52 protein-coding genes and 1 pseudogene (1 of these 53 only partly in view) are annotated in these 57414 nt (G+C 64.3%); 16 read left to right on the top strand and 37 right to left on the bottom strand.

Annotated elements, in window-relative coordinates; translation table 11 throughout:
* The 19 genes from VSR72_RS39925 to VSR72_RS39835 all read right to left on the bottom strand — a co-directional run.
* On the bottom strand, window positions 1–750 hold the 5' portion of the coding sequence (locus tag VSR72_RS39925; protein WP_342957705.1) for an ABC transporter ATP-binding protein. Its footprint begins 348 nt before the window's first position; 750 of the gene's 1098 nt are visible here — the first part of the coding sequence; it begins with the start codon at window positions 748–750; its stop codon lies off the left edge, out of view.
* A gap of 9 nt (window positions 751–759) precedes the next feature.
* A complete protein-coding gene (locus VSR72_RS39920; protein WP_342957704.1) occupies window positions 760–1689 on the bottom strand; it encodes a carbohydrate ABC transporter permease in 930 nt (309 codons plus the stop codon).
* Window positions 1686–2630, bottom strand: a complete 945-nt coding sequence (locus VSR72_RS39915) for a sugar ABC transporter permease (protein WP_342957703.1) — start codon at window positions 2628–2630, stop codon at window positions 1686–1688. Before VSR72_RS39915 ends, VSR72_RS39920 begins: the two co-directional genes overlap by 4 nt.
* A 6-nt stretch (window positions 2631–2636) precedes the next feature.
* Window positions 2637–3875 (bottom strand): ABC transporter substrate-binding protein, encoded by a 1239-nt coding sequence (locus tag VSR72_RS39910; protein WP_342957702.1) that lies wholly within the window; start codon window positions 3873–3875, stop codon window positions 2637–2639.
* A gap of 178 nt (window positions 3876–4053) precedes the next feature.
* Complete coding sequence (locus tag VSR72_RS39905; protein WP_342957701.1) at window positions 4054–5457, bottom strand: GH1 family beta-glucosidase; 1404 nt, start codon at window positions 5455–5457, stop codon at window positions 4054–4056.
* A gap of 208 nt (window positions 5458–5665) precedes the next feature.
* Window positions 5666–7342 carry a SulP family inorganic anion transporter gene (locus VSR72_RS39900; RefSeq protein WP_342957700.1) on the bottom strand — a complete coding sequence of 559 codons (1677 nt, stop codon included), beginning with the start codon at window positions 7340–7342 and terminating at the stop codon, window positions 5666–5668.
* 196 nt (window positions 7343–7538) lie between these two features.
* Window positions 7539–9263, bottom strand: a complete 1725-nt coding sequence (locus VSR72_RS39895) for a SpoVR family protein (RefSeq protein ID WP_342957699.1) — start codon at window positions 9261–9263, stop codon at window positions 7539–7541.
* Window positions 9260–10528, bottom strand: a complete 1269-nt coding sequence (locus VSR72_RS39890; RefSeq protein ID WP_321925583.1) for a YeaH/YhbH family protein — start codon at window positions 10526–10528, stop codon at window positions 9260–9262. Before VSR72_RS39890 ends, VSR72_RS39895 begins: the two co-directional genes overlap by 4 nt.
* A gap of 175 nt (window positions 10529–10703) precedes the next feature.
* Window positions 10704–12626 carry a PrkA family serine protein kinase gene (locus VSR72_RS39885; protein ID WP_342957698.1) on the bottom strand — a complete coding sequence of 641 codons (1923 nt, stop codon included), beginning with the start codon at window positions 12624–12626 and terminating at the stop codon, window positions 10704–10706.
* A 721-nt stretch (window positions 12627–13347) separates the two neighbouring features.
* The gene (locus VSR72_RS39880; protein ID WP_342957697.1) at window positions 13348–14109 is read right to left on the bottom strand and encodes a hydratase; all 762 of its coding nucleotides are present in this window, start codon (window positions 14107–14109) and stop codon (window positions 13348–13350) included.
* 384 nt (window positions 14110–14493) lie between these two features.
* Window positions 14494–16272 (bottom strand): methyl-accepting chemotaxis protein, encoded by a 1779-nt coding sequence (locus VSR72_RS39875; RefSeq protein ID WP_342957696.1) that lies wholly within the window; start codon window positions 16270–16272, stop codon window positions 14494–14496.
* Window positions 16273–16475: 203 nt separating this feature from the next.
* On the bottom strand, window positions 16476–17429 hold the full coding sequence (gene rbsK, locus VSR72_RS39870; protein ID WP_342957695.1) for a ribokinase: 954 nt from the start codon (window positions 17427–17429) through the stop codon (window positions 16476–16478).
* Window positions 17430–17493: 64 nt separating this feature from the next.
* Window positions 17494–18531 (bottom strand): LacI family DNA-binding transcriptional regulator, encoded by a 1038-nt coding sequence (locus tag VSR72_RS39865; RefSeq protein ID WP_342957694.1) that lies wholly within the window; start codon window positions 18529–18531, stop codon window positions 17494–17496.
* A gap of 138 nt (window positions 18532–18669) precedes the next feature.
* Window positions 18670–19755, bottom strand: a complete 1086-nt coding sequence (locus tag VSR72_RS39860; protein ID WP_342957693.1) for an ABC transporter permease — start codon at window positions 19753–19755, stop codon at window positions 18670–18672.
* Entirely contained in the window at window positions 19752–21473 is a 1722-nt protein-coding gene (locus VSR72_RS39855) for a sugar ABC transporter ATP-binding protein (protein WP_342957692.1), read from the bottom strand. The genes VSR72_RS39860 and VSR72_RS39855 overlap by 4 nt, the downstream gene beginning before the upstream one ends.
* Window positions 21473–21631 (bottom strand): hypothetical protein, encoded by a 159-nt coding sequence (locus tag VSR72_RS39850; protein ID WP_342957691.1) that lies wholly within the window; start codon window positions 21629–21631, stop codon window positions 21473–21475. The genes VSR72_RS39855 and VSR72_RS39850 overlap by 1 nt, the downstream gene beginning before the upstream one ends.
* Before the next feature lie 156 nt (window positions 21632–21787).
* Window positions 21788–22750: a sugar ABC transporter substrate-binding protein gene (locus VSR72_RS39845; RefSeq protein ID WP_342957690.1), complete on the bottom strand. Its 963-nt coding sequence runs from the start codon at window positions 22748–22750 to the stop codon at window positions 21788–21790.
* Window positions 22751–22905: 155 nt separating this feature from the next.
* Window positions 22906–23883: a magnesium/cobalt transporter CorA gene (gene corA / locus VSR72_RS39840; RefSeq protein WP_342957689.1), complete on the bottom strand. Its 978-nt coding sequence runs from the start codon at window positions 23881–23883 to the stop codon at window positions 22906–22908.
* Between the two features lie 195 nt (window positions 23884–24078).
* Complete coding sequence (locus VSR72_RS39835) at window positions 24079–24495, bottom strand: hypothetical protein (RefSeq protein WP_342957688.1); 417 nt, start codon at window positions 24493–24495, stop codon at window positions 24079–24081.
* Between the two features lie 175 nt (window positions 24496–24670).
* Between VSR72_RS39835 and cydX the strand changes: the two are divergent.
* Window positions 24671–24754: pseudogene (gene cydX, locus VSR72_RS39830) on the top strand (cytochrome bd-I oxidase subunit CydX); the annotation flags it as partial.
* A 92-nt stretch (window positions 24755–24846) separates the two neighbouring features.
* Window positions 24847–25446 carry an ATP-binding protein gene (locus tag VSR72_RS39825; protein ID WP_342957687.1) on the top strand — a complete coding sequence of 200 codons (600 nt, stop codon included), beginning with the start codon at window positions 24847–24849 and terminating at the stop codon, window positions 25444–25446.
* Between the two features lie 15 nt (window positions 25447–25461).
* On the opposite strand, the gene VSR72_RS39820 is transcribed toward VSR72_RS39825, so the two are convergent.
* Both VSR72_RS39820 and VSR72_RS39815 read right to left on the bottom strand, forming a co-directional pair.
* Window positions 25462–26565, bottom strand: a complete 1104-nt coding sequence (locus VSR72_RS39820) for a saccharopine dehydrogenase C-terminal domain-containing protein (RefSeq protein WP_342957686.1) — start codon at window positions 26563–26565, stop codon at window positions 25462–25464.
* Between the two features lie 197 nt (window positions 26566–26762).
* Window positions 26763–27227, bottom strand: coding sequence for an Lrp/AsnC family transcriptional regulator (locus VSR72_RS39815; protein WP_342957685.1), 465 nt, complete (start codon window positions 27225–27227; stop codon window positions 26763–26765).
* A 226-nt stretch (window positions 27228–27453) separates the two neighbouring features.
* Here VSR72_RS39815 and VSR72_RS39810 point away from each other — a divergent pair, with 226 nt between their 5' ends.
* Window positions 27454–28005: a Spy/CpxP family protein refolding chaperone gene (locus VSR72_RS39810; RefSeq protein WP_342957684.1), complete on the top strand. Its 552-nt coding sequence runs from the start codon at window positions 27454–27456 to the stop codon at window positions 28003–28005.
* A gap of 171 nt (window positions 28006–28176) precedes the next feature.
* On the top strand, window positions 28177–28611 hold the full coding sequence (locus VSR72_RS39805; protein ID WP_342957683.1) for a PGDYG domain-containing protein: 435 nt from the start codon (window positions 28177–28179) through the stop codon (window positions 28609–28611).
* 62 nt (window positions 28612–28673) lie between these two features.
* Here VSR72_RS39805 and VSR72_RS39800 read toward each other — a convergent pair whose 3' ends face one another.
* From VSR72_RS39800 to VSR72_RS39765, 8 genes are all read right to left on the bottom strand, one after another.
* Entirely contained in the window at window positions 28674–29039 is a 366-nt protein-coding gene (locus VSR72_RS39800) for a DUF3022 domain-containing protein (RefSeq protein WP_342957682.1), read from the bottom strand.
* A gap of 33 nt (window positions 29040–29072) precedes the next feature.
* On the bottom strand, window positions 29073–29882 hold the full coding sequence (locus VSR72_RS39795) for a YhfC family intramembrane metalloprotease (RefSeq protein ID WP_342957681.1): 810 nt from the start codon (window positions 29880–29882) through the stop codon (window positions 29073–29075).
* 194 nt (window positions 29883–30076) lie between these two features.
* Complete coding sequence (locus tag VSR72_RS39790) at window positions 30077–31153, bottom strand: substrate-binding domain-containing protein (RefSeq protein WP_342957710.1); 1077 nt, start codon at window positions 31151–31153, stop codon at window positions 30077–30079.
* Window positions 31154–31155: 2 nt separating this feature from the next.
* Window positions 31156–32121, bottom strand: coding sequence for a D-glycerate dehydrogenase (locus tag VSR72_RS39785; protein WP_342957680.1), 966 nt, complete (start codon window positions 32119–32121; stop codon window positions 31156–31158).
* Window positions 32122–32142: 21 nt separating this feature from the next.
* On the bottom strand, window positions 32143–33426 hold the full coding sequence (locus VSR72_RS39780; RefSeq protein WP_342957679.1) for an MFS transporter: 1284 nt from the start codon (window positions 33424–33426) through the stop codon (window positions 32143–32145).
* Window positions 33427–33514: 88 nt separating this feature from the next.
* Window positions 33515–34501 (bottom strand): sugar kinase, encoded by a 987-nt coding sequence (locus VSR72_RS39775; RefSeq protein ID WP_342957678.1) that lies wholly within the window; start codon window positions 34499–34501, stop codon window positions 33515–33517.
* Between the two features lie 32 nt (window positions 34502–34533).
* Entirely contained in the window at window positions 34534–35331 is a 798-nt protein-coding gene (locus VSR72_RS39770; protein WP_342957677.1) for a TIM barrel protein, read from the bottom strand.
* A 148-nt stretch (window positions 35332–35479) separates the two neighbouring features.
* A complete protein-coding gene (locus VSR72_RS39765; RefSeq protein WP_342957676.1) occupies window positions 35480–36409 on the bottom strand; it encodes a LysR family transcriptional regulator in 930 nt (309 codons plus the stop codon).
* Window positions 36410–36556: 147 nt separating this feature from the next.
* Here VSR72_RS39765 and VSR72_RS39760 point away from each other — a divergent pair, with 147 nt between their 5' ends.
* From VSR72_RS39760 to VSR72_RS39735, 6 genes are all read left to right on the top strand, one after another.
* Window positions 36557–37630: a YeiH family protein gene (locus VSR72_RS39760; RefSeq protein WP_342957675.1), complete on the top strand. Its 1074-nt coding sequence runs from the start codon at window positions 36557–36559 to the stop codon at window positions 37628–37630.
* Between the two features lie 246 nt (window positions 37631–37876).
* Entirely contained in the window at window positions 37877–38611 is a 735-nt protein-coding gene (locus tag VSR72_RS39755; RefSeq protein ID WP_342957674.1) for a glutathione S-transferase, read from the top strand.
* Window positions 38612–38758: 147 nt separating this feature from the next.
* A complete protein-coding gene (locus VSR72_RS39750; RefSeq protein WP_342957673.1) occupies window positions 38759–40504 on the top strand; it encodes a ClcB-like voltage-gated chloride channel protein in 1746 nt (581 codons plus the stop codon).
* Between the two features lie 161 nt (window positions 40505–40665).
* Window positions 40666–42024 (top strand): C45 family peptidase, encoded by a 1359-nt coding sequence (locus VSR72_RS39745; protein ID WP_342957672.1) that lies wholly within the window; start codon window positions 40666–40668, stop codon window positions 42022–42024.
* A 246-nt stretch (window positions 42025–42270) separates the two neighbouring features.
* Window positions 42271–42543 carry a hypothetical protein gene (locus VSR72_RS39740; protein WP_342957671.1) on the top strand — a complete coding sequence of 91 codons (273 nt, stop codon included), beginning with the start codon at window positions 42271–42273 and terminating at the stop codon, window positions 42541–42543.
* Between the two features lie 231 nt (window positions 42544–42774).
* Window positions 42775–43005, top strand: coding sequence for a DUF2795 domain-containing protein (locus VSR72_RS39735; protein ID WP_254337638.1), 231 nt, complete (start codon window positions 42775–42777; stop codon window positions 43003–43005).
* 34 nt (window positions 43006–43039) lie between these two features.
* Here the strand turns inward: VSR72_RS39735 and VSR72_RS39730 are convergent, their stop codons facing one another.
* Window positions 43040–43657: a TetR/AcrR family transcriptional regulator gene (locus VSR72_RS39730; protein ID WP_342957670.1), complete on the bottom strand. Its 618-nt coding sequence runs from the start codon at window positions 43655–43657 to the stop codon at window positions 43040–43042.
* Between the two features lie 263 nt (window positions 43658–43920).
* Between VSR72_RS39730 and VSR72_RS39725 the strand changes: the two genes are divergently transcribed.
* From VSR72_RS39725 to VSR72_RS39705, 5 genes are all read left to right on the top strand, one after another.
* Entirely contained in the window at window positions 43921–45066 is a 1146-nt protein-coding gene (locus tag VSR72_RS39725) for an efflux RND transporter periplasmic adaptor subunit (RefSeq protein ID WP_342957669.1), read from the top strand.
* Window positions 45063–48218: an efflux RND transporter permease subunit gene (locus tag VSR72_RS39720; RefSeq protein ID WP_342957668.1), complete on the top strand. Its 3156-nt coding sequence runs from the start codon at window positions 45063–45065 to the stop codon at window positions 48216–48218. The genes VSR72_RS39725 and VSR72_RS39720 overlap by 4 nt, the downstream gene beginning before the upstream one ends.
* A complete protein-coding gene (locus VSR72_RS39715; RefSeq protein WP_342957667.1) occupies window positions 48215–49798 on the top strand; it encodes an efflux transporter outer membrane subunit in 1584 nt (527 codons plus the stop codon). Before VSR72_RS39720 ends, VSR72_RS39715 begins: the two co-directional genes overlap by 4 nt.
* An 86-nt stretch (window positions 49799–49884) precedes the next feature.
* Window positions 49885–50505 (top strand): 2-hydroxychromene-2-carboxylate isomerase, encoded by a 621-nt coding sequence (locus VSR72_RS39710; RefSeq protein WP_342957666.1) that lies wholly within the window; start codon window positions 49885–49887, stop codon window positions 50503–50505.
* 237 nt (window positions 50506–50742) lie between these two features.
* Window positions 50743–51165, top strand: coding sequence for a hypothetical protein (locus tag VSR72_RS39705; RefSeq protein WP_342957665.1), 423 nt, complete (start codon window positions 50743–50745; stop codon window positions 51163–51165).
* 406 nt (window positions 51166–51571) lie between these two features.
* On the opposite strand, the gene VSR72_RS39700 is transcribed toward VSR72_RS39705, so the two are convergent.
* The 7 genes from VSR72_RS39700 to VSR72_RS39670 form a co-directional block, all read right to left on the bottom strand.
* Window positions 51572–51835, bottom strand: a complete 264-nt coding sequence (locus VSR72_RS39700) for a hypothetical protein (protein ID WP_342957664.1) — start codon at window positions 51833–51835, stop codon at window positions 51572–51574.
* A gap of 99 nt (window positions 51836–51934) precedes the next feature.
* Entirely contained in the window at window positions 51935–52681 is a 747-nt protein-coding gene (locus VSR72_RS39695; RefSeq protein WP_342957663.1) for a hypothetical protein, read from the bottom strand.
* Window positions 52665–53339 (bottom strand): N-acetylmuramidase family protein, encoded by a 675-nt coding sequence (locus VSR72_RS39690; RefSeq protein WP_342957662.1) that lies wholly within the window; start codon window positions 53337–53339, stop codon window positions 52665–52667. The genes VSR72_RS39695 and VSR72_RS39690 overlap by 17 nt, the downstream gene beginning before the upstream one ends.
* A gap of 63 nt (window positions 53340–53402) precedes the next feature.
* Window positions 53403–53543 (bottom strand): hypothetical protein, encoded by a 141-nt coding sequence (locus tag VSR72_RS39685; protein WP_342957661.1) that lies wholly within the window; start codon window positions 53541–53543, stop codon window positions 53403–53405.
* Window positions 53540–54082 carry a hypothetical protein gene (locus VSR72_RS39680; RefSeq protein WP_342957660.1) on the bottom strand — a complete coding sequence of 181 codons (543 nt, stop codon included), beginning with the start codon at window positions 54080–54082 and terminating at the stop codon, window positions 53540–53542. The genes VSR72_RS39685 and VSR72_RS39680 overlap by 4 nt, the downstream gene beginning before the upstream one ends.
* A 41-nt stretch (window positions 54083–54123) precedes the next feature.
* Window positions 54124–56667 (bottom strand): type VI secretion system tip protein VgrG, encoded by a 2544-nt coding sequence (gene vgrG / locus VSR72_RS39675; RefSeq protein WP_342957659.1) that lies wholly within the window; start codon window positions 56665–56667, stop codon window positions 54124–54126.
* 124 nt (window positions 56668–56791) lie between these two features.
* Entirely contained in the window at window positions 56792–56974 is a 183-nt protein-coding gene (locus VSR72_RS39670; RefSeq protein ID WP_342957658.1) for a hypothetical protein, read from the bottom strand.
* Here VSR72_RS39670 and VSR72_RS39665 point away from each other — a divergent pair.
* A complete protein-coding gene (locus tag VSR72_RS39665; RefSeq protein WP_342957657.1) occupies window positions 56974–57363 on the top strand; it encodes a hypothetical protein in 390 nt (129 codons plus the stop codon). The genes VSR72_RS39670 and VSR72_RS39665 overlap by 1 nt on opposite strands.
* The last annotated feature ends 51 nt before the right edge of the window (window positions 57364–57414 follow it).

Below are 57414 nucleotides of genomic sequence, written 5' to 3'. Positions count from 1 at the left end.
TTCGAGCCTGCCACGGAGCAGGTTCATCGGCGGCGCGCCGAGGAAAGTCGCGACGAACAGGTTTTCGGGGCGCGCGTAGACTTCTGCCGGCGTGCCGAACTGCTGGATCGCCCCGCCCTTCATGACCGCCATACGCGTGGCAAGCGTCATCGCCTCGACCTGGTCGTGCGTCACGTAGATCATCGTCGCGCCGAGTTGCTGGTGCAGTTGCTTAAGCTCCCGGCGCAATTCGGTGCGCAACTTGGCGTCGAGGTTCGAGAGCGGCTCGTCGAACAGGAACACATCTGCCTCGCGCACGAGTGCGCGCCCGATCGCCACGCGCTGGCGCTGGCCGCCCGAGAGCTGCGCGGGCTTGCGCGAAAGCAGTGGCCCGAGCTGCAGCATGTCGGCGGCGCGCTTCACGCGGCGGTCGATCTCCGCCTTCGGCGTGCCATTGATACGCAGTGCGAACGAGAGATTGCGCTCCACGTTCATGGTCGGATAAAGCGCGTACGACTGGAACACGAGCGCCACGCCCCGATCTTTCGGGTCGGCCCATGTCATGTCCTCGCCGCCGATCTCGATGCTGCCGTCGGTCACGTCGACGAGGCCCGCGATGCTGTGCAGCAAGGTGGATTTGCCGCAGCCCGAGGGCCCGAGCAGCACGACGAACTCGCCAGCGCGCACGTCGAGATCGAGCTCGTCGATCACCGTGTTCGCGCCGAGGTCGATGCGCAGATTGCGTACGGAAACGTTCGTGAGATTGCCCATGCCCTGCTCCTAGCCTTTCACCGCGCCCGAGGCGATGCCGCGCACGAACCAGCGCCCGGAAATGAAGTAGATCGCGAGCGGCACGGCCGACGTGAGGATCGTCGCGGCCATGTTGACGTTATAGATACGCTCGCCGGTCGTTGTATTGATGATGTTGTTGAGCTGCACAGTCATCGGCAGATTCTTCGTGCCCGCGAACACGAGGCCGAGAATGTAGTCGTTCCAGATGCCGGTGACCTGCATGATGATCGCCACGACGATGATCGGCACCGACATCGGCAGCATGAGTTGCACGAAGATGCGCCAGAACCCGCCGCCGTCGATGCGCGCCGCCTTGAACAGCTCCTGCGGCAAGGACGCATAGTAGTTGCGGAACAGGAGCGTCATGACCGGCATGCCGAAGATCGTGTGAATCAGGACTATACCCGGCAGCGAACTGAAGAGATGCACAAAGGCCAGCACGCGCACGAGCGGGTACACCATGACCTGCACAGGAATGAAAGCGCCCGCGAGCAGAATGCCGAACAGCACGCCCGAGCCGCGCGGCCGCCAGAACGACAGCGCGTAGCCATTCACTGCGCCCACGGCAATCGAGATGACCGTGCTCGGCACGACGATGCGCACCGAATTCCAGAAACCCACCCGAATGCCGTCGCAGTCGAGGCCCGTGCAGGCGGCGGACCACGCATCGCGCCACGGCGCAAGCGTGAAATTCGCCGGGAGCGCGAGCAGATGCCCGAGGCGAATCTCGGCCATCGGCTTCACCGAGGTCACGAGCATCACATAGAGCGGCAGCAGGAAGAACAGCGCCGCCGTGAACAGAAACGCGTAAACTCCGAGCCGCGCGGGCGTGAAGTGCTTGCGGGGCTTGCGCCTCGCTTGCACCGCACGCGGTTGAGCGGATGCAGGACGCAGCGAATCGGCCAAAGGTGTGCTCATGCCCGGTCTCCTTTGAGCGCCGCGCGGCTGCGCGCGTAGAAGAACGGCGCGAGAATCGCGAGCACGGTGGCGAGCAGCACGATCGACGCCGCCGATGCGAGTCCGATGTTCGCGCGATTGAACAGGTAGTCCATGATGAATTTCGCGGGCACCTCGCTCGCGGTGCCGGGGCCGCCCTGCGTCATCGCGACCACCGCGTCGTAGAGCTTGACGACCATGACGAAGAGCAGCACGAACGCGGTGGAAAGCGAGGTTTTGAGCATCGGCACGACGATGCTTGCGTACACGCGCCAGCGCGGAATGCCGTCGAGGCGCGCGGCCTTCCAGATCTCGTCGTCGATGCCGCGCAGGCCCGCGAGCAGGAGCGCCATCACGAGGCCCGAGGCCTGCCACACCGTCGCGATCACGAGCGTGTAGATCGCAAAGCGCTGCGTGACGATCCAGTCGAAGCGCGCGTGCTCGAATCCCATCTGCCGCAGCACGGCCTGCACGCCGAGTTCGGGATTGAGGATCCACTGCCACACGAGCCCCGTTGCGACGAACGACATCGCATAGGGATAGAGAAACACGGTGCGCAGCGCGCCTTCCGCCACGACACGCTGGTCGATGAAGATCGCGAGCAGCAGCCCGATCACGAGGCACGCCGCGATGAAGCACACGCCGTAGATCACGAGATTCTGCAGCGACAGGATCCAGCGGTCGTTCTGGAAGAGCCGCACATACTGCGTCACGCCCGCGAACGTGTTGGTTGGCAGCGAGCGCGATAAGCTGAAGGAGACGCGCGCCGTAAACAGCATCGTGCCGAGATACGCGAACAGGACCGTCGCCGCCATTGGCGCGAGTGCGATCCAGGCGGCGAGCGAGAGCCGCCGCCGCGCGGGGCGCGCGCTGCGCGCTTGCCCCGCTTGACGTTTGGCCTGTTGCAGCTTGGCGGCGTACATGGTTCGTCAGCTCTTGATTGCCGTGGCGAAGGCCTTCTGCGCGTCTTCGGCCGACTGGTTCTTGTTCCAGAAGTTCGTGATGACGTCCTGGAGCGCGCCCTGGACATCAGGCGGAATCAGCATTTCCGGATTCGGCAGTTGCCGCGACTTGTCCTTCATGATCGTCATGCCCTCTTTCGCGCAGATGTCGAAGCCCGAAGTGTCCACGTCCGGGCGAATCGGAATCGAGCCCTTGCGCTGGTTGAACGCAACCTGCGGGGCCGGCGATGTCATCACCGTGGCGAGCAGTTGCTGCGCCTTCACCTGCTCGGGGTTGTCGGTCTTCGGGAACACGAACACGTCGCCGGCAATCATGTACGGCGACTTCGGAAAACCGGGGAAGCATCCGAAGTCCTTGCCCGCCACCTGGTTCGCGGCCGAAAACTCACCCTTGGCCCAGTCGCCCATGATCTGCATGCCCGCCTTGCCGGAAATCACGAGCGCCGTGGCGTCGTTCCAGTTGCGGCCCGGCGAGCCCGGATCGACGTAATTATGCAACCGCTTGAAGGTCGTGAGCACGTTGCGGAACGCAGGCGAATTCACGGCGTTCGCGTCGCGGTCGCGGTACACCTTCATGTAGAGATCGCGGTCCATGTCGGCGAAGATCGCATCAAAGGTGATCTTCTCCTGCCACGCCTGCCCACCCAGTGCGAGCGGAATCAGGCCAGCCGTCTTGAGCTTGTCGAGATCGGAGAACAACTCGTCGAAATTCTGCGGTTCACCCTTGATTCCGGCCTTCGCGAAAGCGGGCTTCGAATAGAAGAACCAGTCCTGCATGTGGATATTCACCGGGGCGGCGTAATAGTGCCCGTTCACCTTGATCGCAGTGAGAATCGATTCCGGGAACGTGCCGCTCCAGTTTTCCTTCGTTGCGACCGCATCGACATTGTTCAGGAGTCCCTGGTCGATGAGATCGTGAAACTGCTTGGACGTATTGAACTGCGCGGCGGTGGGCGGATCGCCGCCCACGATGCGGTTGATCGCCGTTGCGCGCGCCTGGTCTCCACCGGCGATCGCGTTGTCTACCCACTTGCCGCCTGCCTGATCGTAGGCGAGCGCGAACTGCTTGATCGCGGCCGACTCGCCGCCCGACGTCCACCAGTGAATCACGTTGGCCTTAAGCGGCTCCGCGGCGTGGGCCGCGAGCGCGCCGGCCAGCGCGAGGGCGGCCACGATGCCGCGCAGAACGGGTGCGTTGTGCTTCATTGCGTCTCCTCCGGTTTCACCGGCGTGGTCTGCAAAAGCTTATGGTTTGGAAGTTTCGCTGCCACGGCGCGTCAGTCGACATGCCCGAGCGTCGCATGCCGTGCCGTGGTTGTCACGCTAGTTGATGCCCTTTGCTCGGTAACCCTTGCCGAACGCCCTAAAGCAGAATCAGGCGCCTTCACGCACCATCGAGCGCGCGCCGCTGCGCGATGAAATGCGCAATGAGTTCCGCGCTGCGTTTGGGCGTTCGAACCTGCGTGTCGTAGTCGACATGCACGACGCCAAAGCGCCGCTCATAGCCGAACGCCCATTCGAAGTTGTCGAGCAGCGACCACACGAAATAGCCGCGCACGTCCACGCCGGCCTTGATGGCGGCATCCACGGCAGCCAGGTGGCGCTTGAGGAACGAGATGCGCTGCTCGTCGTTCACCTCGCCGTCGCTCACGCGGTCGTCCGAAGCCATGCCGTTCTCGGTGATGTAGATAGGCGGCAGGTTCTCGTAGTTGCGCCCGAAACCGATCAGCAGGTCGCGCAGACCGTCGGGGTGAACTTCCCACCCCATCTGCGTGCGCTCGACATCCTTGAGCGGCACTTCGACGAAGCCGTGCGCGCCGTCGCTCTTCACGTTGGTGCGGAAGTAGTAGTTGATGCCGAGGAAATCGAGCGGCGCCGAGATCGTCTTCATGTCGCCTTCGAGCACGAGCGGCTCGGTGCCCCGCCACAGCTCGAAGAGCTCTTCGGGATACGCGCCCTTGAGCAGCGGATCGAGAATCCACGCGTTGTGCTGTACTTCGAAGCGGCGCGCGGCGCGCACATCGTCCGGCGACGAGGAATCGGGCGTGCCGCGCCCCACGTTCGCGACGATGCCCTTGGTCGAGCCTGGATCGTTCGCGCGCAGCACGCCGGTGGCCAGACCGTGCCCGAGCAGCAGGTGATGCATGGCCTGCGTGGCGTAGCGGCCGTTCGCGAGTCCCGGTGCGTGATGGCCGTTGCCGTAGCCGAGGTACGCCGAGCACCACGGCTCGTTGAGCGTCATCCACGCGTCGACGAGGCCCGAGAGTTCGCGGCTCATGAGGTCCGCATAGTCGGCGAAGCGGTACGCGGTGTCGCGGTTGAGCCAGCCGCCGCGATCTTCCAGGTGCTGTGGCAGGTCCCAGTGATAGAGCGTGGCAAAGGTGCGCACGCCCTTCTCCCGCAGGCGCTCGAGCAAGCGCTTGTAGAACGCGATGCCTTTGGCATTGGGGCGCCCCGCTTCATCCATCACGCGCGGCCATGCAATCGAAAAACGATATGCCTCGAAGTTCAGGCTTTCGAGCAGGTCGAGATCGGCTTCCCAGCGATGATAGTGGTCGCAGGCCACGGCGCCCGTGTCGCCTGCGAGCACCTTGCCAGGCGTCGCGCTGAAGGTGTCCCAGATCGACGGCAGGCGGCCGTCCTCGTGGATCGCGCCCTCGATCTGATACGACGCCGTAGCGGCGCCCAGGAGGAAGTCGCTGCGCCACAGTGCGGAACTGGCGGGCGGCGTGAACGGATCGTCGGCAACTGCGGCGGCGGAATGCGGCAATGCGGTGTCCTGATTCACAAAACCTCCTGCGCGGGAATCACCGGCACATGCGTTTTGGGTGGCCGGATCGGGTTGAAGTGGAAGCGCTTCCACAGCGCTTGAGGCGCACAATAGCAGCGCCCAATTCCAGCGGGCAATCGGGGTTTCTCTGGACGTTTTTATGTAGCTGCTTCACACGTTTTCTGCACTACATGGCGTTGCTACCTGTAGGATCGCTACACGAGCATCAAGCATCCGAGCGCGACTCAAGGTCAGGACGCACTGCCGCGAGCGCTTCATGCAGCGTCGGGAAGATGTTCGCATGACCCACCACGGGCGTGATGCCGTGCCGATCCATGTCCGAAAGCAGATAGCGGTTCACGCGCCCGAAAATCACCTTCACGCCGCGCTCCGCGAGCGCCGAACAGAGGTCGATCACGGCGCGCCCCGCGGAATAATCGAGATCGGTAATCGCCGCCGCGTCCACGACCACACAATGCACGCGCGACGGCGCCCGATCGATCAGCGCGCGCAGTTCGTCGACGAACAGGTGGTCGTTGGCATAGAACAGGTCCGCACCGAAGCGATAGACGATCAGCCCAGGCGCCGTGATCTGGCCCGCCTGTGCGGGTTCGGGCAGCCAGTGCCCCTCCTCGTTCGGCACGAGCACCATGGTGTGCGGACGGTAGCTATGACGCACGTGGCGCAGCAACGAAAGGCCGATCGCGATGAGGATACCGTTCTCCACGCCGATCACGGCGACGGCGAGCGCAGTCGTTACCGCAAGCCAGAATTCGCCGGGACTCTCACGGCGAATATCGATTAGCTGGCGAATGTTCACGAGCCCCACGGCGATCGTGAAGACGATCGCGGCCAGCACGCAATGCGGCAGGTATTGCAGCAGGCGGCTGAAGAACAGCAGCACCACGAGCACGACGCCTGCAAACACAAGTTGCGCGAACTGGCTGCGCGCGCCCGCCTGGTCGGCCATGGCGGTCTGCGTGAGGCTGCCGTTCACGACGAAAGCACCGCTCATCGAAGCCGCCGCATTGGCCGCCGCGAGGCCGAGAAGATTGGCGTCCTCGTCGGTGCGCTCGCCATAGCGCTCGGCAAACGCGCGGCTCGTGGCGGCGCTCTGCGCGACGATGATGACGAAGCACGACGCCGCGACCTGCAGCAGATCGATCATCTGGAACCAGTCCACCGCGGGAAAGCTGATGCGCGGCAAGCCGCCCTGCACCGGGCCGATCACCGAAATCCCGTGGCCCGCGAAGTTCAGCATGGCGCTCGCCGCGATGCTCCCCACTACGGCGACGAGCGGGACGGGCCAGCGCGGTCGGACCTTCTTGAAGACCAGAATCGCGGCCACGACGGCCAAAGCAATGGCAAGCGTCGGCCAGTGAATCGTGCCCAGTTGCGTGACGATCTGCTTGATCTGCAAAACCGTGCGCCGTGAATTGACAGTAATGCCAAGCATGTCGCCGAGCATCGCCACGCCCACCTGCACGCCGACGCCCGTGAGAAAGCCTGCGAGCACGGTACGGGAGAGAAAGTCTGCGAGAAAGCCGAGACGAAACACACGTGCAATCAACAACATCACGGCCGTGAGCAACGCGGTCATGCCCGCGAGCGCGACATACTCCGCGCTCGAAGGCGCCGCCATGGTCGTGAGACGGCTCGCGAAGATGGTGGCCGTGGCGGAATCCGCGGCGACCACGAGGTGACGCGACGCGCCAAAGAGCGCGAAGGCAACGAGCGGCAGAAAGCCCGTGTACAGACCGGTTACGGCAGGCATGCCGGCGATGCGCGCGTAGCCAAGCAGTTGCGGCACGTTCATCGAGGCAAGCTGCACACCGGCGAGCGCATCGCGCAATGCGGACGCGCGAGACAGCGGCCGCACGCCGCGAAACAATTCAAACGCCATTACGCCATCCTTTCGAAATCCGCCTCTACGTGCGGTGTTTTATTAGCTTCGGGTTCACTGGCGCAGTATGTTAGCGCGCGTAGGCATTCCAGTACGTGTTCGATTGCAACGTCGTTGCACGCGCATCAAAGAAAGAGGCCAGCCCGCAGGCTGGCCTCATGGTTGATACGCTCAATCGCGTAACACAGCGAGATGGCTATACCCGAATCGGCGGCGGCATATAGCGGCATTCGTAGCGCTTACGGACCGTGCCGTTCTCGTCCACGCTTTCGAGGAACACGTCGAACTGCCACAGGCGCGCCATGTGCCGCAGCACTTCGTCAGAGTCGTTCGACAGGTGACGGTTATCGCTCATGAAGTGACGCAGCGTGAGGCTGCGATCGCCGCGCGTGTTCACCGACCACACCTGGATGTTCGGCTCACGGTGATGCATGTCGTACTGCCGCGAGAGCGCCTGGCGCACGTACTGATAGCCGCTTTCGTCATGGATGGCCGACACTTCGAGCGCGTCGCGCATGTCGTCGTCGAGCACCGAGAAGAGCCGCATTTCGCGGATCAGATGCGGCGACAGGTACTGCGCAATGAAGCTTTCGTCCTTGAAGTTGCGCATCGCATAGTGCATGGCCTTGAGCCACGGACTGCCGGCCAGCTCGGGGAACCACTTGCGGTCCTCCTCCGTTGGGTTTTCACAGATGCGGCGAATGTCGCTCATCATCGAAAACCCGAGCGCGTAAGGATTGATGCCACTGTAATACGGCTTCGTCACCGGCGGCTGATAGATCACGTTGCTGTGTGAATGCAGGAACTCCATCATGAAGCCGTCTTCGAGCTTGCCCTGCGTATAAAGCGTGTTGAGCAGCGTGTAATGCCAGAACGTGGCCCACCCTTCGTTCATGACCTGGGTTTGCCGCTGCGGATAAAAGTACTGCCCGATCTTGCGCACGATGCGGATGACTTCCCGCTCCCACGGTTCGAGCAGCGGCGAGTTCTTTTCGGCGAAGTACAGCAGGTTCTCCTGCGGCTCCGGCGGAAAGCGCTCGTCGATTTCCTCGGCAATCGGCATTTGCTGCTTGGGCAGCGTACGCCACAGTTCATTTACCTGGGACTGCAGATAAGCCTCGCGTTCCCGCCGCAATGCGGCCTCGCGTTCGAGAGAAAGCTTTTGCGGCCGTTTGTAGCGGTCCACGCCGTAATTCATGAGCGCGTGGCACGAGTCGAGCAACTCTTCCACGCGGTCCAGACCAAAACGCTCCTCGCATTCGGCGATGTAGTTCTTCGCGTAGACGAGGTAGTCGATGATCGCGTGCGCGTCCGTCCAAAGACGGAACAGATAGTTGCCCTTGAAGAACGAGTTGTGCCCGTACGCGGCGTGCGCGATCACGAGCGCCTGCATCGTCATGGTGTTTTCTTCCATGAGATACGCGATGCAGGGGTTGGAGTTGATGACGATCTCGTATGCGAGCCCCATCTGGCCGCGGCGATAGCTCTTTTCGGTGGAGAGAAAGTGCTTGCCGAACGACCAGTGGCGGTAGTTCACCGGCATGCCGACGGACGCATAGGCGTCCATCATCTGCTCGGCGCTGATCAATTCGAGCTGGATCGGATAAACGTCCAGTTCGTATTGCTCTGCAACATGCGAGATATGTGTGTCGTACTCCTCGATGAGTTCGAAGGTCCAGTCGGAGGGGCACGGCAACGGCCGTTTGTCGGCTACGTTCATTTGCACTTCCCTTTGCTGGGCGAGCCCATGCTCCTTGTGGCGAGCAGCCCCGGCGGCATGTCCGGGCGCTTCGGCGTCTTCGTGATGACCGGGCTCGTGCCCGGCATCGTGATCGCCATGATGCCCTTTTTCGTGGCCGCTCGTCTTCCGGCGCTCCGGCTGGTAGCCCCGCGCCTCATTGTGCAGGTGGCGTGTCGTCATGAATGCTCCACCTGCTTTTCGAAAAGCTCCCGGAACACCGGGTAGATATCCGCCGCGGTGTCGACTTTTTTCATCGCCAGATGCGGTTCGGTGAGTGCGAGCTGCGCGTATTCAAGCCAGAGGTTCTGCTCCTCCGGTGTCACCTGAATATACGCAAAATAGCGCACCTGAGGCAGTATGTCATCCGCGAGGATCTTGCGGCATTTGGGTGAATCGTCAGTCCAATTGTCGCCGTCCGAAGCCTGTGCGCCGTAGATATTCCAGTCGCTTGGCGAATAACGGTCCTCGATCACTTTTTTCATCAGCTCCAGCGCGCTCGACACGACCGTGCCGCCGCTTTCGGTGGAGTGGAAAAAGGTGTCCTCGTCCACTTCCTCGGCGCGCGTGTGGTGGCGAATGAAGACCACCTCGATCTTTTCGTAATTGCGCTTGAGGAACAGGTAAAGAAGGATGAAGAAGCGCTTGGACAAGTCCTTGCGCTGCTCGTCCATCGAGCCCGAGACGTCCATGAGGCAGAACATCACCGCCTGGCTCGACGGTTGCGGCTGCTTCACGCGATTCACGTAACGCAGATCGAACGGGTCGATGAACGGAATGCGCCAGATGCGCCCGCGCAGGTGATGAATCTGCTCTTCAAGCAACGCGATCTCTTCACGCCGGTCGGCCGGGTCGGCCTTGAGCGCTTCGAGTTGCTCTTCGAGTTCGTGCAGTTCGTTGACGAGCGGCGCACCGAGCGCGATGCGGCGGCCGAGCGCGCTGCGCAGCGAGCGGACAACGTCGATGTTGTTCGGCGTGCCTTCCGCAGCCCAGCCCGCGCGGATGCTCTTCCACGTGGGCACAGCCATGAGATGGGTTTTGACGAGGCGCGGCAGTTCGAGGTCGTCAAAGAAGTACTGCATGAACTCTTCGCGCGAGAGTTCGAACACGAAGTCGTCCTGACCTTCGCCCTCGTTGCTCGCCTGGCTGCCGCCACCGCCCCCGCCGCCTTGCGGGCGCGGAATGCGGTCGCCGCGAATGTAGTCCTCGTTGCCTGGGTGAACCATTTCGCGCTTGCCGCCGGGGCCGTGCCGGAACGACGGCTCAGCGATGTCCTTGCGCGGAATGGTGATGCTCTGGTTACTCTGTATGTCCTTGATGCTGCGGTCACGCACCGCTTCCGAAACGGCGTGACGAATATAGTTCTTCACGCGGCGCAAAAAGCGCTCGCGGTTAGCAATACTCTTGTTCTTTCCGGCTAGCCTGCGGTCGATGATTTGATGAAGCACATCCAGTCTCCCGCTCCAGTTTCGAATGGGCGAGGTGCGCAGTGTTCATTGCCGCGTCTGCCATCGTGCGTGCCGCGTTCACCCGCTCATGGCCACGCCGCCTGCGCCCCGCCGGGGGTCCGCTTGCGCCGCCGCAAAACTGCGGCAGCGCGCCCGGACGGTAAAGCCTCTTCGTTCACGACGACTTGCGCACCCGCAGATACCAGTCGCAGAGCAACCGGACCTGCTTCGGCGTATAGCCCTTCGCCACCATACGATTGACGAAGTCTTCGTGCTTGCGCTGCTCTTCCGCCGATCCTTTCGCATTGAACGAGATGACCGGCAAAAGTTCTTCCGTATTCGAGAACATTTTCTTTTCGATCACCACGCGCAGCTTCTCGTAGCTGATCCACGCCGGATTCTTCCCGGCATTGGCCGCACGCGCGCGCAGCACGAAGTTCACGATCTCGTTGCGGAAGTCCTTCGGGTTGCTGATGCCCGCGGGCTTTTCGATCTTCTCCAGCTCGGCGTTCAACGCCGCGCGATCGAAGCTCTCACCCGTGTCGTGGTCGCGGAACTCCTGGTCCTGAATCCAGAAGTCGGCGTACGTAACGTAGCGGTCGAAGATGTTCTGCCCGTATTCGGAATACGACTCGAGGTAGGCAGTCTGAATCTCCTTGCCGATGAATTCGGCGTAACGCGAGGCCAGCACGTCCTTCACGAACGACAGGTACTTCTGCTCGGTTTCCGGCGGGAACTGCTCGCGCTCGATCTGCTGTTCGAGCACGTACATGAGGTGCACCGGATTCGCGGCCACTTCGGTCGAGTCGAAGTTGAACACGCGCGAAAGGATCTTGAACGCGAAACGCGTCGAAACCCCGTTCATGCCTTCGTCCACACCGGCGAAGTCGCGGTACTCCTGGTACGACTTCGCTTTTGGATCGGTGTCCTTGAGGTTTTCGCCGTCGTACACCTGCATCTTCGAGAAGAGGCTGGAGTTCTCGGGCTCCTGCAAGCGCGTGAGCACCGACATTTGCGCCATCATCTTGAGCGTGCCCGGCGCGCACACGGCCTCGGCCAGCGACGAATTGCGCAAGAGCTTCTCGTAGATCTTCATCTCTTCCGAGTAGCGCAGGCAGTACGGCACCTTCACCACGAAGATACGATCGAGCAGTGCCTCGTTGTTGCGGTTGTTGCGGAAGGCCTTCCACTCCGATTCGTTCGAGTGCGCGAGGATGATGCCGTTGAACGGAATTGCCCCGAATCCTTCGGTGCCCTTGAAGTTGCCTTCCTGGGTGGCCGTGAGCAGCGGGTGCAGCACCTTGATCGGCGCCTTGAACATTTCGACGAATTCGAGCAAGCCCTGATTCGCGAGACACAGGCCACCGGAGTAGCTGTACGCGTCTGCGTCGTCCTGTGCGTATTGCTCGAGCTTGCGGATGTCCACCTTGCCGACGAGCGATGAGATGTCCTGATTGTTCTCGTCGCCTGGCTCAGTCTTCGCAATGCCGATCTGGCGCAGGATGGAGGGGAAGCGGCGCACCACGCGGAACTTGCGGATGTCGCCGTTGTACTCGTGCAGGCGCTTCACCGCCCACGGGCTCAAGATGCTGCGCAGGTAACGGCGAGGTACGCCGTATTGCTCTTCGAGTATGGGACCGTCTTCGTCGTAGTCGAAGAGACCGAGCGGCGACTCGTTCACGGGCGAGCCCTTGATCGAGTAGAACGGCACGCGCTCCATGAGCTGCTTCAGACGCTCGGCAATGGAGGACTTGCCGCCGCCCACCGGACCGAGCAGGTAGAGAATCTGCTTCTTTTCTTCGAGTCCTTGCGCCGCATGGCGGAAGTACGCGACGACCTGCTCGATCACGTCTTCCATGCCATAGAACTCGCGGAATGCGGGATACACCTTGATGACCTTGTTCGCAAAGATGCGCGACAGGCGCGGATCGATGCGGGTGTCGATCTGTTCGGGTTCGCCGATTGCCGTCAGCATGCGTTCGCCAGCCGTGGCGTACGCATTGGGATCTTCCTTGCAGAGCGCGAGATACTCCTCGAGCGAGAACTCCTCCTCTCGCGTTTTTTCGAAGCGGGTCGCGAAGCTGCTGTAGATATCCATGCTACCTCCTCGCCGAGATCTGCGACCGATGTCGTGCGCGGCGCGCTATTCGGAAACGACATCGCTCAAATTCATCCTAAACCCTTTTGAAATTTTTCGCACCGTTAAATCGCGCCGGATGTGCCCTCGAAAGCTAAGCATTTTTGAGCGCTTGGAGGGCGCCGGACAACGACTTACAATGATCTTCCCCACTGGTGCAAATTTCAGACCGGGGTCACGCTCCCTCTCATATCCTGTGCCCAAACTTGCCGGGCAGCGCCATCGCCGCAATACCGCGCTTCTTCCTCAAACGCATCAGCACGGCGCCGGTGCACACCCACTCGTTACGATTTGTTCGCACGCCCACATGGCGCGCTCGTATTGCGCACTGCCACCCAGTTGTTGTGAGCACGCGTCAATGCGATTTTTTTCCCGTTTTACGCGTCGATTTCGCCAGCGTCGGTGACCTGCCGCGCATTCTTGCGCGTATGCGAACCGGCGGTGACAGGCCCTGTTCGCAGTAGTGGTTTTCCCGCTGCGATCGAACGACGCGCTAACGACCCGCGAACGACGCGCACACGCGCGATGAAGATGACACGCGTGACAGGTTGCCAGGTTTACACCCATGAGCCGCGCAATGCGCACAAAAAAATAAAGCCGCCGCGCATTGCGCGCGGCGGCCATTCATCGGGGCAAATAAATGTGACACGCGCGATTGTTACATCGCGCGAATCTGGGCGACCTAGACGAACTCGACTTCGACTTCCCCCAAACCGTCGATGTGGCCGTGCAGGAGGCCCGGCTTATCGATGCGGTGCGCACCGACATAAGTGCCGGTCGTAATCGTCCATTCGGGCTCGATCGTGATGCCCATCGCGGCGCAATGATTGGCAAACCAGACGAGCAGCTCGCGCGGGTCGCCTGCCGGGTTGCCCGGCGCTTCCGGCACGAGCGAAGCGCCGTCGAACGTCAGTTCGAGCTCGGGCGCGACGAAATCGAGCACGCGGGCAAGCGCGGGGTAAGGCAGCGCGTGGCCGGTGATGAGTGCGCCATTGTTCTGCGCATCGGCGAGCTGGGCGAGCGGCGCGACGTTGGGCCACTGCGCGAAACGGCTATCGACGATCTCGATGGCCGGGAGGATCTGGCCGACGCGTGCAAGCACCTCGTCGCGCGCATAGGCTTCTGCGCGCGGGACGATCGGTTCCGAAAAACGAAACGCGATCTCGAGCTCCACGAGCACGCGGAAGAAATGGCGGCGCTCGAAGCGTGCCGGCGAGGCGTGCACGAGCGGCGCCGGGATCGGCGCGCCGGAGGCGGGGCCGCCCGGCGCGCGGGCGCCGACCTTCCAGCCGCCCGTGGTGGTCTCGAGCCCGGCGAGCACCGCCTGCTGGATCGCGTAGGCCGTGGCCGCGTCCGGCGGCACGCGCTCGGGTTCCAGGGTTTCAATCAGATGATGATGCCGGCGCGCATTTACGAGGCGTTGCGCGAGATCGTCATGCGTCATGTCTGGTTCCTTGTTTGTGCTGTCATGCGGCGCCGGCGCTCATGCCGGCGCAATCCGTACTGCCTGGCGCCATGCGCCCTCCCTTGCCCTGTGCGGCGCGGCTCACGCCGCTTGCGGCGCCACCCCGTGCGGTCCGCCGCCGAGCATGGGCACGGGCCGAACCGTCCGGCGCAACGCCATGCCGCTCGCGGGCACCGCTGGGCGCCGCAGTGTAGCGCGCCGACCGGGCCGCGCAGATGACACGGCTGACAATGTACCGTAACGGCGCGCACATGGCGCACGGCGGGGCCGCGCATAGGGGTCAAAGGCGTAAAAAAAAGCCGCTGCGACGCAGCGGCTGTTTCTCACGCGCGGGGACGGCCCGCGCTGGTGATCTGAAGATCGTCAGAAGGTTTCCCAGTCACCGCTCGAACCCGCTCCCGACGCCGCCGCGCTCACGGATGCGCCTGGGGCCGCAGCGGGCCGCGCGGCCGGCTTGGCGGCAGCGGGAGCGCTGCGCGGCGCGCGCTTTGCCGCAGGAGTCGAAGCCCCGCCGGCCGATGCGGGCAGCGAGACAGAACGGGAACCTGAAGCCGCCTTGGCGGCAGCCCGCACCGGTTGTACCGGCGCCCCGGCGAGCGCTGCGTCGTCGAGGCTGAACACCGCAACGGCCTCGCGCAGACGTCCCGCCTGATCCTCGAGCGACTGTGCCGCGGCCGCTGCCTCCTCGACGAGCGCCGCGTTCTGCTGGGTCACCTCGTCCATCTGCGTGACCGCGCGCGCGACCTGGTCGATGCCGCCCGACTGTTCCTGCGAAGCCGCGGCGATCTCACCCATGATGTCGGTCACGCGCTGCACCGCGGCGATGATCTCGGTCATCGTGCGCCCTGCCTCGTCGACGAGCGCCGAACCCGCCTGCACACGCTCGACCGAGGTGTCGATGAGCCCCTTGATCTCCTTGGCCGCCGCCGAGGAGCGCTGCGCGAGACTGCGCACCTCGCCCGCCACCACGGCGAAGCCGCGTCCTTCTTCACCCGCCCGCGCCGCTTCGACGGCCGCGTTGAGCGCGAGGATGTTGGTCTGGAACGCGATGCCCTCGATGATCGTGATGATGTCGGCGATCTTCGCGGAGCTGTCGTTGATGTCGCCCATCGTGCCGACCACCTGAGTGACGACCGAGCTGCCCTTGTTGGCGATTTCCGAGGCGTTGGCGGCGAGCGCGCTGGCCTGGCGCGCGTTGTCGGCGTTCTGCTTCACGGTGCCGGTGAGTTGCTCCATGCTCGAAGCGGTTTCCTGGAGCGCCGAAGCCTGCTCTTCGGTGCGCGACGAGAGATCGAGGTTGCCGGCCGCGATCTCGCGCGTGGCCGTGGCGATCGATTCGGTGCCCGAGCGCACCGAGCGCACCGTTTCGGTGAGGCTGCGCTGCATCTGCGCGACACCGCCGAGCAGTTCGCCCATCTCGTCGTTGCGGCGCACGACCACGGGCCGGCGCAGATCGCCGGCGGCGATCGCATGGAAGGCGCCGAGCGCTTCGCCAAGCGGCTCCGCAATGGCGCGGCGCAGCGAGAAGAACGAATACGCGGCAGCGCCAATGCCCACCAGCAGCGCCGCGATGCAAGCGATGCGCAGTTGCGAGAACGCGGCCTGGGCGTCGTCGAAGCCCTGCTGCGCTTGCGTCATCTGGAACTTGTCGAGCACGGCGTCGGCTTTCGAGAGCCCGTCGTAGGCCTCCTTGAGCGCCTTGGCGCCCGCCACGACCTTCGCCTGGTCGCCCGACTGGACCGTCGTCATGAACTCGTCCGCGATCTGATGCAGCTTCTCGCGGCGCGCCGCCACCTCACCCGCGAGGCGAGCTTCTTCCGGGCCGCGCGGCAGGGCCATGTACTTCTTCCAGAAGTCGTCGGACACGCCGCGCAGCATCCGCGCGCGGTCGATCGTGGCAGCGGCGTCCGGCGAGCCCAGTTCGAAAGCGGCCCGGTCGAGCGCTAGACGCTCGCGCGCCGCGTAGATCTCAGCCAGGTTGACCGCGTGCGAACTGGGCATCTGGTCCGTGAAGGTCTCGCGATACGCGTCGTTCGAACGCGTGAGACCCAGCAAGCCGACCGCGCTGATCGCGACGATCAACGCCGCCAGAAAGCCCATTGTGATGCCGATGCGCGCCTTGATACTGATGCCCTTGCCCATGACTCCCCCAACGCTTGTGGTGTGGTCGTGCCCGACTCGCGATTTCGAGATGGCACTCTAAATAGCGTTAACGGCAGAGGCTTTCGTAGTCTTGAAATATGTATATGGTATGAAGTATTAGGGGATTACACCGAGAACATCTTACAAATCGGTGCCGAAGCGCCGACTGTGGCGGCGGAATGCGCAAACGCGCTCAGCCCCCTTCAGCCTGCGAGATCGGCGAGCGTCGGAATGGAAGGTTGAGCGCCCGCGCGCGTGACGGAAACCGACGCCGCGCGCAACGCGAACGCGATGGCTTCGAGCGCAGGCGCGCCGGCGGCGAGTCGCGCGGCCAATGCGCCGATGAAGGTGTCGCCGGCTGCCGTCGTGTCCACGGCATTCACGCGCGGCGCGGGCAGATGGGCGGGCGCGGCGCCGCCGACCAGCGCACATACGCCCTGCGCGCCGAGCGTCACCAGCACGTTGCGCGCGCCTGCCTCGCGCAGCGCCAAGGCCGCGCGCGCCGCCTCTTCCGGCGTGCTCGCGGGCAAGCCGGTGAGCGCGGCAGCCTCCAGTTCGTTTGGCACGAGATAGTCGATGAGCGGGAGCCACTGCGCGGGCAGCGGCCCGATGGCGGGCGCCGGATTGAGGATGGTGATCTTGCCGAGCCGCCGTGCAGCGGCGAGCGCGGCCGCCACAGCGTCAGTCGGCGTTTCGAGCTGGCAAACCACAACGTCGGCTTGCGCGAGCGCGGCCTCGTGACGCGAGATCGTCTCCGGCGTGACTTCGCCGTTGCTGCCCGCCACGATGACGATGGCGTTCTGGCTCGCGTCGTCGACGACGATCAGCGCCACGCCGGTCGGCGCGCCTGGCGAAGTCTCAAGCGCACCGCAGTCGATCCCTTCTGCCAGCAGCCCCGCGCGCAGCACCTCGCCGTTGCTGTCGGCACCCACGCGGCCGACCATTGCCACCTGGGCGCCCAGGCGCGCCGAGGCCACCGCCTGATTGCCACCCTTGCCGCCCGCCACTTGCGCAAACGCGCTGCCGGCAAGCGTCTCGCCGGGCGCCGGCAGACGCGGCGCACGCGCGACGAGGTCCATATTCAGACTGCCGACCACGGCCACGCGAGCGTGCGCTTGAGCGTGCACTTGGGTCGGCTTTGCTGCGTCAGTCGTCACGATGCCTCCTTGATGGCTTGTGCGCCTCAGGTGCGGCCGCCCGGCTTCCCGTGCTTCAAGTGCTTCAGGCCGCAAGCGGCGCGTATTCCTCCGCGCCGACCCAGGGCCCCGTCGATTCACGGGCGAAGAGTGTCGGCGGCATCACGCGGCGCCGCGCCTTGGCGCCTTCCTCGCGCGCGTTCGCAATGCGCTCGATCAGCGTGAGCGCAGCCATATCGCCGAGCGCGCGCGCCGGCTGGCCGACGGTCGAGAGCGCGGGCCAGGTGAAATTACCGAGTTCGATATCGTCGAAACCGATGATCGAACAGTCGCCGGGCACGCGCAACCCGCGCTCGGCGGCCGCGCGCAAGGCGCCGATGCCCATCATGTCGTTGCCCGCGAAGATCGCGGTCGGCCGGATGCTGTCGAACAGTTGCGCCGCCGCGCGGTAGCCGCCCGCGCCGGAAAAATCGCTTTCGACGATCGCACCCGGCGCGATCTCCACGCCCCGCTCGGACATGGCGCGCAGAAAGCCGTGCATGCGCATCGCGCTCACCGCGGTCGTGACCGGCCCGGTGATGCAGCCGATGCGCGAGTGCCCGAGTTCGAGCAAATGCCGCGTGGCGAGCCAGGCGCCGCGCTCGTGGTCGATCTGCACGAGATCGGCGTCGAGCCCCTCGATGTTGCGGTCGATGACGACGATCGGCTCACGGGCGTCGGCAAGCGTCGACGCCAGCACGGCGTCGTCACCCGCCGAGGCGACGATGAGCCCGTCGATGCGCTTTTCCTGCAGCACGCGCAGGTAGCTGCGCTGCTTGGCCGGGTCGTCGTCGGAGTTGCAGAAGAACACGCAATAGCCCTTGCGCGCGCACGCGTCCTCGACGCCGCGCGCAAGCTCCGCGAAATACGGGTTGGTGCCATTCGGCACGAGCAGCCCCACGGTCGCCGTGGCGCGCGCCTTGAGCGAGCGCGCCACCGCCGACGGCACATAGTTCAGGTCGCGGATCGCACGCTCGACCTTGGCCCGCACGTCCGCCGACACCGGACGCGAGTTGTTCACCACATGCGACACCGTCGTGAAAGACACCCCCGCCACGGCGGCCACATCCTTGATCGTCGCCATATTTATGTTGCTCCTGCTTTTTTGCTGCCTGTTGCTGCCGGCTCTCTGCGCGCCCGTTGTAGGTATGGTCTGGCGTCGCTTCCCCGGTCATTTCCGCCGGCCCGCGCTGCGTTGCGGACCGCGCCCTCGAAAAATTTGTTATGTCCTGCCTGGCCTGCTTCGCCTGCTGCGGTACGTGTCGAGCACGACCGCCACGACGATCACTGCGCCGGTGATGATGCGTTTGGTCGGCTCGTTTGCGCCGATCTGCGCAAGCCCCGCCGCGAGCACCGAGATGATCAGCACGCCGAAGAACGTGCTGATGACCGAGCCGCGCCCGCCCATCAAGCTCGTGCCGCCGATCACCACGGCCGCGATCACCTGGAGTTCCAGCCCCACGCCCGCGTTCGGATCGGCGGCTTCGAGGCGCGAGATCTGAAAGAGCGCAGCGAGCCCCGAAAGCGCACCCATTAGCGCGAAAACAATCACCTTGTAGGGCCGCGGATCGACGCCCGCCAGGCGCACTGCCTCTTCGTTGGTGCCGATACCAATCAGATAGCGTCCGAATACCGTGCGCGTCAATGTCAGTTGCGCAATCACCATCACCGCCACCGCGATCAGGAACGCCGGCGAAATGCCGAATGCGATCGGGTTCGATAGAAAGTCGAACGCGTCGCCGATATACGCCGTGCGCGAATTCGTCATCTGGTAAGCAAGCCCACGCGCCGCTTCGAGCACGCCGAGCGAGACGATGAACGACGGGATGCGCCAGCCCACCGTCACCGCGCCCGTGAGCGTGCCCGTGGCCGCCGCGGCGATGAGGCCGAGCAACGCTGCGGGCAGCGCGCCCCAACCCCACTTGAGCGACGCCACGCTCACCACCGAAGCGCCGAGCGCGAGCACCGAGCCCACTGAAAGATCGATGCCCGCGATGATCAGCACGAAGGTCATGCCCACGGCCATCACCACGAGATCGGGAATCTGGTTCGCGATCGTGCTGAACGTATCGTACGTGAGGAAGTGCGAACTCAGCAGCGAGAACAACACGACCATCGCGATGAGCGCGAGCGCGAGGCCCAGGTAGTTCGAGAAGCCAAAGCGCGTACCCACAGGCTTGCCGCTCGCCTGGACTGCATGCGGCGCCGAATCCGGCACACCAGCCGGCGCGATTTTGGTCGAACTGGTTCGCCCACCGGTTTCGTCACCCTGAGGCGACGGTTGCCCGCGCAACGGGTCGTTCGTCATGAAGCGCTCCCTCGTGGGTCGTCGTTTCGTTCCTGCGGCTTTCGCGTTTCTACGTGTCCCGGCGCCTCGCCCAATTCGGGCAGATCGCACGCGTTCGCGACGAGCGCATCCTCGGCGCGCAGCCCCGCAAACGCGGCGGCCAGCAGCTTGTCCTGGCTCCATTCGTCGCGGCGGTAGATCGCCGTCATCTTCCCCGCCGACATCACGCCGATGCGGTCGCAGATCAGCATCAGCTCGCGCAGATCGCTCGACACCACCACGAGCGCCCGGCCTTCGCGCGCGAGCGCGCCCATCAGCGCGTAGATGTCGAACTTCGCGCCGACGTCGATGCCACGCGTGGGCTCGTCGAACAGCACGACGCGCATCGCCTGCGTGATGTCGCGCGCGAGCCAGCGGCCGATCACGACCTTCTGCTGGTTGCCGCCCGAAAGCTCGCCCACCGGCTGTGCAGGTCCGGACGTGCGGATGCGCAGTGCGTCGATCTGCGTGCGCGCGAGCGTGTTCTCGCGCGCCGCATCGACCACGCCGTAGCGCGACACCGCGCCCACGTTGCCCAGCGTTACGTTCGCGGCGAGCGGTTGCGGCAACAGCAGCCCTTCGCCTTTGCGGTCCTCGGTGATGAGCGCGATGCCAAGGCGCACCGCGTCGGCGGGCGAGGCAACCTGCACCGGCTCCGGCGCCGCGCCCGGCGTGGGCGCCAGCGCCACGGTGCCGCGCTCCATGCGGTCGGCGCCGTAGATGAGCCGCATCAGCTCGGTTCTGCCCGCGCCGATCAGCCCCGAAACGCCAAAAATCTCACCTGCGCGCACCTCGAACGACACGTCGCGCACAGCCTTCGCGCGCGTGAGCCCTTCCACCTTCAAGAGCGCCTCGCCGATGCGCCGCTGCCCCAGATCGATGCGCTCGCCAAGCTCGCGTCCCACCATCAGCGCGACGATGCGCTCCGGCGTGAGGTTCGCCATGGCGTCCACGCGCACCAGCTTGCCGTCGCGCAGCACCGCGACGCGCTGCGCAATGCGCTCGAGTTCCTCGAGCCGGTGCGAGATGTACACGAGCGCCACGCCGCGCGCCTTGAGCCGCGCGATCTGCTCGAACAGCAGCTCGACCTCGCGAGCCGTGAGCATGGCCGTGGGTTCGTCGAGGATCAGCACGCGCATGTCGCTGCGGCCGTTTCCATCGGCACCGCCGGCGCCATCGGCGCTGCCGATCAGGTTGCGCGCGATCTCCACGAGCTGCTGATGCCCGATGCCCAGCTCCCCCACAGGCGTATCCGGGTCGATCGCCTCGAGCCCGACCTGCGCCATCGCAGCCCGCGCGTTCTCGCGCAGCCGCTTGCGATCGATCCAGCCGAACCGCAGCGGCCCCGACTGCGGCAGGCGGTCCAGAAAAAGATTCTCCGCAACCGTAAGCGTGGGCAGCAGGTTCAGCTCCTGCATGACCATGCGCACGCCGAGCGCCTCGGCTTCGCGGCGGCTCGCCGGGGCGTAGGGGCGGCCCATCAGCTGCATGCTGCCTGCGCTCGCCGCGGTGAGGCCACTCACGATCTTCGAGAGCGTGCTCTTGCCCGCGCCGTTTTCCCCCGTGAGCGCAAGCACTTCGCCGGCGTGCAGCGCGAGGCTGACGTCGGCGAGCACCGGCTGCTCGTAGGTCTTCCCCACGCCCGTAACCGTAAGCACGGCGGGCGCAGGTGACGCTACGTCGGGGACATTTGCATCCATCACGATCCTGTAGTCGCGAGCCGCGCCACCGGGTTCAACCGGTGAGTCGCGCCGCCCGGATACTGCGGGTCCGCACCGCCGCCGCACACTCCGGTAGAGCACGCCTCGAACGGCGCGCCGGGCAGCGATTCGCCACCCAGCGGAAGACAGCCGCCCATGCGGCCATCCCGGTACAAATAACGGCCGCGCGGCGGGATTCTTGAGCGCTTATTGCGTTGCGCACGCAAATACTGCCGCGGTGCTGCGTGGCGCCGGCCGCCCGGACAGGGAAACCGCCGCCCGCCCGGCCCGCGGCGACCGGGACGGCCCACGCCTTACTTCGTGACGAGCACCACGGGCGTTTCGACGATGCCCGACAGCTCCGACTGCTTCTTGTGCTCCTTGAGCGCCTTCAGCGCGGTGTCGATGCCGAACACAGCCTGCTTCGCCGCGTACTGGTCGGCGGTGGCGAGCACGCGCCCGTCCTTGAGCATGGGCTTGATGGCGTCGATGTTGTCGTAGCCGACCACATACACCTTGCCCTGCTTGCCCGCCGCGCGCACGGCCGACACGGCGCCGATCGCCATGTTGTCGTTGCCGCACAGGAGTGCCTTGATGTTGGGGTATTCATTGAGGATGGCGGAGGCGACGGCGTTGCCTTTGTCGATCTCCCACTCGCCCGACTGCGTGGAGACGATCTTGGCGCCCACAGCGTCCATCGCGTCCTTGAAGCCCGCGGTGCGCTGCTGCGCGTTGGTCGTGGTGGAAACGCCCTCGACGATGCCCACCTGGTCGCCCGACTTCAGGCGCTTGGCCAGGTAGTCGCCCACGAGCCGCGCGCCCTTGCGGTTGTCCGGGCCGACGAACGGCACGTTCAGGTCTTTGGACTTGAGCACGTCGGCGTCGAGCTTGTTGTCGATGTTGACGACGATGATGCCCGCGTCCACGGCCTTCTTCACCACGGGCACGAGCGCCTTGGAGTCGGCGGGCGCGAGCACGATGGCGTCGACCTTCGAGACGATCATCTGCTCGACGATCTGGATTTGCGCGGCGGTGTCGGTCTCGTTCTTGATGCCGTTGGTGATGAGATCGAACTGGTCGGCATTGTGCTTCTGATAGTCCTTCGCGCCGGTCTCCATGGTGAGGAAGAACTCGTTGGCGAGCGACTTCATGACGAGCGCGACCTTCGGCTTGTGCGGCGCCTGTGCGCGGGCCGCGAGCGGCAAGGCGCCTGTCACGGCGGTCGTAGCGAGCGCGCTGGCGGCAAGGAGGATGCGGCGGCGAATGCGGGAGTTCATTTTTGAAAGTCTCCGGTTTGTCGGGCCCGGCTGGGCCCTGCTTTCTGGTTATGCGCAAACGTTTTCTGCCGGCCCATTCTCGGCGCAGGCGCTGAGCGATGTCAACTCAGGTGCCGTTGCGGCATCGCAGCAACCCGCAACTCGCCCGCCCCGCCTCAAAGCCAGTTGATCCGGCGGAACAGGAAAAACAGGAAGATGTCGAGCACGAGCATGGCGGCAAGGCAGATCTGATAGCCAAACCTGAAATGTAGCTCGGGAATGTGCTCGAAGTTCATGCCGTAGATACCGGCGATCATCGTCGGCACGGCGAAGAGCGCGGCAAACGAACCGAGCCGCTTCGTCACCTCGTTCTCGGCGAGCGAGATCATGCCGAGGTTCACCTGGATGGCCGTGACGATCATTTCGCGGCGCGCGTCGATCATGGTGGACACGCGTTGCAGATGGTCGTAGACGTCGCGGTAATAGGCCTGCATGCCCATGCAGATCTGCGGGATGCGCCCGCCCACGAGCTTGCCCACGGGATCGACGAGCGGCGTGACGTGGTGCGCGATGATCACGAGGCGGCGCTTGAGCGAATAGAGATCCTCGATGATCGCGCGCGAGCCCGCGAGGTCGTGCTTGTCGAAGATGCGGTCCTCCAGCTCCTCGATTTCACTGGAGAGCGTTTCGAGCACGGGCGCGTAGCGGTCGACCACGCTGTCCATGAGCGCGTAGAGCACAAAACCCGAGCCTTCGCGCAGCAAGTCGGGCTCGCGCTCGCAGCGCGCGCGAACGTCGGTGAAACCCTGCTGCGCGCGGTGGCGCACCGAGAGCACGAAATTGGGGCCGGCGAAGACATTCACCTGGCCTGTGATGACTTCGCCGTCGTCGTCGAGTTCGAGCGTGTGGAGCACGCAAAAGAGCGTGTCGCCGTATTCCTCGATCTTCGGCCGCTGGTTGCCGTTCATCACGTCTTCGATGGCGAGCGCATGGAGGCCGAACTCCTCCTTCATCGCCGCCATTTCGCCGGCGTCCGGATCCTTGAGCGCAATCCAGACGAAACATTCGGGCTTCGCCAGATAGTCGCTGATGGCTTCGACAGTGACGTCGGCCAGTTTCTTGCCGCTTTGATACGCGACGCAATTGATTAGCATGTTCCTTTTCTTCCGCGCGGCGGGCCACGCCCGCGCCGCTTCGAGTTGCACCGGTTGCCAAGTGTAAGGTTTTCCGTTGACCGGCGGCGCCTCGCCGGGGTTCCCGAGCCGCTTGCGCCCGCCTGACGGAGGCTGACTGGCGCCTGAGAGCACTGCCCGTGCCCGCTGGGCAACGGCGGCGGCGCACTGCGCGGCCTACTGCGCGACCCGGCGGATGCCGATGTGGTGATCCTTGTCGAATGTGACGCTCGCGCGGTTGGTGTAGCGCGGGTCTACGAGGAAGCGCAGTTCGACCACAGGATCGAACTGCGTCGTCACGCCGATGCGGTGCACGCCAGGCTTCAGGTAGAACGTGACGTGCTCGCCGTCCATGAGGTCGGTGACGCGCTCGCCGTCGATGTAGACGGGCGCGTCGCGCAATTTGACGATGACGTTGCGGGTGCGCTCGCGGCGCACGTCGACGGCCACGAGGCCCTCGCCGGGCTCGGTGTAGCCCGGCTTCAGGATGCGCTCGGCCGGCACGGCCTTGAATGGCATGGGCTGCGGCTGCTCCTCGGCGCAGCCGGCGAGCGCGAGCGCGGCGACCACCGTGACGGCGGCGGCGAGGCTCATGATCGACCTGCGCGACGGCATAAGCGGCATGGGCGCTTTCCCCTTGTTTTACCAGGACCCGGCTCCTGGTTCGCGCCCATCATATACGGACGCGCGCCAGCCCGATCATCGTTGTTATATCCTTCGGGGAATGCGCGGCAGCGCTCGAAACCGGCACAAAGAGGGGGCAACGGCCATGTGGTACTTCTCGTGGATTCTTGGCATCGGCGTTGCGCTCGGCTTTGGCATCATCAACGTGATGTGGCTCGACGCCAACGGCAAATTCCTGAACGGACACGGACCCGGGCAACCCGGCCCGGAAAATGCCCCCTCGGCGGACGCCGACGCACAACGAGGCGAGGCGCGCCTCCCGTGACAAGACTGGTGTTCTTCTGCGGCCACGCCGGCGCCGGCAAGACCTCGCTCGCCAAACGCCTGTTCGCCCCGCTCGCCCGCGAGACCAGCGAGCCGTTCTGCCTGCTTGACAAGGACACGCTCTACGGCAGCTACAGCGCTGCCGCAATGGGCGCGCTCACGCACGACCCGAACGATCGCGACAGCCCGCTCTTCCTGCAGCATTTTCGCGAACCCGAGTACCGCGGCCTCATCGAGACCGCCCGCGAAAACCTCGAGCTTGGCGTGAGCGCACTCGTGGTCGGCCCGCTGTCGCGCGAAGTGAAAGACCGCAAGCTGTTCGACCGCGCCTGGCTTGGCGTCGGTCAGGAGGTGGGGCTTACGGTGGTGTGGGTGCACACGAGCGAGGAAACGGCGCACGCACGCATCGTCGCGCGCGCCCATCCCATCGACGCCTACAAGCTCGCTCACTGGGAAGACTACCGGCAGCGGCGCTTCATGCCGTCGGGCGCGCAGCTCGACGGCCTTCTGCCCTTCGACAACACCGCGCCAGCCGCGGCCGACTACGACGCCTTGCTCGAGCGCATCGTGTCGGCAACGGCAACGGCATCGACCTGAGACTTCAGGACGACTTCAGGCCGCCACCTTCGCGCGGCTGTCGAGCGTCGCGCCTTCGTACACCTGACCAAAGCGGTTTGCGAGGAACTGCTGGAGCGACACCTGCTCCTGGCGCACGAATCCGGCTTGCGGCAGGCGCTTTTCGCGGAACAGATCGAGCACCGCGCACATGGCGCCGGCGGTGGTGATCTGGATCGCGCTCATGGGCACGCCGCACACCGTCTTCGCGAAAATCTTGCGCGTGAACACTTCCTGCACGAGCTTGCCGTCGCGCATGCCGGTGACGGTCATGAAGATGAGCACGACGTCCTGCTCCGTGGCGGGCACCGAGCGGCGCATGATGGACTTGAGCGTGTCGCGGTCGCTGGAAAGGCGCAGGTCTTCGAGCAGGAACTGCATGAGCGCGCGATGACCCGGATAGCGCACCGACTTGTAGTCGAGCGACTCGACTTTGCCCGAAAGCGTTTCGCAGAGCGTGCCCAAACCGCCCGAGGTATTGAACGCCTCGTACTCCACGCCGTCGAGCGAGAAATGCTCGTGGCCTTCGAGCGGCTGCACCCACTGCGTGCGGCCTTCGCGAATCGCCTCGCACGGCTGGCAATACTCGTTGATGAGGCCGTCCACGCTCCACGTCAGGTTGTACTTGAGCGCGTTGGTGGGGAACTGCGGCAGCGCGCCCACGCGCATCTTGACGTCGCGGATCTCGGTGAAGCGGCTCGCGAGCGCATGCGCCGCAATACCGATGAAGCCGGGCGCGAGACCGCACTGCGGCATGAAGACATGTTCGGAGCCCTCTGCCAGCGCGCGGATCGCGTGGGTCGCGCGCACGTCCTCGGTCAGGTCGAAGTAATGGACGCCCGCGCCCTTCGCCGCCGAAGCGACGTTCACCGCGAGGTAATACGGCAGCGCGTTGATGAGCACGTCGTAACCTTCGAGCGCGCCGCGCAGTGCGGCGGCGTCACCGGAATCGACGCGCGCGGTGGGGATGCCCTGCGCCGCGAGCGGCTCGAGCGCCTTCGCATCGCGGTCGAAGGCCGCCACTTCGTAGTCGCCGCTCTCGCGCAGCATGTGGGCAATGGTGTGGCCGATCAGGCCGGCGCCTGCAATCGCAACTTTCATGTGTCATCTCCTTTGGTTTTCTATGCTTGGGGATGGGCAGCGCCCGCTCAAACACAGTCTAGGGAGAGACAAAAACGGTTCATAGACGCAAAACGATGCGTTTCGACCGGGTTTTTCGTCATTCTGACGATGCATTTCGTCGAAATGATGAAAATGCTCACATTCGATGGTGAACGCCCCGTCGTTCAGCCCCCGGTTCAGCCAGTCACCGAGCCGCGATCGACCTTGCGCGCGAGCACGATCGAGGTGGTCGTGCGCTCCACGCCGGGCATCCCGCCAATCTGGTCGAGCAGGTCGTTGAGGCGGTCGGGCGAATCGGCGCGCAGCCACGCCACATAGTCGTACTCGCCGCTCACCGCGCATAGCAACTGCACCTCGGGCATCCTGCCGAGGCGCTTTTGCACATCGGGTCCGTGGCGCGGCGCGATGATGAGCCCGACCCACGCCTGCAGGCTCGCATCGAGCACGTCCTGGCCGAGCCGCACGCCGTAGCCCGCGATCACCTGCGTGCGCTCCAGGCGCTCGATGCGCGCAAGCACGGTGGTGCGCGCAACGCCCAGGCGCCGGGCGAGGTTCGCGACGCTTTCGCGCGCGTTTTCCTGCAGCAGCGCGACGAGGCTGCGGTCGAGGTCGTCGAGTTGATCGAGGCGCGGAGGTCTCATCGGGCGGCGGTCTATATGGAAAGTCTGAACGGCGTCATTATCGCGCGTGACTGGACGCGCCGGGCGGCGGTGGCTGTGCGCAAGCGATGCGCGACGGGTATTTCCACGCGTTTCGTTTGTAAGCAAGTGTCGCAGCCGGGGCGTCGCGTAGCGAGAACGTGGTACTAATAACGCCTGCAGCCATTCTGGCCATGCTACCCGCTACGAAATGATTCAAGGAGTCACAATGAAGAAAGCATTCGTCATCCTTGCCGCCTCGCTCTCGATGAGCGGCGCGTTCGCGCAAAGCGCCGCTCCGGCCGCTTCGGCGACCGCCGCAGCCGCGTCGAGCGCCGACGTGCGCGCCGCGCAGCATCAGCAGCGTGTCGAAGAGCGCATCACGTGGCTGCATACGCAGCTCAAGATCACTCCCGAGCAAGAGCCGCAATGGAAGGCGTTCGCCGACGTCATGCGCAGCAATGGCGAGACCATGGCGAGTCTCTTCAAACAGCGCGCCGAAAGCGAAAGCTCGCGCAACGCGCTCGACGACATGAAGCAGTATGCGCAGATCGCCCAGGCGCACGCGGACGACATGCAAAAGCTCGTCTCGGCGTTCGATCCGCTCTACACGAGCCTGTCGCCCGAACAAAAGAAGCTTGCCGATCAGGCTTTCCGCCACGGCAACGAGCATGGCCCGTCGGGCAAGCCGATGAAGCCGAAGCACAAGGGCAAGGCGAAGCCGTCCGCTGACGCAGCACCAAGCGACAGTGATGCGGCCAGCGCGCCGGCCGCGCAGTAATGCCCAACAGTAAGACGCAGTAAGGGCACCCATCGAACGCGCCACGCTCCCATGCGTGCGCGGCGGCCCGATCCAGGGTACCCTTGCGGACCACGCGACGGCCGGGCAGTTTCGCCCGGCCGTCGTTTCTTTGGAACCCGATTTTTGTGAAGCAGGTCCGCTGCTGACGCCATGATTGAACTGACCCAACTCGACCTGCGCATCGACCCCGCCGCACAGCGCGTCGTCAAGGACGAAACCGTGAGCGTCGAGTTCGCCGCGCTTGCCGGCGAGCTGATGAGTCTCGAAGGCCCGAACCGCTATGCGCCGGGCGACGCGATCATCACCGGTTCGACCGGCGATCGCTGGGTCGTATCGCGCGACCGATTCGATGCGAAGTACCTGCCGGCGAGCGACACTCTCACCCACGGCGACTCAGGCGCGTATCGCAACCGCCAGGTCGTGGTGCTCGCAAGGCGCATGGACGAGCCGTTCACGCTCGTGCGTTCGGCCGGCGGCGACCGCCTGAGCGGCGTGGCCGGCGACTGGGTCATGCAATATGCGCCCGGCGACTATGGCGTCGTGCAGGCCGCGCGTTTCGCCAAGGTCTACAAGCTCGTCCACTGAGCTTCAGGGCAACGCTGACTGGGCGCGATGCGCCCATTCCCTCATCGCTTCACGCAAACGCATCACGCAAACTCTTCATCGAGCGCGATCGTCACTTCGTGCGGCACCTCTTCGCCCTTCGCGTGCTGCTCCTCGAGCGATTCGATCGTTGCCTCGACGTAGGCGCGCAACACCGCGAAGCTGCGTCCGCGCAGCCGCGGCGGCAACGCGCGATAGCGCGCGAGCGCAGCGGGCGCGATGGCGATCGTGAGCGCCATGCGGCGCGCTTTCGAACCGAAGCGCATCGCCACCCAGTGCACGACGAGTTCGGGCACGCCGTTCTCGTTCGGCTCTTCGGCAAAGCGCGTTTGCTCGGGAAAGATGTCGGCGATCACGCGGGCGAGCTCGTCGAAATCGGGGCTCGCGCATTCAAACAGATAGGCTTCCATTGACGCCAGAAAAAAGAAGTGAGACGCGCGGACTTACGCCGCGCGCGCGACGCGCCGCTCGCGGCGGCACGTCCTGAAAAGCACGACGGCGACCACTACGGCGGCCACCACATACAAACTATCCACGACGACGAGCGGCGCGAGACGCGCCTGGTACATCGCGGCAGGCACATCGATGAGCGCGTGCACGAGGATCGCGAGCGGCAAAATGCCCTTCCATCCCGCGCGCACGCCGCGCCACATCAGCACCGACAACCCAATCTGGAACACGAATGCGGCCGTGCGCTCGAGCGCGAACACGCCCGCGAAAAACGGCGAGAGGCTAGCGAGAATCAGATGCACGCGCAGGACCGAGTCCATCGTGAGGTTGGAGAGATGCTCGTCGAGATCGCCGCGATTCGCGAGCACCGCGAACACGATCCATTGCAGTTGCACGAGCACGCCGACGAACCAGGCTTCCGCGCCGGCATGGCCGATGCCGTAGCCGAACGCCGCGCCGTCCGCGGGGGCGCTGGGTTTGCGCGCACTGCGCCGTGCGATGACGCGCATGGCGATATAGCGTCCGACCTCCTCGCACACGCCCGCGGCGAACGCACCGTACAGCACGAAGAAAACAGGATTCGAGAGCACCTGCGCGGCGGCGGCGTTCCCGTGCAGCATGTAGTCGTTGATCGCGCGCTCGATCACGGTCGCGAAAAACGCGAAGATGGCGACGCCCGCGATCGTGTCGCGCCAGTCGAGTGCGAACGGAACGCGCAGCCGGCGATAGAGCGATACGGGCAAAGCGGCGACGAACAGCGTCGCGAGCGAAAGGCAGACGAGCGTGATCGGAGCTACGGACATGGGCTTCCTTATGACGTTCGGCACGCATGCACGCGCGCCGCAGCCCGAATGATCGCAGATATTGGCGCTTGCGCGCAGGCCCGGCTGCGCACGGACTCGGGAATTGCGCCGTTGGTGCGCGCAGTCAGCCCCGCAGTCAGCCCTGCACTCAGCCCCGCAGTCGGCCCCTCAATCAGGCCGCAGAGGTGCCCAGGTCACCCCAGCGTCGAAGCCCTCACCACCAACTCGCCCTCGAACGCCGCCGCGCGCGCCTTGGGCGCCGCCCCTTCGATGCGCTCGTGCAGAAACTCCACCGCGCGATAGCCGATCTCGCGCGTAGGCTGGCGGATCGTCGTAATGCCGGCAAGCTCGGCCCAATCCGGATCGTCGATGGCGACGAGCGCCACGCACTGCTGCCATTGCGCGCCGAGCGCCGCCTTCAGATGCAGGGCAAGGCGCAGCGCCACCGGCGCGTTGGCCGCGAACAGCGCGCAGCGCGCACCCCGTTCGGCAGCGTGGGCCACATGCGCGTCGAGCGCCGCGAGCGCGGCCTGCACGGCCGCTTCGTCGTGGAGATCGAGCACGTGCGTGAGGCCGCGCGCCGCGCCCTTCGTCGACTGCATCGACTCGCGAAACGCCGCTTCGCGCTCGCGCCGCGAACTTACGTGCTCGAACGGCTGCACGACGAACACGATGTCGTCGTAGCCGCGCGCAAGCAGATGCTCCGTGCCGAGGCGCACGGCTGCCGCGTTGTCGAGGCCGACCATGTCCGCATCGAGCCCGTCGACGGTACGGTCGATCAGCACGGCCGGAATGCCGCCGCTGCCCACGGGCTTCAACATCGATTCGCGCACGCCGAGCGCGTTGACGATCACGCCTTCCACGCGATACGTGGTGAGCAGTTGCAGATAGCGCCGCTCCATGTCGATTTCGTTCGCCGCATGGCAGATGAGCGGCATATAGCCGAGCGCGTGACACGCCTCCTCCACGCCCTGCAGGATCTCCACCGAATAGGGGTTGGCGAGATCGGCGAGCAAGAGGCCTAGCAGACGGTTACGCCCGCGCTTGAGGCCGCGCGCCATCTGATTGGGGCGATAGTCGAGCCGCTCGATCGCCGCTTCGATACGCGCGCGCAGGTCGGGCGACAGCACGCCCAACTCGCCGTTCAGATAGCGCGAGATGCTGGTCTTGCCGGTGCCGGCTTCGCGCGCCACGTCGCTGATGGTCGCGCGGCGCGGCGCCGTGGACGCGGCGGCCTTTTCGGTCTTATCCGCGCCGTCGCCCGCAGTCATGCTCATCGCGCGAGCACGTCGCGGTTGACGACGTTCACGTCGAGCGTGCCCGCGAGCGCCGCGACGAGATTCTCCGCCGCGCAGCGCGCCATCGCGTGACGCGTCTCATGCGTGGCCGAGCCGATGTGCGGCAGCGCCACCACATTCGGCATACGCAGGAGCGGCGACGCGGGATCGATCGGCTCGCGCTCGAACACATCGAGGCCCGCGCCGTGAATCGCGCCCGCTTCGAGCGCCGCGATCAGCGCTGGTTCGTCGACGGTTGCGCCGCGCGAGGCGTTGATGAGAATCGCGGTCTTCTTCATCTTCTTCAGTTGCTCCGCGCCGATCAGGTGGCGCGTGGCGTCCGTGAGCGGCACCTGGAGACACACGAAGTCCGAGCTTGCGAGCAGTTCGTCGAGTTCGACACGGCGCGCACCATAGTTGCGTTCGGCCGTTTCGTTAGGACTGCGGTTTGTGTAGAGCACCTTCATGTTGAAACCGAGCGCCGCGCGCCGCGCAACGGCGCCACCAATGCGCCCGAGCCCCACGATGCCGAGCGTTTTGCCCTGCACTTCCACGCCGAATTGCGCCGGGCCGATGCTGCCCTTCCAGAGGCCGGCCTTGACCCAGTCGGCCAGTTCGACCACGCGGCGCGCGCTTGCCAGGATCAGCGAGAACACGGTATCGGCGGTCGATTCGGTCAGCACGTCGGGCGTATGGGCGAGCACGATGCCGCGCTTCGTGAGATCGGGCACGTCGAACTGGTCGTAGCCCACGGAGATCGTGGAGAGCGCCTTCACGCGCGAGCCGTCCAGCATCGCCGGCGTGATTTTCACGCTCGCGCCGATCGCGCCGTCGGCGTCCCTGAGCGCGGCGGCGAGCGCGCCGGGCTGGTCGGCATCGACGTCAATCAGTTCGGCATGCTCGCGCAAGTAGTCGGCGACATCGGCGGGCACGGCTTTGTAGACAACGATTTTCGGCTTCATAAGTGCGCTAGAAAAAAGAGGTTATTTTCCGTGAGCCGGCGATGCATAACCGCGGGCGGCGTCGCGCTGCGGCTTGACGGCGAGCGTGAGGCCCACCGAAGCGAGCAGTGCTGCGCTCATGAACGCATAGGATGCCGCAGGCGAGCCCGTCGCGCCATTCAGATAGCCGACCACATAGGAGCCGACGAACGAGCCGAGCGCGCCCATGCTGTTGATGAGCGCCATCGCGCCGCCGGCCACGTTCTTCGGCAGCAGTTCCGGCACGATCGCAAAGAACGGGCCATACGGCGCGTACATCGCCGCGCCGGCCACCACGAGCAGCGCGTAGGACATCCAGAAGTGCGTCGACCCGAGCGCGTAGGAAGCCGCAAAAGCCAGCGCGCCGACCAGCAGGAACGGCCACACGAAGGCGCGGCGATTGTCGAGCTTGTCCGAGGCCCACGAGGCGGCGAGCATGGCGATGGTCGCGGCGAGATACGGCACGGCGGAGAGCCAGCCCGTTTCGACCATGCCGAGCGCCGAGCCGTTCTTCACGATTGAGGGCAGCCACAGCACGAATCCGTACACGCCAATGCTCCAGCAGAAGTACTGCGCCGAAAGCAGCATCACGGCGGGCGTGCGGAACGCCTCGGCGTAGTTGCGCACCGGCTTGATGGCGGCCTGCTCGGCGCGCATCGCGGCGTCGAGCGCGCGCTTTTCATCGTCGGAGAGCCAATTTACCTGCGCGGGCTTGTCGCGCACGAGGAACCACCAGCACACGGCCCACAGGACCGCCGGCACGCCTTCCGCGATGAACATGTGGCGCCAGCCGAACGCATGCACGAGATAGCCTGAGACGACCGACATCCACAGCACCGTGACCGGATTGCCGAGAATGAGGAACGTGTTGGCGCGCGAGCGCTCCTTCTTCGTGAACCAGTTGCTGATGAAGATGAGCATGGCGGGCATCACGGCCGCTTCGACCACGCCGAGCACGAAACGGATCGCCATGAGCGACGGAATGTTCGTGACAACGCCCGTGAGCGCGGCGCAACCGCCCCACAGCACGAGGCTCGCGAACACGAGCGTGCGCACGCTGCGGCGCTCGGCATACATGGCGCCCGGCAGCTGGAAGAAGAAGTAGCCGAGGAAGAACAGCGCGCCGATCAGCGACGAGAGCCCCGGGCTGATGCCGAGATCGCGGTTGATGCCGGCCGCCGAGGCGAAGCCGTAGTTGGCGCGGTCGAGGTAGGCGAGGCTGTACGTGATGAACACGATCGGCATGATTGCCCACCAGCGGCGCGGCGAGAGCGAGGTTGAGGTCATCGGTGTCTCCAGTTGAATGGGGCTTGGCCCTCTGGTCTCATGTCGTTTGGCGCGCTGCTTGCTGATTCGCGTTGCGCCGCTTCTTCCGCTATGCGGCCGCCGCGGCAGCGGCGCCCGCCTGACTTTGCGCACCTTCGAGCGCGTCGAGCTGCGCGCGCGTCGGCAACCCTTCCGAGTCGCCGATCACCTGCACGGCCAGCGCGCCGATGCGGTTGCCGCGAGCGACCGCCGCAGCAAGCCCGCGCCCTTCGAGCAGCGCGCTCACCACGCCCACGGCGAAGCCGTCGCCGGCGCCCACGGTATCGACCACGCGCTCCACGCGCTGCGCCGCGACGCGGCCCTGCTCGCCTTCGGCGGTGGCGTAGTACGCGCCCTCGGCGCCTAGCTTCACGATCACGCCGCGCGCACCGCGCGAAAGATAAAACTGCGCGATGGCTTCGGGGTCGTCGGAGCCCGTCAGCACAAGGCCTTCGCCCACGCCCGGCAACACCCAGTCGGCGAAGCTCGCGAGTTCGTTGAGCGTGCCGACCATTTCGGCTTGCGAGCCCCAGAGCGTCGGGCGCAGGTTCGGGTCGAACGAAATCGTGCGGCCTGCCGCGCGCATTTCGTGCGCAAGCTTGAACGCGAGTTCGCGCGACGACGACGAGATCGCCGGCGCCACGCCACTCAGGTGCAGATGGCGCGCGCCGAGCACATAGTCGGCCTGATAGTCGCAAGCCGAAAGCTTGCTCGCAGCCGACCCGCGGCGGAAATATTCGATAGCGGGATCGCTGCCGTCGTCGTTCTTCGACTTGAGCTGAAAGCCGGTCGGAAAGCGCGCGTCGGTACTCACGCAGCGCGCGTCAATGCCTTCGTGCGCGAGCACATCCCGCACGAACTGGCCGAACGAATCGGCGCCCACGCGGCTCATCCAGCCCACCTTGAAACCCAGGCGCGCGAGGCCGGTCGCGACATTGAGCTCCGCGCCCGCCGCGCGCTTCGTGAAATGCGCGACCTGGGCGAGCGGCCCCGGCTCGGTGGCGACGAACATCGCCATTGCTTCGCCGTAGGTGATGACATCGAGTGCTTCGGTCATGAGATGCGTTCCTGATGAATCGTATGGAGTGCTCAAGCGGCTGCGAGCCACTCGACGTAATGCGCGGCGTCGTCATCCACGCGCGCCGGATCGAACGGAAACTCGATGCCGCGGGGCACGTGGGTCGGCAGCAGCGCGAGCGCGGCGCGGCACAGGGTGTCGTCGTCGCCCGGCGCGGCGGCGAAGCGGCGCGCGCCCTCGCCCGCCACGGCCTTGCAATGGATGTATTCGACGTAGGGCGCAAGCGCGGCGGCGGCGAGCAGCGGCGGCTCGCCGGGCCATTGCCAGTTGCCGATGTCGAAGGTCATGCCGATCACGCCAGGCGCGCCGCCGTCGCGCAGCGCGTTGAAGAGGCCGATGAACTGGTCGAGCTTGCCGCCCTGCTCGAGTTGTCCGTTCTCGACAACGACGCGCGGGCCGGTGCCCGCTTCAGCGCTGTCGCCTGCGCGCGCGCCCAGTTCGCCGAGCAGGCTCGCGAGGCGCGCCGCGTGTGCATCGCCTGCGAAACCGCCTAGTTGCAGCTTCACGAAGCGCGCGCCGAGCGCACTGCCCGCGGCAACCGCGGCGGAAAGCGCCGCCTCGTCGAGCGCGCCATGCTCGCCATACAGCGCGTCCGGCGTGGACCAGACGCGCCACAATCCCGCTTCCGCAAGCGCCGTTCCGAGCGCACGCAGCGCTTCGGGCTGCGCGTCGGCATCGTGCATCAGTTCGCGCCGCACCTCGAACGCCTGCGCGCCCGCGCGCCGCGCCGGCCGGCTCCACGCCGCGTGACCGTCACGCCAGATTGCCTGCGCGCCGAACGCGCTAGCCACGATTGCCACTTCCGTCATTGCCTTGTTCCTGTTGCCTGCCACCGTGCGATCCGCTTTTCTTGGAACCGGTTCCAAATCCAGCCCGAAAAAAAGCGCCTGCGCGCCGGTTGATTAGGGCGGATAGTGCGCGCTAGCCGCGCGGGCCGCCATTCTGGATTGCCCTGGGTCAGTTGGTTCCTGCACCAGGCACATCGGCGAGACACAGTTCCAGAAAGCGCTGCGCGACGCGCGATGCCGCACCCGCGTGCGGCACCAGAATCGAGAAACGCCGCGCAAGCGGTTCTGGGGCAAGGCTGATCTGCCGCAACGCGCCGTTTTCGTGACGCATCGACATGGCCGAAACGAAGCCGATGCCCATGCCCGCCCGCACCGCCTCCTTCACGCCCTCCACGCCGGCGATCTCCAGCGCCACGCGCATGGGCACGCCCGCGCGCGCAAACGCGCGCTCGACCACCTGGCGCACGCCCGAGCCGTCCTCGCGAAGGACGAGCGGCCAATGCGCGAGCGCTTCCACCGTGATAGCAAGCATCGCTGCGCCCGCCTCCCCTTGCGCGTCGAACTGCGACGCCAGCGCGTGAGCGCGCGGCACGATGGCGACGATTTCGTCTTCGTGCCACGGATGCACGACCGTATCCGGCGGCAACTGCTCGCCCACCGGGCCTTCGATCAGCGCGATATCGACCGCCCCGAGCATGCCCACGACATCCGACGTATTCCCGCTCGACGTTTCGAGCTTGACCTGCGGATAGCGCTCGTGAAATTGCGCCACCAGATACGGCAGCCGGTAGCTCGCGGGCGTGGTGGTCGCGCCGATGCGCAGCGTGCCGCGCTCGAGGCCGCGCAACGCGTCGCGGTAGGTGAGCGCGTCGCGCCAGGTGTCGCGCAGGCGCGCCGCATAGCCCGCGAGCTGTTCACCCGTGGGCGTGAGGCGCACGCCCCGGCCGTCGCGCTGATAAAGCGGCTCGCCGATCTCCTCCTGCAACAGCCGCAACTGGCCCGAAACGGCCGGCTGCGACAAATGCAGCGCCAGCGCAGCTCGACTGATGTTGAGATGCTCGGCGACTGCAGCGAAAGTTATCAGTTGTTCCGGGGTCATCGTGACAAACCATCGTGTTGTCCTATATATTACTTCACAAATCACGATTTTTCATATCGATATATCTAAATTAGGATTAGGCCATTCGATAGCGAACTGTTCGCCACCCAATTTTTCGACCGGTTCGTCCGCTAGAGAGAGGCCTTCATGTCTACACCCAGTCTTGCGCACTCGTTGCCGTCCACCCGCGGGCAGCTCAACGGCGTGCTGTTCGTCGCGCTCTTCGCGGCAGCCGTCACCAGCATCGCTTCACTGCCCGCCATCGCCGGGCTCGGCATGAGCCCGCTGATCGTCGGCATCGTCGCGGGCGCGATCTATGGCAATGCGCTGCGCGACGGCATGCCCGAAAGCTGGGCCGCCGGCATCAACTTTTCTGCGCGCAAGCTGCTGCGTATCGCAGTCGCCTTCTTCGGGCTGCGCGTGAGCCTGCAGGAAATCGCTCAAGTTGGCCTGCCAGGCCTCGTCGAATCCGTCGCGATCGTCGTGAGCACGCTCGTGATCGGCACCTGGGTCGGCATGAAGGTCATGAAGCTCGACCGCGATACCGCCATTCTCACTGCGGCCGGCAGCGCGATCTGCGGCGCGGCCGCCGTTCTCGCATTCGAATCCACGTTGCAATCCAAACCGCACAAGAGCGCCGTGGCCGTTGGCAGCGTCGTGCTGTTCGGCACGCTTTCGATGTTCCTGTACCCGGTGCTCGTCCGCGCGGGCTGGTTGCATCTCGACACGCTCGGCGCCGGGCTCTTCTTTGGCGGCACGATTCATGAGGTCGCGCAGGTCGTCGGCGCGGCGAGCAACGTGAGCCCGGAAGCCACGCACATCGCCACCATCGTCAAGATGACGCGTGTGATGCTGCTCGTCCCGGTGCTGCTCGTACTCGGCGTGTGGCTGAGCCGCTCGGCGCGCCGCAAGGCTGTGGCCGACGGCCACGCCGCCGCCGGCGGTGCGCGCAAGCTCGCGGTGCCCTGGTTCGCGCTCGGCTTCCTCGCGCTCGTGATCGTGAATTCGCTCAACGTGCTGCCCGAAGCGGCCGTCCACACGATCAACACGCTCGATACCTTCGCGCTCACCATGGCGATGACGGCGCTCGGCATCGAGACGCGCTTCTCGCAGATTCGCCAGGCCGGCCCGCGTGCGTTGACCACCGGTTTCATCATCTACCTCTGGCTGGTCGGCGGCGGTCTTGCGATCACCTGGGGCGTGCAGCGCCTGTTCGGATGACCCGGCGCCCGAGGGCCGCGCGCTCCGACTCGATCCCCTGTGCGCCGGCGCTGCCGGCCACTAGCCCCGCCTGCCGCGGGGCTTTTTGCGTTTCTGCGCACGGCTCCCTTGCGCCCTCTCGCAAACGCGCGCCACGCGCAAACCAGGCGCGACGGTTGCGAGCGATACTGTGCGCTGCTGTGCGTTGCGTGGGCAGCAGCCGCGCAAGCCGTGGCGAGCACGGCATCGAACGCAAGGGGACGACCGATGGCTTACGAACTCTATTACTGGGACGGCCTGCAGGGCCGGGGCGAATTCGTGCGGCTCGCGCTGGAAGAGGCGCAGGCGCCCTACGTGGACGTGGCGCGCGGCGAGAAGAAGGATGGCCACGGCATCGGAGCGATGATGGGCGAATTGGAGAGCGACGAGCCCTACCCGCCCTTTGCACCGCCGTTTCTCAAGGACGGCGAGCTCATCGTGCCGCAAACCGCCAACATCCTCTTCTATCTCGGCCCGAAGCTCAAGCTCGCGCCGCGCGACGAGGGCTTGCGCATCGTCGCGAACGGCCTGCAGCTCACGATCGCGGACCTCGTGACCGAGGCGCACGACACGCATCATCCAATCGCGAGCGGGCTCTACTACGAGGACCAGAAGGACGAGGCGAAGGCGCGCTCGGCGGATTTCATCGCGCATCGCATTCCGAAATTCATGAGCTATTTCGAGCGCGTGCTCGCGCAAAATCCGGACGGCCCGCGCCACATGGTGGGCAACGCGCTCACCTATGTCGATCTTTCGATGTTTCAGATCGTCGAGGGCCTGCGCTACGCGTTTCCGAAAGCGACGAAGCATTTCGCGGATCACTATCCGCTAGTTGTCGCGCTGCGCGACGCCGTGGCGAAGCGCCCAAATATCGCCGCCTATCTCGCCTCGGAGCGGCGGTTGCCGTTCAACGAAACAGGTATCTTCCGGCACTACCCCGAACTCGACCGGGCCGTGCGCTGAATGCGCGCGGGCCATGGAGGTGTCCGCAGCCCCCCGTGAAAGCGCACGCGCCGCGCAGTTGTCGCCGCTCACCCGATATGCTTCCTGCCGCACGTCGCGCCCCGCGCACGCGCGGCTTTCTTTCACCCATAACCTGACCCGCCCGCCGTGCTGTCATTTCTGCTGAAACTGCGCACCCGCGCCCGCGATCTCTTTCGCCTGTCCGACGCCCATACGATGCTGATCTGGTCGGTCATCGTCGGCGTGGCGGGGGCGTTTGCGACCGTGATCTTTCGCGAGGGCATCGCGCACGTGCAAATGCTGTTCACGGGCAGCGAAGGCAGCCTCGTCGAGATGGCGCGCCACCTGCCGTGGCACCGGCGCATCTGGATGCCGGCCGTTGGCGGCTTCATCGCGGGATGCCTGTTGCTGCTCGCGCGGCGCAAATCGCCCAGCAGCGGCACCAAGGCGATGCACGCCGACTACATCGAGGCCGTGGCGATCGGCGACGGCGTCATGCCCGTTGGCACGAGCATCTGGCGCAGCCTCTCGTCGCTCTTCACGATCGCGAGCGGCGGCTCGATCGGCCGCGAAGGCCCGATGGTGCAACTCGCCGCGCTCGCCGCCTCGCTGATCGGCCGCTGGGTGCACTTCGATCCGTCGCGCCTGCGCCTGCTCGTCGCGTGCGGCGCGGCGGCCGGTATCACCTCGGCGTACAACGCGCCCATCGCGGGCGCCTTCTTCGTGACCGAGATCGTGCTCGGCGCCATCGTCATGGAGAGCTTCGGGCCGATCGTCGTCTCCTCCGTGGTCGCCAACATCACGATGCGCGAGTTCGCGGGCTACAAGCCGCCGTATGAAATGCCGGTGTTTCCCGCGGTGACGGGCGTCGAGGTCCTGCTGTTCGTGGCGCTCGGCCTCTTGTGCGGCGCGCTTGCGCCGCAATTCCTCATGATGATGGATACCGCGAAGAAAGGCTTCGGGCGGCTGAACGTGCCTCTGCCCGTGAGGCTCGCGCTCGGCGGTCTCGTGGTCGGCATCCTTTCCGTGTGGACGCCCGAGGTGTGGGGCAACGGCTATAGCGTCGTGAACTCCATCCTGCACTCGCCCTGGACCTGGACCGCGCTCGCCACCGTGCTCGTTTTCAAGCTCATCGCGACCGCCGCGACAGTCGGCTCAGGCGCTGTGGGCGGCGTGTTCACGCCCACGCTCTTCATGGGCGCCGTGCTCGGCTGCCTGTTCGGCCAGGGCATGCACGCGCTCTGGCCCGACGGCACCTCCGCCTCGTACGCCTACGCGATCGTGGGCATGGGCGCGTTTCTCGCTGGCGCGACCCAGGCGCCGCTCATGGCGATCCTCATGATCTTCGAGATGACGCTGAGCTACCAGGTGGTGCTGCCGCTCATGCTCTCGTGCGTGGTGGCGTACTTCGTCGCGCGCGCGATCGGCAAGGCGTCGATGTACGAAATCACGCTGTATCGCAACCGCGAGGAAGCCGAACGCATGCGCCTGCGCATGACGCAGATGCGCGAGCTGGTGCGTCCCGCGCAGACGGTCGTGCTGGAAAGCGCCACGGTGCAGGATATGACGCGTGTGTTCCTCGAATATCCGGTGAAATATCTCTACGTGACCGACGAAACGGGGCGCTTTCTCGGCGCGGTCGCGCTGGCCGATATCACCTCGGACCTGCTGCAAAACCGCGACACCGCGAACAAGCACGCCCGCGACTATCTGAAGCCGACATTCGACGTGCTCACGCCCGACATGCCGCTCGCGGTCGGCCTGCAGCACTTCATGTCGTTCCAGGGCGAGCGCCTGCCCGTCGTCGAAAGCACGCGCGAGCCGACGCTCGCGGGCGTGGTCTACAAGACTTCGCTCCTCGACGCCTATCAGCGCATGAACGCCGATCGCTAGGCCTCGCCGGCGCGTGAGGCGCGTGGCAAAGCGCAGCGGATTTTCTAGAATTTAGAGAGCGGGTCCAGCAGGCAAGCGCGGCGCGGCCCGCGCTGTGCGCCTGCGCACCGACGCGCGCGCAGGAGGCTGCGAGAATCGACGCGGGAATGACCGGAGCGAAGATGAGCGAACCCTCACTCGAAGCCGTACGCCGCGACCACGCGGGCTGGATATTCGTGCACCTGCAGGGCGAGCCTTACGACCGTGGCGAGCAACACGGCAAATTGCTCGCCAACGAAATTCGAAACGCAATCCGCACCGCGCGTTACCTCGCGAAATGGGACACGGGCGAGGACTTCGACACCTTCATCAACGCTGCGATCGTGCAGTTCGCGCCGCGCCTCGACACCGAATTCGCCGACGAGATCCAGGGCATCGCCGACGGCGCCGGACTCAAGTTCGCTGAAGTGCTCGCGTGGAACGGCTACATGGACTTGCTCCAAAGCTGGTGGCCGGTGCATGCGGCGTCGCAGCAAGCGCAACTGGGACAACCCGCGGTGCGCCCGTGGCGCGGGCGGCGCGGCCACCACTGCAGCGCCTTCATCGCCACAGGCAGCGCGACGCGCGACGGCCGCATCGTCATGGCTCACAACTCGTGGGACCGCTACGCGGCCGGCGACGCCTTCAACATCGTGTTCGACATCGTGCCCGACTCGGGGCACCGCATCATCATGCAGGGCCTGCCCGGCTGCATCTCGAGCCTCACCGACTTCTGGATCAACGGCGCGGGGCTGATGGTGACAGAGACGACCATCTCCAACTTCGTCGGCTATCGCGCGAACGGCGCGCCCGAGTTCTATCGCTCGCGCCGGGCGACGCAGTACGCGTCGAGCATCGCGCAATGGTGCGAGATGTTCGCGCAGGCGAACAACGCGGGCTATGTGAACAGCTGGCTCCTCGGCGACACCAAAACGGGCGAGATCGCGCGCTACGAACTGGGCTTGCAGCACGCGGGCTTCGAGAGCACGAAAGACGGCTTCTACAGCGGCTTCAACGCGGCCACGGACCTCAAGATCCGCAACCAGGAATGCACCGGCGAATCCGACGACTACACCGACGTGCGCCGCAACGGCGCGCGACGCCTGCGCTTCATGCAGCTTGCCCAGGAGCACCACGGCGCGATCGACGCCGAACTCGCCAAGGCGATGATCGCCGACCACCACGACGTCTATCTCGAGCGCAGCGACAACCCGTGTTCGCGCACGATCTGCGGGCACCTCGAACTCGACGACGCGCGCTTCGGCGGCGCGGACCACGGGCCGTTCAACCCATGGGGCGCAAACGACGGCAAGGTGGTCGACAGCGAAATGGCGCGCGACCTGTCGTTCTGGGCGCGCTGGGGCCACCCGTGCGGCCGCCCGTTCGACGCCCAGGCGTTCATGCAGCGCCACCCCCAGTGGAACTGGCTCAACGGCTATATGCGCGACCGCCCATCATGGCCCTGGGCGCGTTTCGAGGCGCTGCGCCGGCCCTCGCCTTAATCCTGCGTAACAGCGGCGGCACCAAAAAAGCACGCGCGTTCGAGACGCGCCGGCTCATTTCCTGCCATTATGGTATTTCCGTATGCGCGTCGCGCACATGAGCCGTTCCGGCGGCTCGTTGCGCCTTGCGTAGCAGCGCGCCTGGCCGCCCCGGCTGGCGCGGCTGCCTGCCCCGCCACCACGCCTGGCGGATGCGGTACGGCGCTTGCTGCGACCAGTGGGCCGCATGAGAAAGGAGGTCGAGCGATGAAAACCTCGACACTGATGACCACCGTACTGTTGTCGGCGTCGTGCTTCGCCGCTCCGGTACGCACCGCGCAGGAATCACCGGTCGCCCAGGCCAGCGCGCACATCCCGCTCGCAAGTGGACAGTCCCACGCGTACGATGCCCCCGTGGCGCCTCCCGCCCCCAACGTGCCCGTGACCGCGAACGGTCCGCAACACTGGGAGTACCTCACGCTGCCCAGGTCGCATCGTCTGGACAAGACGCTAAGCCCGGACCTGCACGAACAGACCTGAGCTTGACCGGCACACCGGTTGCGGACATGCGGCGAATGAGCAGTGCGTGCGCACGCCGCGAAGGCGCGCGAGGCGGATTGTGTATGCTTGAGGCGCGGCGTTAGCGCTGCGCGCTGCTTGTCTGAAACAGGCGCAAACAACACGCGGACAAAATCTGAACAAAATCCGCACAACGAACGAGACGACGACGCGGACCGCCAACACCGGCCGCCCGCGCAAAGGACGCCACGCATGTCAGCCTCTCGCATTCCCGACGAACCCATCGATCTGCAATTCGCCGACGTGCTGCGCGAAGTGCGCTGGCCCGCCAACAAGGACGAACTCGTGGACGCCGCGCGCGAGGCCGGCGCCAGCAACGAGGTGCTGGCGATCCTGGACGGCATGCCCGAGCAGGATTATCAGGACGTCGCGTCCGTTACGCGGCTGATCGGCAGCAACTACGGCCCTGGCCTCGGCGCCTGAAGCGCACCGGTCCTGGGCTGCGGGCGCGCCGGGCTCAGGCGTCGCGGCCGAACACGACTCGCGCGAAAAAAGTCCCCAGTACGGTTTCGACGACGGGCGGCGTGACATGCTGCGGATCGGCCGTGGCGAGAAATTGCACCCCGTCGCACAGCCCCATCAGCCCAACCGCGAGCAATTCCGGGTCGAGCGGCACCGGCGTGCCCACGCGCGCCGCGAATTCCTCGATATACACGGCCAGACTCTCGCGCTTTTCCTTCATGAACGCGTTAAAGCGCGTGCGAAAGCGCGCGTCGCGCGCGGCCAGCAGCTTGGCTTCCACCCACAGCAGGAAGACTTTGTTGTCCTGCGGCATGCGGCTGTAATAGGAGAGCACGCGCGCCTCCATCTGTTCGCGCGAGACCTCGGTCTCGAAGATGCCGCGCAGGTCGGTCTGCATGGCTTCGTGATCGCGCCGCAGCAATTCCACGAGCAGGTCCGACTTGCCCGAGAAGTTCGAGTAGAACGCGCCGCGCGTGTACCCCGCCGCATGCGCGATGTCCTCGACGCTCGCGCCCACGAACCCTTTTTTCATGAACATGGCCTGCGCAGCATCGAGCAGGCGCTCGCGCGTCTGGTCGCGGCTTTGTTCGCGGGTGAGTCGAATGCGCTTCATGGCGTGGGGCGTCGTTATGTGAAACGGATTGACGCGAGTCTAGCACTGAAACATTCTTCGGATTCAGTTTCGCACTCAAATACAAGGTTGTATTAGAATCCGACTCATCATCCCAGGTCCGGGTGTGCGCGCGAGCCGCGCTGCACCCGCGACTCAACGGCGGCGCAACCGGCCTGCGGTTTTGCGGTCTGCGCGCGCACAAGGCATGTCGAGGTTCAAGCGAGGTCCAAGTGAATCGTTGCGGTCGTGGCGCATCGAGCAGGATGCGCAGTGGTACCGGTAAATCGCGTGCGCCGCGGCGGCACGCCGCGAACGTGCTTCTCGTGCTCGGCGTCGCCGCGCTGGCTGCGCTGGGTGCATGTAGCAAGGAAAAGGAGGCGCCGCCGCAGCCGCGCCCGGTCGTCTCGATGACCGTGCACCCCGACGGCGGCGGTGTGCGCCCCGCCTACCCCGGCGACATCGAGGCGCGCTACGCCACACCGCTTTCGTTTCGCGTGAACGGCAAGATCATCGAGCGCAGCGTGCGCCTTGGCGACAGCGTCAAGCCCGGCCAGAGGCTCGCGCGGCTCGACCCGGCTGACTCCGAAAAGAACGCGGCAAGCGCGCAGGCCCAACTCGACGCCGCGCAGCATCGCCTCGTCTTCGCGAAGCAGCAGCTCGACCGCGACACGGCCCAATCGGCGGCCAATCTCATCGCCCGCGCGCAACTCGAACAAACGCAGGATGCCTACGCATCGGCCGCGGCCCAGCGCGACCAGGCACAGCAGCAGCTCGCGCTCGCAAAGAACCAGCTGCGCTACACGCAGATCATTGCCGATCAAGCGGGCGTCATCACCGCCGAAAACGCCGATACCGGCCAGAATGTGCAGGCGGGTCAGGCTGTCTACCAGCTTGCGTGGACCGGCGACATCGACGTGGTGTGCGACCTGCCCGAGCGCGCCGTGGCCACGCTGCACACAGGCGACACCGCACAGGTCACGCTCGGCGCCCTTCCCGGCCGCCACTACACGGCGCGCCTTCGCGAACTCGCCGCCGCCGCGGACCCGCAAAGCCGCACGTGGCGCGCAAGGCTCACGCTCGAACACCCCGACGCCGACGTGCGCCTCGGCATGACCGCCAACGTGGCGTTCGCGGCCCCGAGCGAGGCCAACGCGAAGGCCGTGTTCACCGTGCCGGCCACCGCGCTCTTCCACGACGGCGAGGCGCCCGCCATCTGGGTCGTGCACGCGCCCGACAACGTGCTGCAACTGCGCCGCGTAAGCATCGCGCGCTACGACGCGCGCACCATTAGCGTGGCGGGCGGTCTGCAGGACGGCGAGCGCATCGTGCTGCAAGGCGTCCACACGGTCCATGCGGGCGAGCGGGTGCGGCCGGTCGCGCCCCTGCATCCCGAGGATTTCGCGTCATGAGCCAGGTGAACGGCTCGGGTCCAGGCTCCGATCATGACGAGGGCCGCTTCAACCTTTCGGCGTGGTCGCTTCGGCATCGGGCGCTCGTCACTTTTCTCGTTGCGCTGGCAACGATCTTCGGCGCGCTCGCCTATACGCGCCTCGCGCAGTCGGAAGACCCGCCCTTCACGTTCCGCGTAATGGTCATCCAGACCTTCTGGCCCGGCGCCACCGCGCGCCAAGTCGAGGATCAGGTGACGACACGCATCGGCCGCAAGCTGCAGGAAACGCCTTATATCGACTTCCTGCGCAGCTATTCGCGGCCCGGCGAATCGCTCGTGTTCTTCACGATGAAGGACTCAGCACCCGTGAGCGAAGTGCGCGAGACCTGGTACCAGGTGCGCAAGAAGGTCGGCGACATTGCCTATACATTGCCCCAAGGTGTGCAAGGGCCGTTCTTCAACGATGAATTTGGCGACGTCTACACCAATATCTATGCACTGGAAGGCGACGGCTTTTCGCCCGCGCAACTGCACGACTACGCGGACAAGCTGCGCGAGCAACTGCTGCGCGTGCCCGATGTCGGCAAGGTCGACTATTTCGGCGATCCGCAGCAGCGCATCTACATCGAGATTCCTAACACGCAACTCACACGCCTTGGGATCTCGCCCACTCAGCTAGGCCAGGTGATCGGCGCGCAGAACAGCGTCTCGGCCGCCGGCACCCTCACGACTGCCGACGACCGCGTGTTCGTGCGGCCCGGCGGCCAGTACGAAGACCTCAACGCGATCGCCGATACGCTGATCCGCGTGAACGACCGCACGTTTCGCCTGGGCGACATCGCGACGATCCGGCGCGGCTACGACGAGCCGCTCGCCACGCAGATGCGCTTCCAGGACCAGGCGGTGCTCGGCATCGGCCTCACGATGCAGCCGGGCGGCGACGTCATACGCCTCGGCAAGGCACTCGATGCGCGCGTCGAGCAGTTGCGCGCGCAACTTCCTGCGGGCCTGAAACTCGTGGAAGTATCGAGCATGCCCGATGCCGTCTCGCGCTCGGTGGACGATTTCGTCGAAGCCGTGGCCGAGGCCGTGGGCATCGTGCTGCTCGTGAGTCTCGTTTCTCTGGGCGTGCGCACGGGCATGGTGGTGGTGATCACGATTCCGATCGTGCTCGCCGTCACCTCGCTCGCGATGTACCTCTTCGGCATCGGCCTGCACAAGGTCTCGCTCGGCACGCTCGTGCTCGCGCTCGGCCTGCTCGTGGACGACGCCATCATTTCCGTCGAAATGATGGCGGTGAAGCTCGCGCAGGGCTGGAACCGCACGCGCGCCGCAGCGTTCGCGTACACCAGCACTGCGTTCCCGATGCTCACCGGCACGCTCGTCACCGTTTCGGGCTTCCTGCCCATCGTGCTCGCCAGATCGAGCACCGGCGAGTACACGCGCTCGATCTTCCAGGTGTCCGCGATCGCGCTGATCGCCTCGTGGTTCGCGGCCGTGGTGTTGATTCCGTTGCTGGGCTACCGGCTGTTGCCGGAGCGCAAGCCTGACCCAAACGCGGCCAATGCCGCCCATGGTGAAGGCCATGAGCACGAGATTTACGACACGCGCTTCTATCGACGCCTGCGCGGCTGGATCGGCTGGTGCATCGAGCGCCATGCCATCGTGCTCATCCTGACCATCGCGCTTTTCGTGGCCGCGCTCGCGTGCTTCAAGCTCGTGCCGCAGCAGTTCTTCCCGAGCTCCGACCGGCCCGAGTTGCTAGTGGACGTGCGCCTGCCCGAAAGCGCCTCGATCGATGCGACGTTGCGCCAGACGAAGCGCCTCGAAGCAGCGATCAAGGGCCGCCCCGAGATCGATCATTTCATCGATTTCGTCGGCACCGGTGCGCCGCGTTTCTATCTGCCGCTCGACCAGCAGTTGCAGCAGCCCAATTTCGCGCAGTTCGTGATCACGACGAAGTCGGTCGAGGACCGCGAGAAGCTCGCGGGCTGGCTCGAACCGATGCTGCGCGACAAGTTCCCGGCCATCCGCACGCGCCTCTCGCGGCTCGAAAACGGGCCGCCGGTCGGCTACCCCGTGCAGTTCCGCGTGAGCGGCGACGATATCCCGACCGTGCGCGACATCGCCAACAAGGTCGCGGCGACGATGCGCGACGATCCGGGGACCGACAACGTCAGTTTCGACTGGGACGAACCCGCGGGACGCTCGCTCCATTTCCAGATCGACCAGCAAAAGGCGCGCGCGCTCAATGTCTCCTCGCAGGACATCGCCAACTTCCTGCAGATGACCTACTCGGGCTATACCGTCACGCAGTTTCGCGAGCGCGACAAACTCATCAGCGTCGATCTGCGCTCGCCCGCCGCCGAACGCGTCGATCCCGCCCGCCTGCTCACGCTCGCCATGCCCACGCCCAACGGCCCCGTGCCGCTCGGCGCGCTCGGGCATCTCGCCAACGATCTGGAGTACGGCGTGATCTGGTCGCGCGACCGGCAGCCCACCATCACCGTGCAATCCGACGTGCGCGCGGGCGCGCAAGGCATTGACGTCACGCACGCGCTCGACCGCAAGCTGGAGTCGATCAAGCGCGCGCTGCCGCCCGGCTATCACATCGAAGTGGGCGGCTCCGTGGAAGAAAGCGCGAAGGGCCAGGCGTCGATCTTCGCGCAGTTGCCGGTGCTCGCCATTGCCGTGCTCACGCTGCTCATGATCCAGCTGCAAAGCCTCTCGCGCGTGCTGATGGTCGTGCTGACCGCACCGCTCGGGCTGATCGGCGTGGTGATCGCCCTGCTCCTGTTCCGGCAGCCGTTCGGTTTCGTGGCGATGCTCGGCGTAATCGCCATGTTCGGGATCATCATGCGCAACTCGGTGATTCTCGTGGATCAGATCGAGACGGACATTCGCGCCGGACACAAGCGCTTCGACGCCGTGGTGGGCGCAACGGTGCGCCGCTTCCGGCCGATCATGCTGACCGCCGCGGCCGCCGTGCTCGCGCTCATTCCGCTGTTGCGCTCGAACTTCTTCGGGCCGATGGCCACGGCGCTGATGGGCGGCATCACGATTGCGACCGTGCTCACGCTGTTCTTCCTGCCCGCGGCTTACGCGGCCGCGTTCCGCGTGCGCAGCAGCGAGACTGACGAGACCGGCAACGCGCCGGAACAGGCATCATGAAGATGGGTTCTTTGACTTCGGCATCGGGGGCGCGCAAAACGGCTCGTTCGCCCGCAACACGTTCTCCGCTCGCGCTGCGTTCGCTCGCCGCGTGCGTCGCGCTCGCGCTGGCCGGTTGTGCGATGGGGCCGACCGGCGAACCACCCGCCATGCCGCAGCCCGAGCACTACGGCGCGGAGGCGCAACCTGCGCAGACGGTCGCGGCGCAGGGCGTTTCTCAGCAGTTCGTGACGGGTGCGGAACCTGTACCGCAATGGTGGACGCTCTATGGCTCCGATGCGCTCGATGCGCTCGTGAGCGAAGGCCTTGCCAGCAGCCCGAATCTCGCCGCCTCCGACCACAACCTGCAAGCCGCGCGCGAGCAGTTGCGCGGCCAGATCGGCAGCTCGCTTCTGCCGACCGTCGACGCCATCGGCATCGCGCAACGGCAACAGCAACCCGCAATCCCGCAATTCGGCATCGACCAGCTCCAATACGGCATTTTCGCGGGCTTGATCGACGTGCGCTATACCTTCGACGTGTTCGGCGCGACCCGCCTGAACAACGCGGCACTGGCTTCGCGCGTGAACGTGCAGGCGTTCCAGTTCGAGGCCGCGCAGCGCGCGCTCGCGGCGAACATCGTGGCAAGCGCGCTCGGCGCGGCGACACTGCATGCGCAGATCGACACGACCGAACAGTTGATCGCGCTCGCCAATGCGCAGGCCGACGACGTGCAAAAGCGCTACGCGCTCGGCTCCGCCTCGCGCACCGATCTACTCAGCGCGCAGCAGAGCGCGGCGTCGCTCGCGGCGAGTCTGCCGGGACTTCGCCAGCAATGGGTCGCACAGCGTCACGCGCTCGCCGTTCTGATCGGCCGTACGCCCGACCAGGCGCCACCCGATCTCGATCTCGCCAGCCTGACCGTGCCCACGCAGGTGCCGGTGGTCATTCCTTCAGAACTCCTGAGAACCCGCCCCGACATCGAAGCCGCGGAAGCGACGCTCAAAGCGGCCGCAGCCGGCGTCGGCGCCGCGACCGCGCAAATGTACCCGAGCATCACGCTGTCGGCGGCGCTCGGCCAGGGCGGCTTTAGCTGGCCCGTCGTCACGTCGGGTGCGGGCGCGCTGTGGGCGATCGGCGCTTCGCTCTCGCAGCCAATCTTCCACGGCGGCGCGCTCCTCGCGCAGCGGCGCGCGGCGTTGCAGTCGTACGAGGCAGCCAACGACACCTATAAGCAAACTGTGCTCACGGCGTTCCAGGATGTCGCCGACCGGCTCGCGGCGCTCGATCACGACGCACAGGCCCTCGACGCGGCCAGCACCTCGGCGCGCACCGCCCAGGGCGTGTACGAAGACACGAGCGCGCGCTACAAGCTGGGCGCGGTGCCCTGGTACGCGGTGCGCCAAAGCGAGCAGCAATGGCGTAACGCGCGGCTCGACGAAATCCGCTATCGCGGCACGCGGCTTTCCGATACGGCCGCCCTCTTCCAGGCGATGGGCAATCCGCCGGTCAACCCGGCGACTCTCGGGAGCGGGCACGCGGCAGACACCGCAGCGGGGGCGCCTGCATCGGACGCGGGTGCCGCCACGCAGGGCAAGTAACACTCGCGGTCTTCCGGGCGCGTCGCGGTACCATGAACGGCGGCGCGCCATGCGAGACCGCGCAGCCGCTTCACGGAGACGACACCATGCCCCGCCCTTCGCTCGACTTCTGGTTCGACCTCGCCAGCAACTACAGCTATCTGAGCGTGATGCGCATCGAAGCGCTTGCGGCGCGAGAAGGCGTGGACGTGCGCTGGCGGCCCTTTCTGCTGGGACCCATTCTCGACGCGCTCGGCTGGGAAGGTCCGCCCTTCGTGGTGCAGAAGGAAAAAGGCGCTTATGTGTGGCAGGACATGCGCCGGCAGTCCCGCAAATACGCGCTGCCGTGGCAGCAACCCACCGAGTTTCCGCGCCGCACCGTACTCGCGACGCGCATCGCCGTGCTCGCCGCTGACGAACCGTGGCTACCCGGCTGGTGCCGCGCCGTCATGACGCGCAATTATGGTGACGACCGCGAAGTCGATTCGCCCGAAGCGGTCGCGGAGATGCTCACGACACTGAGCCTGCCGGCGCAACAGATCATCGAGGCGGCCGGCAGCGATCCGAACCGCCTGCGGCTGCGCGAACGGACCCAAGCGGCTCGCGATCTCGGCATCTTCGGTGCACCGACATTCTTCGTCGGCGAGGAAATGTTCTGGGGTAACGACCGGCTGGAAGACGCCGTGGAAGCGGCACGCTCAGCGCCGCAGAATCAAGGCAGCGCGTAGCCCTTTTTCCCTGTGTCCGCTGTTGATCTGTCAGGATTTTCTGCCCCTTGTTTTCAAGACAGAGCTGATACACTGCGCCGTATCGTGAGTCAGGTTTTCCTGACTTCACCCCGATACTATTATTCGTATTCCTACATATCTAAGAAAGCGAGTCCATCGGAGAGGGAACCGCGTCACACCCCAACGACTTGGGCAGTGAGAAAGGCGCGACGTACTACAACCTGAGAGATCACGATCATGGGACACCTGGTGAAACGACAAATTTGTTTCGCACTATTAATCATTTTTAGTGCTACCGCCCATGCCGGGCTGGACTGCACGGGCTCGCGCGGCGGCTTTCGCTTCCAGACCGACGACAGTTGGACTGGCACCGACAAGCTCGAACATTTCGCCGTGTCCGCGCCGTTCGGCGCGCTTGGAGGCTGGCTCACGCGCGACACGGAGCACCCGGTCGTGTATGGCACGCTGATCGGCACGGTGCCGGGACTCCTGAAGGAAACGCTCGACGGTACCTGCCGCACCGACGGCTTCTCCTACAAGGACCTGTTCGCCGACGCACTTGGCGCACTCACAGGCGCATGGCTCGCGCACTGGGCCGTCACGTATTCGCGCGATTCGCACAGCCAAACCTTCGGACTGCGTTATGAGAATGTGTTTTGACGTGTGATGCTGCAAACGGCTTTGCTGCGCACAAAGCCTTTGGCGTCAGGCAGTTAGCTTCGATATCCCAGGGTTATGAACAGGGGCTTCAACAAAAACTGTGGAAAAGTCAGCGCGAGAGTTACCCACAGATTTTGTTGGCAAGGCTGGGGACAACTGTTCCCCCACACCGCGCAAGTCCACGCCACAAGGCTTTCCGGGCGATGCGTGGGGGGAATTTCCATTCCCCGAGCAGCACCAGGCATCCTTTCCCCCACGTTTCCCCAACATTGCGTTGCGGGAAAACTGCCGTTCCCCCAAAGGGGAGAAGCTCTACATATTAAACATCTGTCTTGTAAGAATTGCAAGCAAGTGGCGACTTGAGGCACTTTCTACAAGTCACTTGTCGAAGAAAAACGCCGACAAGTCACTTGTTCATGCTGCGCTGCACGTGGGCCTGTGGCTGCCCACCCAGCACCTTAATCGCGCCGAGGTGGAAAGCGTCAACAGGGCGCACAGAGATTGATGCATCCTGACCCACGCACTCTTCTGGGCGCCTCACGATGTCCAGTACCGCATCGAAGGGGGACAGGTAGAAGCGCAAAGCGGCCCTTTCGTCCACCGCGCTGCCGTGATACGTGGTCCTCCTGTTCTTCTCGAATGCGATGACATATGCGATGGGCTCCGGCATCTGGAATTCTCCCGTTCGTTGATTCCATGCGGACTACTTATTATGCCGAGTAATCGGCACGACGGCCGAGGGTAAATGCTTGAATGATTTCCTATTGCTTCACTGCAGGTGCGTTGCCCAATGCCCCCCTCTTAGCAACTCTCGCTTTGGTGAAGGTGGGAAAGGGTTTGCAAGATCGCTGTCACGAATCCAGCCAAATGTGATCTTATTAGGGGCGCTTTCCTCTATCGACATATCAGGGTTAACAAATCTCACATATGAATACCCATTTCTCCGATTAATCAGCGTGACAATATCACCCGCCTCAAGATATTGCCCCAGCCGCCCTACTTCCGCCCCCCTATGCAAGAAACTCCTTCTAGCCACGACGGCAATTCCAATGGCATCGAATTTCCTAGTCTCAGTATATTGGCTTGCACCACGCTCACCAGGTGCAGCATTAAAAATTCCTGCCGCGCTCAGACATCCACCGTGCGGTTGGTCAGTTTTTAGAGCAATTTCTTTGTCGTGCAAATACAGCGCACCACCAATTTCCGCCCTAGGATCGCGTTGCGCATAAGAGAAATGACTTTCATGCGGAACAAAATCAAAAGTCCTCATGGGAAGTACACTGGTTTCGTCGGCACTTCTTGCTACGCCAATGCTTAGATTCGTCATAAAAAAGAATCTGCAAGAAAACGCACCATCACGCGCGAAGTAGTAACCAAGAAAATCATTATCTGATTGATAGGTAGTCAAATTAATTTCATCGTACTCTGTCGCGACACCCGCAGCCGTCTCGCACGAAAGAGAGAGCGAAGAACATAGAATAGTGAAAAAAACAATGAATTTATTTAAATTTCTCATAGAATTCTTTCATCGCTGACGGGTACTTCGGTGGATAACCACTACCATTGTAGTAATAGGCAAAATCTTCCCAATTTTTTCCTTGCAACGCCTTTTTTGCGGAATTATTAATACTGATATAATTAACGAAAAGATCGAACTGCTCGCCAATACCCTGCATTTGAAGATTAGCCAAATCTAACGGACTTGAATACCCCATTTCTTCATAGAAAAAAGCCAGCACCTGAAATGCCCCCCACGAGCATGCCATTATCGCGGCATCCCGATCCAAAGAGCACGCACGAATGAATCGTTCGTATTGGTGCATCACGCTTTCATCAGTATGAGTCCAACCACCTTCAGCCGATTCTCCATCGGTGTACCCCCCTTGTATCGGCAAACAAAGGTTAGGATCTTTAGGAAACGGGTTTGGCTCATTTTTCAGGAGACTCAACTTTTCGTTTCTCTTATCCTTTGGAAGAAGGGAGCGAAAGAATATATGTCGCTCGTATAGTATTTTAGGTAGGCCGTTATCACAAAAACCGGTACCATGACTTTCCGTCATGGCGACCGCTTTAATTGCCGACACTTCACAGTCAAGCTTTTTTGCAGCATCGGAGTATTTGGCCTCGCTTATATCTATTTTCGGATAATTTAACCTCGACCCGAGGACGTTCAATGCAATTGTTCGTGGTGACCCAGTGTCCACTATCTTGTAGTGGTGTTCGATTGCAATTTCGGTTTACTTCTTGTGCGTCTTTTCGTCTTCCGTCACCACCTTCTTGCTTGTCGGAAAATCTTTTTTGACCCTGCCCTGCTCTGTGACCTTCTGCGACCAGCCAATGTACGGTCCAAAGTCATTAACGAGGCGTTCAATGGTCATGACCTCGCCTTCCTTGGCCACAGGTAATCCAGGTCCTGCTCAAATTCATCCTTCGGCGTGAGCTTCGTCGTCGCTTCCAGGTGATACTCGGGACTAACAACGGTAAACGCACTGAAATCCTTTTTAGGCGTCACGGTCGCCTTCCACACGTACTTACCGCTTCGGTTCTTTACCCAGACATCAATCGGCTGATTCCGCGAGGCGTTCTGAATGGTCACGGCATATCCGTTAGCGTCTGTAGCCACTTCCGTCCGGTTGCTTACCATTGGCGCTGAATCCGGCGCTCCGCCAGGGGCTGACGCTGCCCCCTGCGCAGATGCCGGATTCTCGGCAGGCGGATCGTCACTGTTCTGTCCAAATTTCCATTCAGGCGCTTGCGGTGCGCCCGCGCCTGCCTTAACCAGAACCGACAGTCCTTCAATCGGCTTTTTTAAAATATCCCCGAACACAATCGTCACCTCCACAAAGGGCGATGGCGCAGCCTTGGCTGGGGCAGAAGTAGGAGCGTGTTTCGGTTGAGCGGGATGCCGATGTGCCATTTATTTACCTTTACAAGTCACTTTTAAGGGAACGCAGGTAATTAAACCTGCGCCGGATCGGATTCAGAGTCTTCACGGTCGTAGGCGTCCTCGAATGCCCTCCAATCCCCCGCTCCAATTTCACACCTGACCTTTGCCGATTCTGCTGTACTGACGCTGAACGTCGAACCTTCGACTAGCACGCCCTGCTGCTTGACCGTGCCATCTGGCAGGTAGACACGGTACGGCTGACTATTGAGAGTCTTTCCGTCTCCCAGATTGGCGGCAACCGTACTCACATCAAACGTCTGCGTATACAGTTCGTCCGCATTCTGCTCGATAGGCGCAGGCGGAAGCGATACGGGAATGTGCATCGATGCCTTGCCCTGTTTCTGGACCGTGATGGTCTTGAAGAACAGGTCGAACGGACCGCCGAGCGTGATGCTGCCGTCCTTGATCTGGATGAATGCGCCGCCGCACTCCAGAATGATTTCCTTCGCAGCGGACAGAATGACCTTGCCGTTGACGCTGGCGACGTTCACGTCCTTGTCCGCAATAAGAGACATTGGGCCGCTTTGCGCCTGGACTTCGACCGGCCCCTTCGCGGCGTAGATCTTGATACCGAACTTCTGCACGAACAGCGAAATCTTCTCGCCTGCCGCGACCGTGAAGCGCTTCAGCACGCTCCAGTCCGCGTTCTTCCCGGCCACCCCCGAGATGTCGCCCTGCGCCGCGAACTGCATGCCCTGGCCTGTGACAAGTGCCGCCGACGCGGGTGTACCCATCAGCAGCCCCGGTTTCTTCAAGCCGTCCAGATCGTCCTTGATCTGCTGCTGCGCGTCAGTGTCGGCGGGTTCGGCCTTGGCGCTGCTGGCGGATGCAGCCAGCGCCTTCGCGGTCGCCAGCGCGCTTTCCAGTTTCGCTATGGTCTCCTGCATGTCCAGCTGCTTGCCAGTGGCAGCAGGCCGGTCATACGTCGTGAACATCAGCCCCTTGCCCGCACGGTTCACACCGTAACCCGAAGACCTCAGTTCATACCCCTCACCCCGGTATTCAAGTTTGTTATTAACCAGGTATCCGAGATTCAGTTGCGACTTGCCTGAATATTCCGTGCTAAGTTTGACCCCTTCCTGCCCCGCCCAGTCCTCCATGCGCAGCTTGTTGTTGCTCTGCGTGCGGATCGTGTTGCGCGAGAGCCAGCGCCGGTCGCTCGTGATGAGGTCCCTCGCTTGGCTGTGGTGGTGAAACGCAGTAATTTCCGGTTTATCAGGGTCACCATCTCGAAATTGGATGACCGCCTCGTCGTTGTCCAGCGCGACAAAGTGGAAGCCGGTCTGCAGCTTGCCCGCGAAGGGTTTGGCGAGTCGCAGCGGTACACTCTCGCCACCTTTAGGCCATGTTGCGAAGTCCACATCGAAGCGGACCACATAGTAGCCAGCAGCATTAAGATAGGCGTAGGTATATTTATCAGGACTGCAAATTCTGGCGCTCAGCGTTCCGCTGATTTTTGGCCAGGTTTCCGGCTTCAGCTCCAGACGGAAGCGGCGGTCGGCAGGGATGGCCCTGAACGTGTTCGAATACGCCGCGTCACGTGCGCCGCTGTGCGTGGCCTCGATGATGACCATGCCTTTGGGCGCATCGGGCAGCACGATATCCGTTTCGAGCACGGTGGCGCACTGCAAGGCAAGCACGTTGCCTGCGCCTTCGCACACAACCTGGCCGGCGATGGCCGCTTCGTGCCTGAGTTGCGCTTCCCACTGCGCCCCGGCCGCGTCGAGGTGGTTCGTGCCGTAGATATACGGCTGACCGTAGGTGGTCGGGTCCTCTGGCGCGACGCAAACCGAGGCGCGATAACGTTCCCACGCTGCGTCCGGGTTGTACTCGGCCACCATGAACGACTGCGGCACCGTGACGGCGTGGGTCTTGATCGCCGTGACGACTTCCACGCCACCCGCTTCGAGTCCCGCCGCCTCACGGTACGGCACGATGTGCTGCGGTTCGTCGTAGAGATAGTGGTCAATGTCATCGGCGAAAACCACCTGATCGCCGTACTCAGTCTCCACGATATAGCTGTAGATGCCCGCCTTCTGCATGAGCATCTGGGCGTAGGCCATATCCGTCATGTGGTACTGCATACGGAACAGGTGTTTGGGGTACCGGCGGCGCAGCCGGAAGCGGAACTGATGATCTCGCAGGCCGTGGCGACGCAGGATGGCTGCGAGAATGTCCGGCAAACTCTGATGCTGGTAGGTGCCGGTGTACGTGACGGCTTCGAGCCGTCCGAAATGCGACTTGAGCACCATCTGGTACTTCGTGAAATCCTTCGTCGTTTGAACCGTCGAGAAGCGCTCGATGAAGCCCGAAAAACACCGCATAGTCCCGTCATCGGCCTTGATGCTGAAAACCGCGTCACGGCTCAGGAAGTCGGCGCGCAATAGCTGCTGTGAGTGGGTCAGCTCGATAAGGACGATGTTGGGCTCGCCCATCTTTTCGGTGGCTGCGAACGACGCGACTGAAAGTTGCACAGCGTTGTCCGTACCTGGCACCGCCAGGTGGTAGGACTGACGCCCCGAGGCATTTTTAGGCAATAGATCAAACTCGGCCATGCAATCTCCCTTTTCAAATCAGCACTCCTTATCCTGCACTTACTGATTTTGCACAAAAGCGGACAAGTCCTAAATGCGGATGCGGATTGGGTAAAGTCCTGCTTGCCTGATGGCAGACAAAAAATCACGCGCGATTCACCTTGCGCGCCGCCTCAAGCTGCCGCTCAAGGTCATGGATGCGCGCCTGCTGGCGAGCGATCAGCTCGAGATTTCCGTAAGTCTGGAGTTCAAGCATCGTGACGTACCTGACCAGATCGTCGTAGGTGTATCCCGTTGGAAACGTGCTTATCGCGTGGAGCAGCTTCAATGTCGCGCGCGACTGCCCCAGATCATTTATGTAGTTATCCTTATTACGTTAAGCGAAACAAATCACTTGCCCGCAACGATTCAGGCGGCGGCACTCAAACAGCAGTGGGGCTCAAGAAAGGTTTCGGCGGAACACCGAACCAGATCGATCAGGCACTGCGTCGCGTTCAGCCGGTTGTGGTCGGTCGCAGCATGCTCGATCCGGTCTGCCACGATGTCCATACATTCAAAGAAGGCACGCTGCCTTTCGAGCAGCACATACAGACGCGCGATCTCGCTACCCAGCTCTTCGCGTGTATATCCACCAGGAAACTGACGTTGCACGATATCCGCTCCGGTTCAGGAAACGGCCCGCCCGGTGACGAGAAAATTGGGGTGAGCGGGCACTGAACAGGGTTAGCAGACTGGTGTGTGACGACCAGCAAGCCTCGCGGCTTCCCC

The organism is Paraburkholderia sp. JHI869, assembly GCF_038900775.1.
In the GTDB taxonomy this organism is placed as follows: domain Bacteria; phylum Pseudomonadota; class Gammaproteobacteria; order Burkholderiales; family Burkholderiaceae; genus Paraburkholderia.
Note: the sequence above shows the minus strand (reverse complement) of the source record. Positions and strands in the feature narration are given on the sequence as shown.

Bases quoted from the DNA above. Each gene is read 5' to 3' on its own strand.
- VSR72_RS39880 (WP_342957697.1), bottom strand. From the start codon at position 14,109: ATGACGCATGACGATCTCGCGCAACGCCTCGTAAATGCGCGCCGGCAT.
- VSR72_RS39765 (WP_342957676.1), bottom strand. From the start codon at position 36,409: ATGACCCCGGAACAACTGATAACTTTCGCTGCAGTCGCCGAGCATCTC.
- VSR72_RS39735 (WP_254337638.1), top strand. From the start codon at position 42,775: ATGTCAGCCTCTCGCATTCCCGACGAACCCATCGATCTGCAATTCGCC.
- VSR72_RS39760 (WP_342957675.1), top strand. From the start codon at position 36,557: ATGTCTACACCCAGTCTTGCGCACTCGTTGCCGTCCACCCGCGGGCAG.
- vgrG (WP_342957659.1), bottom strand. From the start codon at position 56,667: ATGGCCGAGTTTGATCTATTGCCTAAAAATGCCTCGGGGCGTCAGTCC.
- VSR72_RS39665 (WP_342957657.1), top strand. From the start codon at position 56,974: ATGTCGCGCGCGACTGCCCCAGATCATTTATGTAGTTATCCTTATTAC.
- corA (WP_342957689.1), bottom strand. From the start codon at position 23,883: ATGCTAATCAATTGCGTCGCGTATCAAAGCGGCAAGAAACTGGCCGAC.
- VSR72_RS39800 (WP_342957682.1), bottom strand. From the start codon at position 29,039: ATGGAAGCCTATCTGTTTGAATGCGCGAGCCCCGATTTCGACGAGCTC.
- VSR72_RS39900 (WP_342957700.1), bottom strand. From the start codon at position 7,342: ATGGCGTTTGAATTGTTTCGCGGCGTGCGGCCGCTGTCTCGCGCGTCC.
- VSR72_RS39685 (WP_342957661.1), bottom strand. From the start codon at position 53,543: ATGACCATTGAACGCCTCGTTAATGACTTTGGACCGTACATTGGCTGG.
- VSR72_RS39720 (WP_342957668.1), top strand. From the start codon at position 45,063: ATGAGCCAGGTGAACGGCTCGGGTCCAGGCTCCGATCATGACGAGGGC.
- VSR72_RS39860 (WP_342957693.1), bottom strand. From the start codon at position 19,755: ATGACGAACGACCCGTTGCGCGGGCAACCGTCGCCTCAGGGTGACGAA.
- VSR72_RS39815 (WP_342957685.1), bottom strand. From the start codon at position 27,227: ATGAGACCTCCGCGCCTCGATCAACTCGACGACCTCGACCGCAGCCTC.
- VSR72_RS39910 (WP_342957702.1), bottom strand. From the start codon at position 3,875: ATGAAGCACAACGCACCCGTTCTGCGCGGCATCGTGGCCGCCCTCGCG.
- VSR72_RS39700 (WP_342957664.1), bottom strand. From the start codon at position 51,835: ATGCCGGAGCCCATCGCATATGTCATCGCATTCGAGAAGAACAGGAGG.
- VSR72_RS39855 (WP_342957692.1), bottom strand. From the start codon at position 21,473: ATGGATGCAAATGTCCCCGACGTAGCGTCACCTGCGCCCGCCGTGCTT.
- VSR72_RS39755 (WP_342957674.1), top strand. From the start codon at position 37,877: ATGGCTTACGAACTCTATTACTGGGACGGCCTGCAGGGCCGGGGCGAA.
- VSR72_RS39715 (WP_342957667.1), top strand. From the start codon at position 48,215: ATGAAGATGGGTTCTTTGACTTCGGCATCGGGGGCGCGCAAAACGGCT.
- VSR72_RS39865 (WP_342957694.1), bottom strand. From the start codon at position 18,531: ATGGCGACGATCAAGGATGTGGCCGCCGTGGCGGGGGTGTCTTTCACG.
- VSR72_RS39785 (WP_342957680.1), bottom strand. From the start codon at position 32,121: ATGAAGCCGAAAATCGTTGTCTACAAAGCCGTGCCCGCCGATGTCGCC.
- VSR72_RS39915 (WP_342957703.1), bottom strand. From the start codon at position 2,630: ATGTACGCCGCCAAGCTGCAACAGGCCAAACGTCAAGCGGGGCAAGCG.
- VSR72_RS39790 (WP_342957710.1), bottom strand. From the start codon at position 31,153: ATGACTGCGGGCGACGGCGCGGATAAGACCGAAAAGGCCGCCGCGTCC.
- VSR72_RS39725 (WP_342957669.1), top strand. From the start codon at position 43,921: ATGCGCAGTGGTACCGGTAAATCGCGTGCGCCGCGGCGGCACGCCGCG.
- VSR72_RS39875 (WP_342957696.1), bottom strand. From the start codon at position 16,272: ATGGGCAAGGGCATCAGTATCAAGGCGCGCATCGGCATCACAATGGGC.
- VSR72_RS39895 (WP_342957699.1), bottom strand. From the start codon at position 9,263: ATGACGACACGCCACCTGCACAATGAGGCGCGGGGCTACCAGCCGGAG.
- VSR72_RS39770 (WP_342957677.1), bottom strand. From the start codon at position 35,331: ATGACGGAAGTGGCAATCGTGGCTAGCGCGTTCGGCGCGCAGGCAATC.
- VSR72_RS39885 (WP_342957698.1), bottom strand. From the start codon at position 12,626: ATGGATATCTACAGCAGCTTCGCGACCCGCTTCGAAAAAACGCGAGAG.
- VSR72_RS39835 (WP_342957688.1), bottom strand. From the start codon at position 24,495: ATGAGCCTCGCCGCCGCCGTCACGGTGGTCGCCGCGCTCGCGCTCGCC.
- VSR72_RS39810 (WP_342957684.1), top strand. From the start codon at position 27,454: ATGAAGAAAGCATTCGTCATCCTTGCCGCCTCGCTCTCGATGAGCGGC.
- VSR72_RS39740 (WP_342957671.1), top strand. From the start codon at position 42,271: ATGAAAACCTCGACACTGATGACCACCGTACTGTTGTCGGCGTCGTGC.
- VSR72_RS39680 (WP_342957660.1), bottom strand. From the start codon at position 54,082: ATGGCACATCGGCATCCCGCTCAACCGAAACACGCTCCTACTTCTGCC.
- VSR72_RS39705 (WP_342957665.1), top strand. From the start codon at position 50,743: ATGGGACACCTGGTGAAACGACAAATTTGTTTCGCACTATTAATCATT.
- VSR72_RS39850 (WP_342957691.1), bottom strand. From the start codon at position 21,631: ATGGGCGGCTGTCTTCCGCTGGGTGGCGAATCGCTGCCCGGCGCGCCG.
- VSR72_RS39845 (WP_342957690.1), bottom strand. From the start codon at position 22,750: ATGAACTCCCGCATTCGCCGCCGCATCCTCCTTGCCGCCAGCGCGCTC.
- VSR72_RS39730 (WP_342957670.1), bottom strand. From the start codon at position 43,657: ATGAAGCGCATTCGACTCACCCGCGAACAAAGCCGCGACCAGACGCGC.
- VSR72_RS39775 (WP_342957678.1), bottom strand. From the start codon at position 34,501: ATGACCGAAGCACTCGATGTCATCACCTACGGCGAAGCAATGGCGATG.
- VSR72_RS39695 (WP_342957663.1), bottom strand. From the start codon at position 52,681: ATGAGAAATTTAAATAAATTCATTGTTTTTTTCACTATTCTATGTTCT.
- VSR72_RS39820 (WP_342957686.1), bottom strand. From the start codon at position 26,565: ATGAAAGTTGCGATTGCAGGCGCCGGCCTGATCGGCCACACCATTGCC.
- VSR72_RS39745 (WP_342957672.1), top strand. From the start codon at position 40,666: ATGAGCGAACCCTCACTCGAAGCCGTACGCCGCGACCACGCGGGCTGG.
- VSR72_RS39920 (WP_342957704.1), bottom strand. From the start codon at position 1,689: ATGAGCACACCTTTGGCCGATTCGCTGCGTCCTGCATCCGCTCAACCG.
- VSR72_RS39710 (WP_342957666.1), top strand. From the start codon at position 49,885: ATGCCCCGCCCTTCGCTCGACTTCTGGTTCGACCTCGCCAGCAACTAC.
- VSR72_RS39780 (WP_342957679.1), bottom strand. From the start codon at position 33,426: ATGACCTCAACCTCGCTCTCGCCGCGCCGCTGGTGGGCAATCATGCCG.
- VSR72_RS39795 (WP_342957681.1), bottom strand. From the start codon at position 29,882: ATGTCCGTAGCTCCGATCACGCTCGTCTGCCTTTCGCTCGCGACGCTG.
- VSR72_RS39805 (WP_342957683.1), top strand. From the start codon at position 28,177: ATGATTGAACTGACCCAACTCGACCTGCGCATCGACCCCGCCGCACAG.